57 protein-coding genes (1 of these 57 running past the window's edge) are annotated in these 56,189 nt (G+C 61.5%); 25 read left to right on the top strand and 32 right to left on the bottom strand.

Going from position 1 to position 56,189, the window contains the following annotated elements; all coding sequences use genetic code 11:
* Positions 1–262: 262 nt before the first annotated feature.
* The 6 genes from NKJ72_RS02730 to NKJ72_RS02755 are packed head-to-tail and all read right to left on the bottom strand — an operon-like array spanning position 263 to position 4,444.
* Positions 263–736: a DUF2269 family protein gene (locus NKJ72_RS02730; RefSeq protein WP_352475748.1), complete on the bottom strand. Its 474-nt coding sequence runs from the start codon at positions 734–736 to the stop codon at positions 263–265.
* On the bottom strand, positions 736–2,022 hold the full coding sequence (locus NKJ72_RS02735; protein ID WP_352475749.1) for an SDR family oxidoreductase: 1,287 nt from the start codon (positions 2,020–2,022) through the stop codon (positions 736–738). Before NKJ72_RS02735 ends, NKJ72_RS02730 begins: the two co-directional genes overlap by 1 nt.
* A gap of 34 nt (positions 2,023–2,056) precedes the next feature.
* A complete protein-coding gene (locus tag NKJ72_RS02740) occupies positions 2,057–2,395 on the bottom strand; it encodes a hypothetical protein (RefSeq protein ID WP_254818835.1) in 339 nt (112 codons plus the stop codon).
* Complete coding sequence (locus tag NKJ72_RS02745) at positions 2,395–2,757, bottom strand: hypothetical protein (RefSeq protein ID WP_352475750.1); 363 nt, start codon at positions 2,755–2,757, stop codon at positions 2,395–2,397. Before NKJ72_RS02745 ends, NKJ72_RS02740 begins: the two co-directional genes overlap by 1 nt.
* Positions 2,757–3,977, bottom strand: a complete 1,221-nt coding sequence (locus NKJ72_RS02750; protein ID WP_254818837.1) for an NRAMP family divalent metal transporter — start codon at positions 3,975–3,977, stop codon at positions 2,757–2,759. Before NKJ72_RS02750 ends, NKJ72_RS02745 begins: the two co-directional genes overlap by 1 nt.
* Positions 3,974–4,444 carry a hypothetical protein gene (locus tag NKJ72_RS02755; RefSeq protein ID WP_352475751.1) on the bottom strand — a complete coding sequence of 157 codons (471 nt, stop codon included), beginning with the start codon at positions 4,442–4,444 and terminating at the stop codon, positions 3,974–3,976. Before NKJ72_RS02755 ends, NKJ72_RS02750 begins: the two co-directional genes overlap by 4 nt.
* Positions 4,445–4,592: 148 nt before the next feature.
* Between NKJ72_RS02755 and NKJ72_RS02760 the strand changes: the two genes are divergently transcribed.
* Both NKJ72_RS02760 and NKJ72_RS02765 read left to right on the top strand, forming a co-directional pair.
* Positions 4,593–4,805, top strand: a complete 213-nt coding sequence (locus tag NKJ72_RS02760) for a DUF2934 domain-containing protein (RefSeq protein ID WP_352475752.1) — start codon at positions 4,593–4,595, stop codon at positions 4,803–4,805.
* Positions 4,806–4,954: 149 nt separating this feature from the next.
* Positions 4,955–5,143, top strand: coding sequence for a hypothetical protein (locus NKJ72_RS02765; protein ID WP_352475753.1), 189 nt, complete (start codon positions 4,955–4,957; stop codon positions 5,141–5,143).
* A gap of 59 nt (positions 5,144–5,202) precedes the next feature.
* Here the strand turns inward: NKJ72_RS02765 and NKJ72_RS02770 are convergent, their stop codons facing one another.
* The 6 genes from NKJ72_RS02770 to NKJ72_RS02795 all read right to left on the bottom strand — a co-directional run bounded on the left by NKJ72_RS02770 (position 5,203) and on the right by NKJ72_RS02795 (position 10,946).
* A complete protein-coding gene (locus tag NKJ72_RS02770; RefSeq protein WP_352475754.1) occupies positions 5,203–5,820 on the bottom strand; it encodes a GntR family transcriptional regulator in 618 nt (205 codons plus the stop codon).
* 219 nt (positions 5,821–6,039) lie between these two features.
* Complete coding sequence (locus NKJ72_RS02775; RefSeq protein ID WP_352475755.1) at positions 6,040–6,822, bottom strand: SDR family NAD(P)-dependent oxidoreductase; 783 nt, start codon at positions 6,820–6,822, stop codon at positions 6,040–6,042.
* Positions 6,823–6,918: 96 nt separating this feature from the next.
* Positions 6,919–7,833, bottom strand: coding sequence for a PfkB family carbohydrate kinase (locus NKJ72_RS02780; protein WP_352475756.1), 915 nt, complete (start codon positions 7,831–7,833; stop codon positions 6,919–6,921).
* Complete coding sequence (gene uxuA, locus NKJ72_RS02785) at positions 7,830–9,026, bottom strand: mannonate dehydratase (protein ID WP_352475757.1); 1,197 nt, start codon at positions 9,024–9,026, stop codon at positions 7,830–7,832. Before uxuA ends, NKJ72_RS02780 begins: the two co-directional genes overlap by 4 nt.
* Before the next feature lie 151 nt (positions 9,027–9,177).
* A complete protein-coding gene (locus NKJ72_RS02790) occupies positions 9,178–9,837 on the bottom strand; it encodes a ThuA domain-containing protein (protein WP_352475758.1) in 660 nt (219 codons plus the stop codon).
* 11 nt (positions 9,838–9,848) lie between these two features.
* Entirely contained in the window at positions 9,849–10,946 is a 1,098-nt protein-coding gene (locus tag NKJ72_RS02795; RefSeq protein ID WP_352475759.1) for a Gfo/Idh/MocA family protein, read from the bottom strand.
* 264 nt (positions 10,947–11,210) lie between these two features.
* Between NKJ72_RS02795 and NKJ72_RS02800 the strand changes: the two genes are divergently transcribed.
* On the top strand, positions 11,211–12,119 hold the full coding sequence (locus NKJ72_RS02800) for a dihydrodipicolinate synthase family protein (RefSeq protein ID WP_352475760.1): 909 nt from the start codon (positions 11,211–11,213) through the stop codon (positions 12,117–12,119).
* On the opposite strand, the gene NKJ72_RS02805 is transcribed toward NKJ72_RS02800, so the two are convergent.
* The 6 genes from NKJ72_RS02805 to NKJ72_RS02830 all read right to left on the bottom strand — a co-directional run bounded on the left by NKJ72_RS02805 (position 12,120) and on the right by NKJ72_RS02830 (position 14,597).
* On the bottom strand, positions 12,120–12,518 hold the full coding sequence (locus NKJ72_RS02805; protein WP_352476064.1) for a DUF1801 domain-containing protein: 399 nt from the start codon (positions 12,516–12,518) through the stop codon (positions 12,120–12,122).
* A 90-nt stretch (positions 12,519–12,608) separates the two neighbouring features.
* Positions 12,609–13,079: a DUF1801 domain-containing protein gene (locus NKJ72_RS02810; protein WP_352475761.1), complete on the bottom strand. Its 471-nt coding sequence runs from the start codon at positions 13,077–13,079 to the stop codon at positions 12,609–12,611.
* Between the two features lie 4 nt (positions 13,080–13,083).
* Positions 13,084–13,314 carry a hypothetical protein gene (locus NKJ72_RS02815; RefSeq protein WP_352475762.1) on the bottom strand — a complete coding sequence of 77 codons (231 nt, stop codon included), beginning with the start codon at positions 13,312–13,314 and terminating at the stop codon, positions 13,084–13,086.
* A gap of 86 nt (positions 13,315–13,400) precedes the next feature.
* Positions 13,401–13,793: a VOC family protein gene (locus NKJ72_RS02820; protein WP_352476065.1), complete on the bottom strand. Its 393-nt coding sequence runs from the start codon at positions 13,791–13,793 to the stop codon at positions 13,401–13,403.
* Positions 13,794–13,866: 73 nt separating this feature from the next.
* Positions 13,867–14,277, bottom strand: a complete 411-nt coding sequence (locus tag NKJ72_RS02825) for an SRPBCC family protein (protein ID WP_352475763.1) — start codon at positions 14,275–14,277, stop codon at positions 13,867–13,869.
* Entirely contained in the window at positions 14,274–14,597 is a 324-nt protein-coding gene (locus tag NKJ72_RS02830; RefSeq protein ID WP_023716560.1) for an ArsR/SmtB family transcription factor, read from the bottom strand. Before NKJ72_RS02830 ends, NKJ72_RS02825 begins: the two co-directional genes overlap by 4 nt.
* A 193-nt stretch (positions 14,598–14,790) precedes the next feature.
* Here NKJ72_RS02830 and NKJ72_RS02835 point away from each other — a divergent pair, with 193 nt between their 5' ends.
* Positions 14,791–15,033 (top strand): type II toxin-antitoxin system Phd/YefM family antitoxin, encoded by a 243-nt coding sequence (locus NKJ72_RS02835; RefSeq protein WP_352475764.1) that lies wholly within the window; start codon positions 14,791–14,793, stop codon positions 15,031–15,033.
* Positions 15,033–15,458, top strand: coding sequence for a type II toxin-antitoxin system VapC family toxin (locus NKJ72_RS02840; protein ID WP_352475765.1), 426 nt, complete (start codon positions 15,033–15,035; stop codon positions 15,456–15,458). Before NKJ72_RS02835 ends, NKJ72_RS02840 begins: the two co-directional genes overlap by 1 nt.
* 138 nt (positions 15,459–15,596) lie before the next feature.
* Here NKJ72_RS02840 and NKJ72_RS02845 read toward each other — a convergent pair whose 3' ends face one another.
* The 9 genes from NKJ72_RS02845 to NKJ72_RS02885 form a co-directional block, all read right to left on the bottom strand.
* The gene (locus tag NKJ72_RS02845; protein WP_352475766.1) at positions 15,597–16,853 is read right to left on the bottom strand and encodes an RNA polymerase sigma factor; all 1,257 of its coding nucleotides are present in this window, start codon (positions 16,851–16,853) and stop codon (positions 15,597–15,599) included.
* Positions 16,854–16,938: 85 nt separating this feature from the next.
* Positions 16,939–17,340 carry a YciI family protein gene (locus NKJ72_RS02850; RefSeq protein WP_352475767.1) on the bottom strand — a complete coding sequence of 134 codons (402 nt, stop codon included), beginning with the start codon at positions 17,338–17,340 and terminating at the stop codon, positions 16,939–16,941.
* Between the two features lie 267 nt (positions 17,341–17,607).
* Positions 17,608–18,390 (bottom strand): ABC transporter ATP-binding protein, encoded by a 783-nt coding sequence (locus NKJ72_RS02855; RefSeq protein WP_352475768.1) that lies wholly within the window; start codon positions 18,388–18,390, stop codon positions 17,608–17,610.
* Positions 18,391–18,400: 10 nt separating this feature from the next.
* Positions 18,401–19,198 (bottom strand): ABC transporter permease, encoded by a 798-nt coding sequence (locus NKJ72_RS02860; protein WP_352476066.1) that lies wholly within the window; start codon positions 19,196–19,198, stop codon positions 18,401–18,403.
* Positions 19,199–19,295: 97 nt separating this feature from the next.
* Complete coding sequence (locus NKJ72_RS02865; RefSeq protein ID WP_502901828.1) at positions 19,296–20,297, bottom strand: ABC transporter substrate-binding protein; 1,002 nt, start codon at positions 20,295–20,297, stop codon at positions 19,296–19,298.
* A gap of 225 nt (positions 20,298–20,522) precedes the next feature.
* A complete protein-coding gene (hutC, locus tag NKJ72_RS02870; RefSeq protein ID WP_254818858.1) occupies positions 20,523–21,254 on the bottom strand; it encodes a histidine utilization transcriptional repressor HutC in 732 nt (243 codons plus the stop codon).
* A 30-nt stretch (positions 21,255–21,284) separates the two neighbouring features.
* Positions 21,285–22,307, bottom strand: a complete 1,023-nt coding sequence (locus NKJ72_RS02875) for a zinc-dependent alcohol dehydrogenase (protein ID WP_352476067.1) — start codon at positions 22,305–22,307, stop codon at positions 21,285–21,287.
* A gap of 15 nt (positions 22,308–22,322) precedes the next feature.
* Positions 22,323–23,645, bottom strand: a complete 1,323-nt coding sequence (hisD, locus tag NKJ72_RS02880) for a histidinol dehydrogenase (RefSeq protein ID WP_352475770.1) — start codon at positions 23,643–23,645, stop codon at positions 22,323–22,325.
* Positions 23,646–23,725: 80 nt separating this feature from the next.
* On the bottom strand, positions 23,726–24,499 hold the full coding sequence (locus tag NKJ72_RS02885) for an SDR family NAD(P)-dependent oxidoreductase (RefSeq protein ID WP_352475771.1): 774 nt from the start codon (positions 24,497–24,499) through the stop codon (positions 23,726–23,728).
* 197 nt (positions 24,500–24,696) lie between these two features.
* On the opposite strand from NKJ72_RS02885, the gene NKJ72_RS02890 reads away from it, so the two are divergent.
* From NKJ72_RS02890 to NKJ72_RS02910, 5 genes are all read left to right on the top strand, one after another.
* Positions 24,697–26,757 (top strand): N,N-dimethylformamidase beta subunit family domain-containing protein, encoded by a 2,061-nt coding sequence (locus NKJ72_RS02890; RefSeq protein ID WP_352475772.1) that lies wholly within the window; start codon positions 24,697–24,699, stop codon positions 26,755–26,757.
* A 128-nt stretch (positions 26,758–26,885) separates the two neighbouring features.
* Positions 26,886–27,119: a hypothetical protein gene (locus NKJ72_RS02895; protein ID WP_352476082.1), complete on the top strand. Its 234-nt coding sequence runs from the start codon at positions 26,886–26,888 to the stop codon at positions 27,117–27,119.
* A 776-nt stretch (positions 27,120–27,895) separates the two neighbouring features.
* Positions 27,896–29,110 (top strand): glycosyltransferase family protein, encoded by a 1,215-nt coding sequence (locus tag NKJ72_RS02900; protein WP_352475773.1) that lies wholly within the window; start codon positions 27,896–27,898, stop codon positions 29,108–29,110.
* 1 nt (position 29,111) lies between these two features.
* On the top strand, positions 29,112–30,356 hold the full coding sequence (locus NKJ72_RS02905; protein ID WP_352475774.1) for a glycosyltransferase: 1,245 nt from the start codon (positions 29,112–29,114) through the stop codon (positions 30,354–30,356).
* Complete coding sequence (locus NKJ72_RS02910) at positions 30,353–31,519, top strand: glycosyltransferase family protein (protein ID WP_352475775.1); 1,167 nt, start codon at positions 30,353–30,355, stop codon at positions 31,517–31,519. The genes NKJ72_RS02905 and NKJ72_RS02910 overlap by 4 nt, the downstream gene beginning before the upstream one ends.
* 120 nt (positions 31,520–31,639) lie before the next feature.
* Here the strand turns inward: NKJ72_RS02910 and NKJ72_RS02915 are convergent, their stop codons facing one another.
* Positions 31,640–32,308, bottom strand: coding sequence for a class I SAM-dependent methyltransferase (locus NKJ72_RS02915; RefSeq protein WP_352476068.1), 669 nt, complete (start codon positions 32,306–32,308; stop codon positions 31,640–31,642).
* 336 nt (positions 32,309–32,644) lie between these two features.
* On the opposite strand from NKJ72_RS02915, the gene NKJ72_RS02920 reads away from it, so the two are divergent.
* From NKJ72_RS02920 to NKJ72_RS02930, 3 genes are all read left to right on the top strand, one after another.
* The gene (locus NKJ72_RS02920; RefSeq protein WP_352475776.1) at positions 32,645–35,359 is read left to right on the top strand and encodes an ABC transporter transmembrane domain-containing protein; all 2,715 of its coding nucleotides are present in this window, start codon (positions 32,645–32,647) and stop codon (positions 35,357–35,359) included.
* A gap of 157 nt (positions 35,360–35,516) precedes the next feature.
* Positions 35,517–35,966: a cyclic nucleotide-binding domain-containing protein gene (locus tag NKJ72_RS02925; RefSeq protein ID WP_352476069.1), complete on the top strand. Its 450-nt coding sequence runs from the start codon at positions 35,517–35,519 to the stop codon at positions 35,964–35,966.
* A 122-nt stretch (positions 35,967–36,088) separates the two neighbouring features.
* A complete protein-coding gene (locus tag NKJ72_RS02930) occupies positions 36,089–36,943 on the top strand; it encodes an MBL fold metallo-hydrolase (protein WP_352475777.1) in 855 nt (284 codons plus the stop codon).
* 52 nt (positions 36,944–36,995) lie between these two features.
* Here the strand turns inward: NKJ72_RS02930 and NKJ72_RS02935 are convergent, their stop codons facing one another.
* On the bottom strand, positions 36,996–37,772 hold the full coding sequence (locus NKJ72_RS02935) for a polysaccharide deacetylase family protein (protein ID WP_352475778.1): 777 nt from the start codon (positions 37,770–37,772) through the stop codon (positions 36,996–36,998).
* Positions 37,769–38,857, bottom strand: coding sequence for a glycosyltransferase family 4 protein (locus tag NKJ72_RS02940; RefSeq protein WP_352475779.1), 1,089 nt, complete (start codon positions 38,855–38,857; stop codon positions 37,769–37,771). The genes NKJ72_RS02935 and NKJ72_RS02940 overlap by 4 nt, the downstream gene beginning before the upstream one ends.
* A gap of 74 nt (positions 38,858–38,931) precedes the next feature.
* Here NKJ72_RS02940 and NKJ72_RS02945 point away from each other — a divergent pair, with 74 nt between their 5' ends.
* From NKJ72_RS02945 to NKJ72_RS02980, 8 genes are all read left to right on the top strand, one after another.
* A complete protein-coding gene (locus NKJ72_RS02945) occupies positions 38,932–40,110 on the top strand; it encodes a DUF3095 domain-containing protein (protein WP_352475780.1) in 1,179 nt (392 codons plus the stop codon).
* Positions 40,111–40,215: 105 nt separating this feature from the next.
* A complete protein-coding gene (locus tag NKJ72_RS02950; RefSeq protein WP_352475781.1) occupies positions 40,216–41,559 on the top strand; it encodes a nucleotide sugar dehydrogenase in 1,344 nt (447 codons plus the stop codon).
* A gap of 51 nt (positions 41,560–41,610) precedes the next feature.
* Entirely contained in the window at positions 41,611–42,951 is a 1,341-nt protein-coding gene (locus NKJ72_RS02955) for an adenylate/guanylate cyclase domain-containing protein (RefSeq protein ID WP_352475782.1), read from the top strand.
* Between the two features lie 150 nt (positions 42,952–43,101).
* Entirely contained in the window at positions 43,102–44,997 is a 1,896-nt protein-coding gene (locus tag NKJ72_RS02960; RefSeq protein WP_352475783.1) for an ABC transporter ATP-binding protein, read from the top strand.
* Positions 44,994–46,892, top strand: a complete 1,899-nt coding sequence (locus tag NKJ72_RS02965) for an ABC transporter substrate-binding protein (RefSeq protein ID WP_352475784.1) — start codon at positions 44,994–44,996, stop codon at positions 46,890–46,892. Before NKJ72_RS02960 ends, NKJ72_RS02965 begins: the two co-directional genes overlap by 4 nt.
* 2 nt (positions 46,893–46,894) lie before the next feature.
* Positions 46,895–47,893 carry an ABC transporter permease gene (locus NKJ72_RS02970; RefSeq protein ID WP_254818875.1) on the top strand — a complete coding sequence of 333 codons (999 nt, stop codon included), beginning with the start codon at positions 46,895–46,897 and terminating at the stop codon, positions 47,891–47,893.
* Complete coding sequence (locus tag NKJ72_RS02975) at positions 47,890–49,071, top strand: ABC transporter permease (RefSeq protein WP_254818876.1); 1,182 nt, start codon at positions 47,890–47,892, stop codon at positions 49,069–49,071. Before NKJ72_RS02970 ends, NKJ72_RS02975 begins: the two co-directional genes overlap by 4 nt.
* A gap of 207 nt (positions 49,072–49,278) precedes the next feature.
* Entirely contained in the window at positions 49,279–49,758 is a 480-nt protein-coding gene (locus NKJ72_RS02980; RefSeq protein ID WP_352475785.1) for a class I SAM-dependent methyltransferase, read from the top strand.
* A 96-nt stretch (positions 49,759–49,854) separates the two neighbouring features.
* On the opposite strand, the gene NKJ72_RS02985 is transcribed toward NKJ72_RS02980, so the two are convergent.
* A complete protein-coding gene (locus tag NKJ72_RS02985; protein ID WP_352475786.1) occupies positions 49,855–51,270 on the bottom strand; it encodes an adenylate/guanylate cyclase domain-containing protein in 1,416 nt (471 codons plus the stop codon).
* A gap of 198 nt (positions 51,271–51,468) precedes the next feature.
* Here NKJ72_RS02985 and NKJ72_RS02990 point away from each other — a divergent pair, with 198 nt between their 5' ends.
* Positions 51,469–52,293, top strand: coding sequence for a hypothetical protein (locus NKJ72_RS02990; protein ID WP_352475787.1), 825 nt, complete (start codon positions 51,469–51,471; stop codon positions 52,291–52,293).
* Positions 52,294–52,313: 20 nt separating this feature from the next.
* On the opposite strand, the gene NKJ72_RS02995 is transcribed toward NKJ72_RS02990, so the two are convergent.
* A complete protein-coding gene (locus tag NKJ72_RS02995) occupies positions 52,314–52,463 on the bottom strand; it encodes a hypothetical protein (RefSeq protein ID WP_352475788.1) in 150 nt (49 codons plus the stop codon).
* Here NKJ72_RS02995 and NKJ72_RS03000 point away from each other — a divergent pair.
* The 3 genes from NKJ72_RS03000 to NKJ72_RS03010 all read left to right on the top strand — a co-directional run.
* Positions 52,462–52,890, top strand: coding sequence for a GNAT family N-acetyltransferase (locus NKJ72_RS03000; RefSeq protein WP_352475789.1), 429 nt, complete (start codon positions 52,462–52,464; stop codon positions 52,888–52,890). The two genes, NKJ72_RS02995 and NKJ72_RS03000, sit on opposite strands and share 2 nt — an antisense overlap.
* A gap of 123 nt (positions 52,891–53,013) precedes the next feature.
* On the top strand, positions 53,014–54,399 hold the full coding sequence (locus tag NKJ72_RS03005; RefSeq protein ID WP_352475790.1) for a hypothetical protein: 1,386 nt from the start codon (positions 53,014–53,016) through the stop codon (positions 54,397–54,399).
* A gap of 210 nt (positions 54,400–54,609) precedes the next feature.
* On the top strand, positions 54,610–56,189 hold the 5' portion of the coding sequence (locus NKJ72_RS03010) for an ATP-binding protein (RefSeq protein ID WP_352475791.1). It continues 1,720 nt past the right edge of the window; the window shows 1,580 of its 3,300 coding nt (coding positions 1–1,580); the start codon lies at positions 54,610–54,612; its stop codon lies off the right edge, out of view.

Raw genomic sequence — 56,189 nt, forward strand, 5'->3', positions numbered from 1 at the left:
CACTGCGCACCGAACTTGCATGTGCTTCCCGTGTTCCCCTCAGGCGTCATCTTTTTGTAAGCGAAGCCTAACCAGCCTCAAGACGGGATCTTGTCCTGTGCCGATGGGCGTGAGCGCGCGGTTGGAAATGATACGAGACCGGACTCCGGTGCGACTTACAGGTCGAGACGCACGTCCGCTCCGGCAGATATTCGCGGTGCAGGGGCCGGAATTTTCCGCAGTGCTTTGACTGGGCATTATCGCAGTGGGACCTGCCTGCGACCTACCACTCGATCGCTGGCCGCGCGATCATCAGCCAGAAAATCCCGAGCACGGCAGCGAAGGCGGGGAAGCCGAAGGCGAACCACAACCAGAACAGCCGATGGTAGCGCGGCGGCAACGGCGCGCCTGCAGCGGCGGCTTGCGATGCCAGCTTGCGCATCTCCATTTGCATCCAGACGACCGGGAGCCAGAACATTCCGGTGAAGATATAGAGCGCGATCGAAAGTACGATCCAGCCCTCCGACAGCGAGTAGCCTGCCTGCCAGGCGAGCGCGCCTCCGGTCAAAGGTTGCGCGACCACGGCCGTCGCTGTGAAAACGAAGTCGGCGACGACGACGATACGGGCCACCGCCGCAACCGTCGCGGCATTGCCGGTCCTGTGGGCGAGCAGCATGAAGAAAGCGATGCCGGCGCCGGTGCCAAGCAGCACAGATGCGCCGATGACATGCAGAAATTTCAGCAGGAAATAGAGCATCAGCGCTCCTCCAGCACTGCCAAGGCCACAAAGTGCAGCACCAGGATCGGCAGCACTTTGAGGAACGGCCCAAGCGGGTCGTTCCACAGATCGGGGCTCAGGAAGCTTCCGACGACCAGATAGAAAAGCGAGAGCGCGATGCCGCCATAGAGGCCTTTTCGCGCCGCCGGCCGCCAGGCTATGAGCACGCCGATGGCGATGTCGGCAAGAGCGCCGGCGATCACGATCGGTGCCGATAAGATGCCGGCCCCCGTGCCTTGCATCAGATCGACGCCGCTGCCGTAGCCGGTTGTCAGCGACACAATTCCCGTCATGATCCAGAAGACGGGCAGGACGACGAAGATCGCCGGCTTGATGAAATACAGCCGGGCAAACCATTTCTCCTGCACCGTTGCCGGATTGAGCGCGAGGAAGCCCGCCAGGGTTTGCGGGCGTATGCCGGTCGCGGCGGTCCAGTCCGAGGGATCTCCAACCGCTCCTCGGGCGATCTCCCTGGCCGCGTTGGTGCGCATCGGTGGACGCCAGCCGAACATCGCGGCAAGGTCGCCTAGGCCGTAGAGAAGCCTTGCAACAGGCGCCGGCAAGACAAACCTGGCTGCCGGAGCCCAACCGAGCCATCGGCGATAACTGCCGACGACCTCGTCCATGCTCAGTTGTTCGGGACCGACAAGTTCCAGCACGACGCGAGATGGACTGGCGGGATCGAGAAGGAAAACGACCGTTGAGACCACATCGTCGAGTAGTACCACCTGGAGCCGGCCGGTGCCGGGCATGGACGGCAGCACTGCCAGCGAAGCGAGACCCCGAAACAATGCGCTGGCCCCAAACACCGGCCGGCCGAGCACCACGGACGGGCGCAGGACCACCCAATCCAGATCAAGCGTCATAAGCGCCTGGTCCCCGGCCAGTTTCGTCGCCGAGAACGCCGAAGGCTGCGCCCGATCGACGCCGATCGCCGAAAAGTGGATCACCCGGGCAACCCCTGCCCGCGCACAGGCGCGAAAGAGTGCGACCGCCGCATCGCGATGGACTTCGCGCGTCTTTTCACGGGGGCTGTCCTGGAGAACGCCGGCACAATTCACGACGGCGTCGACACCCCTGAGATGCGGTAGCCAGTCTTCGGGCTGCAGCGCCACCGCCATGTCCAGCACCAGCAATTGGTAATTGCCGGCCCGGTTTGCGCCGGGGCTGCGGACCAATCCGATTACCTCATGCCCTTCGGAAAGAAGGCGTGCCACGACGGAGGCACCGATCAGGCCGGTGGCGCCGGTAACCAGGACTTTCACTGAACCCCATTCTCCGACGGCGGGAAAGTGTCGTTCATTCCGGTTTATCGCCCTCGATACTGCCCTTCATAGCGGAAAGTTCTTCCATCGTGCACAACAGTCGCGGCTGCGTCGGGTCGGAGATGTCGAGCTTGTCCCAGGGAATGCGGTACATGCTGTCGCGACTGCGCAGTCGAAAGACTTCGAGGACCGCCGTGCCGATGGCCGAAGCGGAAAGACGCTCGAACGCCGCGTAGATGCCGACATGGTACTCGGTAACCACGAGGTCGTCGCCATCCGGTTCGGCGCGTATCTCCTCGATATGGCCGATGCTTTTGCCGCGCTGCGAAAGCACATTTCTGCCTGCCAATTGCTCAAGGTTGACGGTGGCCATCATCCGGCTCCCGGGATACGCCTTATGACATGGTCGCGCAGCCAATCCTGCCAGTCGAAAATCGCCGTTTCACGCACGTCGATGTCGAATTCGATGTCGACGCCGATGTCGCGCACCTTGTTCCAGGCGATGCGGTGCGGTTCGGCATGGCGCTTGCCGCCGAGCCTTGCCGCAAGGCGCGCCATCCAGCGCCCGGATCGCTCGCCAAGCCGACGCGCCAGCGTGATCGAGCCTAGCTCGACCGCAACGATTTTGGGTGGCTTGCCCGGCCTGACCTCGGCTACCAGCCCGTCCACCTTGCCGATCTTGACCTGCTCACGGTCAACCACTTGCTTGTCCAGGATGTCGCGCAGCAAATCCATCACGTGCCTGCGAATATCTGCAAAGGAATGGTCACGATCGCGAGCACGAAACCGAGCGCAATGATGAAGATGACCGCGGCATTCGCGATCATGCCATTGCGGTGCTCGCCGACATAACGCTCGTCATTCAGCAGGAAAAGGAACGGCACCACGGTCAGCGGCAGGCTGGCGGCCGTCAGCGCCATGGAAAAGATGGTTAGCTTCAGCGGATCGAGACCCAGGGCGATCGGAATGGCGGCGAGAAACAGCGAGACCGTGTAGACGGTGCTGAAGCCGGGATCGTCGCGCGGTTTCAGGTCCTCGCCCCAGGTCCAGCCGAAACCCTGCGCCACTAAGTACGCTTGCTGCAGCCCGATTTCGAGCGCAGCGCCGAAGCAGGCTATGCCTAGTGAAGCAACGAACAGGACGAATCCCCAGAAACCGAAGATCTGGATCAGCATCAGCGGCAATTGATGGTAGTCGTCGACCTGCTCTATGCCGTGCGCTGCCAGCACGAGCGCCGCCACGATCAGCACGCCGATCGAGATTGTGCCGCCAAAACTCATTCCCAATCCGGCAATGGCCCGATTGGTCCCGAGATAGCTCTTGTCCCACTGGTCCTCGATGGCTCCCGACGAATAGAACATGAACAGGTAGGGCGAGACCGACGCACCAAGAATACTGACCGCCATGAACCAGTAATTGGCCGCGTCGTGCTCGGGCAGAGTGGGCACGGCACCGGCCGCGACCTGCCCCCAATCGGGCTTCAGCATGACGGCGCCAACCACGAAGCACAACGTGACCAGGCCGAGGATCGAGACGCCCTTTTCAATGAAGCCGAACGTGCCTTTCCAGAGGAACAGCCATGCCAGAAAAGCGACCGGCAGGGCCCACCACTGAAAGCCGATGCCGGTGGCGAGTTCGAGCGCAATGGCGACACCGCCTATCTCAGCTGCCATGACCATGAAGTTGACCAGCAAAGTCGCAAGCAACGGCCACAGAAAGGCGGTGAAGCCAAACCGTTCCCGGATCCCGTCGGCGATGGTGTGATGGCTTACAGCGGCGAAGCGGCCGGCCATCTCGACCAGGAAGATGATGCAGATCGTGCCCAGGAGGACGGCCCAGATCAGCTGGAACCTGAACGCTGCACCCGCCTGTGCGGCGGTTGCCATCGATCCGACCTCGAGAAAGCCACCAACGCTGGTGACGATGCCCAGCGATATTTCGAGCAGCTTCTTCATGGTTTCGGCGCGAAATGTTTGGCGTATGATGCATTCAGGGCGGCGGTGGCAGCCTGGATATCCTGCTGCGCCTGTTCCGCCTCCGATCGGTTGCCGTCCTGCACCGCCGTCGCGGCGCGTGTCACCGCCGCCGACAGCTGTCCGATTACCGCCGTCAGACCGGCTTGCTCGCTGGGCTCAGGCGACTTGGCGGACTGGATTTGCGCACCGGCATCGACGAGCGCCTTGCCGACCGATTGCAACGTGCGCGACGTATATGTCGAAGGGGCTGCCCCGGCGGCCCAGGCACCCAGGACCAGCGATGCGGTCTGTGCGGCCGAAGCCGCGGTTTTCGACTGCTGCTCGATCTGGTCGGAAGGCGAGCATGCCGTCAGCACAAACGTTGTCAGCAGCAGGCACAGCCGGTCTGGTCGAAGACCGATAGCTGCAATGGCATCTACAATACGTGCTTGTAGCGTTGCTGCCACACGATTGTTCTCCCCGGCACCAGGCGACTTCGGCGTGCAATTTCATCTAGGGCGCCCGGTGGTCACGTCAACTGAACCGTCGGGAACTGCCTGGCAACGCGGAACAAACCTTCGATCGCCGGATTAGGGATATCAGGAGGCAAAGGTCATGGACAAGGAAGAGCGTATCAGGCAGCGGGCCCATGAGATATGGGAGCGCGAAGGCCGTCCGCAAGGACGCGAGCGCGAGCATTGGGACCAGGCCGTGCAGGAGATCGAAGCTGAGGGCTCCGAAGCCGAACGCGGTCCGGTCGTGCCCGATCCAACGGTTGGGACCGGCTCCGATTCCGAGGTGCGCGGCAGCAAGCGGCGGGGGAAGTGAGGCCCCATGCCTCGTCTCGTCGCCTGGATCGTGGTCGTACTGGTCGTGCTCTTCGCCGCATGGCTGATGCTTGGGCGCGACAGGACCAGCACTGGTGGCGAAACTCAGCCCTCGCCACATGCAATAGACCAGAATGGATAGGAGCTGACATGACGGCTAGGGAAAGCCATCCCGAACAGGACCCTGCGGAAGGATCGCGATCGACGATAGAAAAGCAGCTCCGCAAGGAGCAAGGCGGCGAGGCGAAAAATCGCGAAGGCAAGCCAACTTCCGACAAATCCGGCAGCAAGGCCAAGTTGCCTCCGGAAGCGCCGAAGAAAGGCTCAGGCCTGGACTGAGCGGCTGGTTTCACGTTTCCACGTCGTCATTCCTCCTCGCTCCGTCGCGCGAATGGTTGTCATTCGGGCAGATCGCCGGCAGCCGCTTCTGTCCTCTTTCCAGCCGAGCCCGGTGCCTTGAAATAATGGGGATAGCGTTCCCGGACGATTGCGAGCACCTCGAAGATGCGGCGAAGATGCGTTCGCATCGCCTCTTCCGCCGCAAGGGCGTCGGCCTGCTCGAGCGCATCGACGATCCGCCGATGCTGGCCGAGAACCACCGACATGCTGTCGAGGCGCGGGAAAGACAAGAAGCGGAAGCGGTCCATGTGCAGCTTCGCCGCGCTGATGTCGGCCCAGATTCCGGGGAAGCCGGCATGGCTGGCGATGTGCTGGTGGAACAGCTCGTCCGACTTGAAGAAGCGCCTGTCGTCCGAGATGGAGGCGAACGTCTCCTGGACCGCCAGTTCGCCTTTGAGCATGGCGAGTAGTTCGGCGCGGCGCGGGCTCTCGACCGCACGTTTGACCAGGCCGATTTCCAGCGACTCGCGCAGGAACTGCGATTTCTCGAGATCGGCGATCCGCAGCGGCGCCACCATGCTGCCGCGCTGCGGATAGATGTCGATCAGGCCAAGTCCGGCCAGCCGGGCGAGCGCCTCCCTGACCGGCGTGCGGCTCACGCCGAGGGCTTCCGACATCGCCTTCGGAAATCAGCTCGTGCGGCTTCAGGCGGAAGGTCAGGATCTGGTCGAGCAGGACCTCGAACGTCCTCGCCGCGACTGAAGCGCTGGGGCCGGTTTCGCCAAGCCGCCCCTCGGTGATGGTCCGCATTCCCAAAAGCCCTGCCGGCAATTCCCTTAAAGGCTCGGCAGCTTCAAGCCATTCATGAAATGGCTGCGCAAGCAGCAGCGCCGACGTTATTCCTTGCGCGGAGAACCGCCGATGCGCGCCAGCAGGCCGCCATCGACGCGCACGACTTCGCCGGTGACGAAGGAGGCATCGTCGGACAGCAGGAAGGCAACGACGGCCGCAATCTCTTGCGGCTGGGCGGTGCGGCCGAGCGGATGCATGTTGTCAAGGATGCGCAGGATCTCGTCGGGCTTATCGTTGAGCTTGACCGCATCCCGCAGCATCGGTGTGTCGACCGCGCCCGGAGCCACGGCATTGACGCGCACACCGAGCGGCGCATAGTCGACGGCCATGGATTTGACCAGCCCGATCAAGCCGTGCTTGGCCGTGCTGTAGGCCAGAACCCCTTCCTGGCTGGCCAGGCCTTGCACCGAGCTCATATGGACGATGGCGCCGCGGCTTTGCCGCAGCAGCGGCATCGCCGCGCGGGAGAGCAGATAGGCAGCCTTGAGGTTGACGTTCATCACCTCGTCCCAAAGCGCCTCGTCCGTGGTCTCCACCGTTCCGTAACGCTGGATGCCGGCATTGTGGGAAAGCATGTCGAGCCCGCCGAACGCGGACCGGGCAAGCTCGACGGCGCGGCCGCAGGCTTCAGCGTCGGCGGTCGAGCCGAGCACGGTGTGCACGGTCACGCCGCGCGCCGCAAGCTGCGCCGCGACCTCGTCCAGCTGATCGCCCACACGGTCGAAGAGGATCAGGTCGACACCTTGCTGGGCCAGCCTTTCGGCGACAGCACGGCCGATGCCCATGGCCGCCCCGGTGACCAGTGCGCGTTTCTTGAACTCAGCCATTTCTCCTCCCACGAACAGTCGCAGCGGCTGCCATGGTAGTCGATCAGCGACGTATGACGTACCCTTTTCGCTGAGCCGGCCCGAGCGTATTCGGCGTCATGTCGATCCTTGCATGAAGGCCAGTGTTTCCGCGCGCGTCGGCGCGCCGAGCCGTCCGCCAAAACGCAGGCACTTCAGCGCAGCGGCGGCGCTTGCCACTGCTATGGCCTGCTCCTCATCCCAACCTTCAGCCAGCCCCAGAGCGAAGGTGCCGTGAAACACGTCGCCCGCCGCTAGCGTGTCGACGGCTTCGATTCGCGGCGACGGCAGATGACGGACATCATTGCTGCTCGGGTGCTGGAACGCGGTGCCGTTCGCCCCATCGGTGATCGCGACGAACGCGCCGGTCCGTTCGCCCAGAATAGCGACGGCGGAACCGGCGGAAACCTCTGGACCGCAAAGGATACGCGCCGCGGGCAGCGAAGCAACGACATGCGAGGCGAGCGGCAGCAATCGGTCGAGCACCGGTCGCGACGCAATATCGGCGTCGAGGATCGCCGGAATGCCGCATTCGCGGGCCTTCGCCAGCGCCATCGCGGCGGCTCCGGGCCAACGAACGTCGACCAGGACGGCGTCGAAGCGGGAAAAATCCACGGGCGGAAGACGGTCCGGATCGGCTTGCGTGACGGCATCGTAGAAGGGCACGATCATGCGCTCGCCGGCGGCATCGACCAGGATCGTGGCAATGGCCGAGCGGCCACCTTCAACCCTGCGCACCAATGAACAGTCGACCCGCTCCGCCTCCATCTGGGCGATGACATCGCGGCCGACGGTATCGTTGCCGACGCTTGCCCATAGCCAGACCTGCCCGCCCTGGCGGCTTGCCGACGCGGCGGCACTTGCCGCCATGCCGGCCGCGATCTGCACGGCTTCGCTCGGCAGGAACTTGCCGGCGCCGGACGGCAGGACATCGAGGCGCAAGATCGTGTCGTAGGTGAGCGCGCCGACGCAGAGCAGGCGGGGCGCCCTCATTGCAGCCTGTAGCCGCGCTGATGGGCAATCGCCGTCATTACGCCTCTCAGTTCGGCAAGGCCGCGAAGACGGCCGATCACGGGGTAGCCGGGATGGGTGTGCCGCGTGGCGTCATCGATCAGCTCGTGGCCGTGATCCGGGCGAAACGGCAGCAGCGCGGGTTGCCCGGCGTCGCGGCGGCGTTGCTGCTCGTCGAGCAAGATCGAGACCACCGAAACCATGTCGACATCCCCGTTCAGATGCTCGGACTCCATGAATGACCCGTCCGGATCCTTGCTGACGTTGCGCAGGTGCACGAAGTTGATCTTATGCGCAAAGCGCCTGGCGATGGCGGGCACGTCATTGGCCGGATTGGCGCCCAGGGACCCCGTGCACAAGGTAAGGCCGCTATGGGCCGATGGCACCGCGTCCAGGATAAACGCGATGTCGTCGGCGTTCTTGACGATCCGGCACAGGCCGACGAGATCGCGCGGCGGATCGTCCGGGTGGATCGCCAACGTGACGCCCGCCTCTTCGGCCGCCGGCAGCACGTGTTGGAGAAAACGGACGAGATTCTCGCGCAGCCGGTCGTGAGACAAGCTCGACTGCTCGGCCACCACTTCGCGCAATTCCGCTATGTCATAGCGCTTGAAGGCGCCCGGCAGGCCGGCCATGATGTTGGCAAGCAGACGCTCTTTTGACGCATCCGGCGTCGCCTCGAACCATTCGCTTGCCCGCTGGAGAACATCGGACGCATAGTCGCGCTCAGATCCCTTGCGCTGCAGCATGTAACAATCGAACGCGGCAAGCTCGTGCATGTTCATGCGGAGCGCCCGTCCGCCGCCCGGCAGCGGCGCAGCCAGGTCGGTCCGGGTCCAGTCGAGGATCAGCATGAAGTTGTAGCAGACCGTGCGCACACCGCAGGCGCCGAGATTGCGTAAGGTCTGCCTGAAATTGTCGTGGAGCCGGTCGAGATCGCCGCGGCCGAGCTTGATGTCCTCGTGCACGGGCACGCTCTCGACGACGCTCCATTTGAGGCCCATCGCCTGATCCGCCTCGATAAGCGCCTGGCGCTGCCTGATGGCGTGGATCGGCCAGACTTCGCCATAAGGAATGTCGTGCAATGCCGTCACGATGCCGGTCGCGCCGGCCTGCCTGGCATGGGCAAGCGTTGCCGCGTCGCTCGGGCCAAACCATCGCCACGTCTGCTCCATTCGACCTCCAGCTACGCCATTCCCAATGAGACTGCGGGTGTATTGGATACTACCATGGCAATCAATTGCTTACCGCGGCCCAGTGCTGTGTCCGCGTTCGGGCGGCCGCCCTATAGAGATTACAAAGATACGTGGCGTTCAGATTGAACGGCTACGCAAGATCCGGGTTTCGGCTGGCCCAAAGCATGCCGCGCTCGAACATCGTACGCATTTGCGGCACTGCGAACTCGTCGGCGGTGTGGCCGAGTGCGCTGTAGAAGACGCGGCCCTTGCCGTAGCGGCGCTTCCAGACAACCGGCATGACGACGCCGGCGATGAAATCGAGATGCTCGCCGGTGAAAGTAGTCGTCGCCAGCACCTCGTTGGTCGGATCGACATGCATGTAATACTGCTCTGAACGGTACGCGAAGCCGTCGATGCCCTGCATGACCGGATCGTCTGGCATGGTGATATCGACGTGATAGTCGATGATGTTGCCGGGATGGGCGACCCACTGGCCGCCAGTCATGAACTGGTATTCCGGCTCGTTGCGGAAGCTGTCGCACATCGTGCCGTGAAAGCCCGCAAGGCCGGTGCCGGCCCCGACGGCGTTGGTCAGGTTTTGCAGTTCCGGCTTTTCGATCGTCGACATGGTGATCACCGGGACAATGAGATCGAGCTTGCCCAGTTGCGGATCGGCAAGCGCCGAAGTCCCCTGCTCCAGCTGCACGTCGAAGCCGTTGCCGGCCAGCATCTCCTTGACGATGTGGGCGCTACGGGCCGGCGTGTGGCCTTCCCAGCCGCCCCAGAAAATCAGTGCCGTCTTGCTCATCGTGTCATCCCCTATTCCAGAATTCCGAAAGGCAGATCGGCGTGCATTGGCGCCGGCCGCGCGCAGCCATATCTCAGGTCGATACGCCGCCCTGTTTCTGCTGAAGAGATGATCGATTCCATGATTTCCAGGACATGGAGGGAAAGATCGAGGCTGGCGCGGTGTTGCCTGCCCGAGACGATCGCCTGCGCCATGTCGGCGAGGCCGAGGCCCCGGTAATTGCCGTCGCCATAGGAATGGATCTGATCGGCCACCGTCCAGTCGCCCTTGCGCTGGCTGCTCCTGATGTCGCCCTGGAACTGATTGGGATCGGAGACGATCATCGAGCCGGTGGTCCCGTAAAGTTCGATGTGATTGTGTTCATGCTTCCAGACGTCGAAGCTGGTGGTGATCGAAACCGCCGCGCCGTTCTCGAATGCGAGCAGGCCGGAAATATGGGTCGGCACCTCGACCCGGATGGTTTCGCCCTGGCGCGGTCCGGAACCGATGATGCGGGTGGGATAGGATGACTTCGCCTGTCCGGTCACGGATTTCACCGGACCCAGGAGATTGACCAGGCAGGTCAGATAGTACGGTCCCATGTCGAGCATTGGCCCACCGCCGGGCTGATAGTAGAAATCCGGATTGGGATGCCAGAGCTCGTGGCCGGGCACCTGCATGAAGGCAGAGCCGGCGACGATGGTTCCAATGATATCTTCCTCGACCAGCCGACGCGCCGTCTGGTGGGAGCCGCCAAGAAAAGTGTCGGGTGCGCAGCCGACACGCACGCCCTTTTCGCGCGCGGCCGCGACGAGCCGCTCGGCGTCGCTGAGCGTCGTTGCCAGCGGCTTCTCGGAATAGACGTGCTTGCCTTGCCCGACAGCCTGCAGACCGACCGGCACATGATGCTGCGGCGTCGTCAGATTGAGCACGATCTCGACGCGCGGATCGGCCAACAGCGCGTCGACCGGCATCGCAGCCAGGCCGTAGGCCGCTGCCTTGGCCTCGGCTGCCGCCCGGTTGATGTCGGCGACGCCGATAATGTCGAGCACCGGGAATTGCGGCGATGCCTTCAGATAGGCATCCGAAATGTTGCCGCAGCCGATAATGCCGACACCGATCCTCCGCATGGGCTTCTCCTCAAAAGGCGGCATTGATGAAACAGCAGAACTCGTTTGTCACCCCCCTTTCGGCCGGACGCGGTTGTCCCGTGACAAGTGCATACCTCGAGAGCCTCAGAACCGCCGCCCGATCACAATCGCGCGCCTATGCGAGAGCCGCTTGCTTTCGAGGTCGAACGGCCGGTACTCAGCAACACTGCTTCCTGTAGCTTGCTCGACATTTTGATGCCCGTTTTGAGCACAGCACAGATTTTCACCCGTAGAAGGACGCACATGATCCGCCCGCAAGGAACCATCGCACCGATCCTGACGCCGTTCGAAAACGACGGCTGCATTACCCGCGACCTCTGGATATCACACGCCAAGTGGGTGCTGGACCAGGGAGCACATTTCCTGTCGCCGTTCGGCACCACGGGCGAGGCGTTGTCCGTCTCGTTACGCGAGCGCATGCAGGCGCTGGAGTGGCTGGTCGAGGCCGGCATTTCGCCAAGCCGGCTTATGCCCGGCACCGGCGTCACAGCACTTGCGGAGACCGTCGAGCTGACCGCGCACGCCGTCGGGCTCGGCTGTGCCGGGGTGATGGTGCTCCCGTCGTTCTTCTATACGGCCGCCGGCGACAACGGTCAGGCCCGTTATTATGGCGAGCTGATCGAACGGGTGGCGAACCCGGCGATGAGGATGATCCTCTACCACATCCCGCAAAATTCCGGCGTAGCGGTGAGCCCGGCGCTGACCGCCCGATTGAGCGAAGCGTTTCCCGATGTCGTGGTGGCTTACAAGGACAGCGCCGGCGACTGGAACAACACCGCGGCGGTCATTGCGGCAGCCCCAAGGGTCGCGGTGTTCCCGAGTTCGGAAGCACAGCTGACGAAAGGCCTCGCCAACGGTGCTGCCGGCTGCATCTCGGCGACAGTCAATCTGAATGCCGCAGCGATCCGGGCCCTCTACGACGCAGTGCTGGCGGGAGAGGACACTACCGACGCGGATGCCGCCATCAGGGCGTTCCGCAAAATCATCCAGGACGCCGGCCTCATCACTGCGATGAAGGCAGTGCTGGCGGTACGGTCCGGCGACAGACGCTGGCTGAATCTGCGCGCGCCGCATGAGAACGCGACGCAAGCCACCGGCGAAGCCGTGCTCGCCGCTCTCGGCCCGCTAGCCGACCATATCGGCCGGAGCTGACTATCGGGCCGTGTTCAGGGCGGCAGCAGCGCGTATCAGCGCCTTGAACGCATTCTCATCTATGTCTTCGCCCTCACGGATATCGATGGCGCGCCTGGTGTTGCCTTCGAGGCTGGAGTTGAACAGGCCGGAAGGGTCCTGCAGCGAGGCGCCCTTTGCGAAGGTCACTTTCACGACGTTCTTGTAGGTCTCGCCAGTGCAGATTATTCCGGCGTGCGACCACACCGGAACGCCTCGCCACTTCCACTCCTCGACCACTTCCGGGTCGGCCTGCTTGATGAGGGCGCGGACATGGGAAAGCGTCTTGCCTCGCCAATCGCCCAGCTCGCTGATCCTCGCATCGATCAGCTGAGAGGGAGAGTTGCCTGCATTTCCTTCCATCGAGTCACTCTTCATCATCATTGTCGCTTTCCCTTGGTTGTTGCCGCTCGCCCGTCACATGAATACCGCTAGTCGGCACCGGATTTGCCGAGATGACTGGCATTCCACTCACATTCGCTCGCCAGGCAACTGGCTGGCTTGTTTTATCCAGTCGGCGAGTTGAGCTTCGTCGAGCAGGTCGTCCTCGTAGATATCGAGGTAGCGCACGTCCTTGTGCTTGGACTCACCGGGTGGGACGGGACGCAACGACGCGCCGCGGAAGAAAGCCAGCTTGATGTACTTTGTGAAGCAATGGAAGTTGAGGAACCAGCCTTGGCCTTCGACGCCATAGAAGGGCGAGTTCCATTTGACGGCCTTGCGCACGTCAGGGACGTTGCGCACGATGAGCGCGTCGAGGCGACGCCCGACGTCGCGTTTCCAGCCCGGCATGGCCGCGATGTAGGCCTGCACAGGAGCGTCACCATCACCCTTCGGGATCTGCGGGTTGCCGCCTGCGAGGAGGACCGCCTTGGCGGCTGCAGGCTTGGCGGCGGACTTCTTCGCGACCGCCGATGACTTGATGGACGTCTTGTTGGCCATGCATTCACTCCAATGCGTCGGTGCCCCCCGCGCTGCGCCGCTTGGGCGCGTAAGGCAGCACGAACATGTACAGTCCGGTAAGCAGGAGCAAGCCGAGTGGAAACAGCGGCAAGAGGTATACCCAGTAGGAGGGTTCCTTGCCTACTCCCAGGCTGATGAAGATGGCGGCGACGACCGCCGCAAAGATGATCGACAGCCAGCGGTGGATCTGCCGAACCCATTTGTTCCAATCCATTGAGACCTCCTCTGAAGACGAACCGAGCGGATCGGGCGGCCCGTTTGGCGGCTCCCGCCGGGCAGCCACGCCACTGAATGCGTGTTTTACCAGCGCGCCAGCTGTGTGATTTGAACGAGATTGCCGCAGTTGTCGTTCAGCTGGGCTATGATCGAGCCGGTTACTTCGGTCGGCGGCATGGTGAACTTGGCGCCGCGCGCTTTGATGCGCTCGTAGTCCCCCTTGACGTTATCGGTGAAGAACATGACCGCGGGCTGGCCCTGCTGGAAAATGGCTTGCTGGTAGGTCTTTGCAGCGGGGTTGTCATTGAGCGCGAGTTGCAGCTCGGCACCGTCCGGCTCGTCGGGTGATGCGACGGTCAGCCAGCGAAACGGCCCATTGGTGAAATCGGCCTTCTTGGTAAAGCCGAGCGTTTCGGTGTAGAAACCCAGAGCCTTTTCCTGGTCATCCACGTATACTTTGGTCAACTTGATCTTCATTGGCTTGCCTCCATTATCCTCCGCCATCTGCCGCCCTGTAACAGAGCCCTTGCTTGAATAGCGCTGGCGGATCTCAGTCCGTTCGCGCAAGAACCTGCTCCAGATCGTCAAAGAACCTCGGCCAGCCGACTTTGGCACCCCGGAAGTAAGGCTGCTGATCCGGCCGGAAGCCCGACTGTTCCATGCGCAAGCGGGCGCCGGTGCTCGTGGGGGTGATCGTCCAGGAGACGACACTCTTGAGATCCTTGGTATCCCACGTGTAAGTCAGCGTTCTGTTAGGCTCGACCGCCTGGACCTGACATTCGACAGAGCCCCAGGCCGCGTGAAGGTTGAAACGGTGGTCCGCGACAGGTTTGAAGTCGTTTTTCATGAGCCACTCCTCGATCAAGTGTGGTTGCGTGAGCGCGCGCCAGATCTTCTCGGGCGGATAAGCGATTTCCCGTTCGACAATGACGGAGAGCGTTTCGGTCGCTATTTCGTTCACTGGTCCATCCTTTTGAGCAGGTCCTCGAGGTCGTCGAACCGGCTCTGCCAGAACCCGGTCATCTGGCTTGTCCAGTCGATCAGGGGGGCAAGCGCGGCGAGCTGCGCGCTATAATGGGTCTGCCGTCCCGCATGGCGGTCGCGCACCAGCCCCGCCTGCCGCAAAACCCCGAGATGTTTCGACACGGCCGGTTGCGAGATCCCGGCCTGAGCCGTCAGAGCGCCGACTGTCTGCTCTCCCTCGCGACACAGTCGCTCAAAAATGGCGCGCCGAGTCGGATCGGCAAGCGTTCTGAAGAGCACATCGTGAGCGTTTGGCATTGGGATAGATAACCCTTCGGCTATTGATCGATGCATAACCACCGGGATATGTGTGAGTCAAGCGGGAAGCGGCATAATTCTCGTTGCAGGAGCGGTCACTTCCTTCGCTCACGCAGCCAGTTGCTCATTCGCCGTGCACTGGAATTGTCACACGTAATGTGCTATATGACCATCTACATGGTCAGGAGCTGACATGGGCGCGGTCAATCTGGCGGACGCCAAGGCACATCTGAGTGAGCTCATCGACCGGGTCGAGGCTGGAGACTCGATCGACATAACCCGGCGTGGCAAGCCGGTCGCCAGGCTCACGGCCGTGGCCCGCCCTCGCAAACGGATCGACGCCGTCCTGCTCCAATCCCTGACCGCAACCATGCCTCTGCAGGCTCAGGCTGCCGCCGATCTGGTGCGATCGATGCGAGATGGCGATCGCTATTGATGTCCTATCTCGATACTTCGCTGATCGTCGCGGCGCTATCCAACGAAGCCATGACCGCGGGCGTTCAGGGCTGGCTGGCGGAGCAGGACCCAGCGCAACTTGTGATCAGCGACTGGACCATCACCGAGATGTCCTCCGCCATGGCGATCAAGCTTTGGACCGGACAGATCGACTTGGAGCAGCGCGCGGCTGCGCTCGCGATGTTCAATAAGCTGGTCGCTGAGAGCTTCACCGTGCTGCCGGTGACGGGCGGGCATTTTCAGGTCGCCGCGAAATTCGCCGATCAGCATATGCTCGGGCTTCGTGCTGGCGACGCCCTGCACCTCGCGACGGCATCGGAGCATGGCGCCACAGTGTGGACCCTCGACCAGCGGCTCGCCGAGGCAGGACCGATTCTCGGCGTACCGACGCAGTTGCTGGCATGATCAAGGCCTCTCCTCCAAAATGAATATACCCAAGCTGCGTTGCGAGTTGATCACGCTCATTGAAGGGAGCTGGCCGGGAGCGAACTGACGGTTTTCGATGTTGCCCTAGCGGCGCGTCGCGCACGCAGAGCGATGCTGTCAACCACAAGCGTCTGCACGGGCGAGGAGAAAGGCCGCTTCGCGCGCGTTGCGGGTGAGCTTGGCCGCAGCCTCGAATTCGGCGCGGGCCTCGGCCAGCCGGCCGGCCCGAAACAGAAAATCGCCCCTCGCCGCTGGCAATGGCGCATAATTGCGCAAGGCGGCGGCGTCGGCAATCTCGTCCACCAGCCGCAGGCCCGCTTCAGGCCCGAAGGCCATGCTGTGGGCGACCGCTCGATTGAGATCGACCACCGGCGAGGGCATCACTGCTCGTAGCCGGTCGTAGAGCGCTGCGATGCGGGGCCAGTCGGTATCGGCCGGACTGCGCGCCCGCGCGTGACAGGCTGCAAGCGCGGCCTGCAACACATAGGGGCCATCGCCCCCGAGAGCTTCGGCACGGGCCAGCGCGTCAAGTCCCCGGCGGATCAGCAGTTGGTCCCAGCGTGCGCGGTTTTGCTCGGTCAGGGTCAAGAGGGCGCCGTCCGGCCCGATGCGTGCGGGCAGGCGCGATGCCTGGATTTCCATCAGAGCCACCAGACCGAACACCTCGGCATCCTCGGCCATCAGACCCGCCAGCATACGGCCCAGCCGTTGTGCCTCCAGGCACAGGCCCGGCCGGACAAGGTCGTCGTCCGCCGTGGCAGCATAGCCTTCATTGAAGATGAGGTAGATGACCTCCAGCACCGAGGAGAGACGCCCCGCACGCTCGGCACCGCGCGGCACCTCGAAGCTGAGCCCGGCCTTTCCGATCGTCCTCTTCGCGCGGACGATGCGCTGGGCGATCGTCACCTCGCTCGACAGGAAAGCGCGGGCAATCTCGTCCGTCGTCAGGCCGCCGATGACACGCAGCGTGAGCGCTGCGCGAGCGTCGGCCGAAAGTATCGGGTGGCAGGCTGTGAAGATGAGGCCCAGCAGCTCGTCGCCAAGATCGTCGTTCATGGCCATTTCGTTTCCCTCGGCCGTACGGTCGCACTCGCCGTCCAACTCCCGGGCGATCTCCTCATGCTTGCGCTCGCGCATCTTGTCGCGACGGATCGCGTCGATGGCGCGGCGTTTGGCGACCGTCATCAGCCAAGCGCCGGGATTGGCCGGAACGCCGGTCCTGGACCATTCGGAGAGGGCTATGACCAGGGCGTCCTGCACCAGTTCCTCTGCAAGGCCGACATTGCGCACGAGGCGGGCCAGGCCCGCAATGAGCCGGGCCCGTTCAATGCGAAAAATCGCCTCGATCGCCTGGTGCGTCTCGCCTGCGGTCATGCCGCCTTGTCGGCCAAAGCCACAATGGAGGCAAGCAGGTTGCGGCCGACAGGTTCAGTTGCCGCTGCGCTTCTCGCGCGTCCGGTCACGGATTTCCGTGACCTCCGGCGTCAGATTCCCATTGCCAATCAGCCATCTCGTACAGCGGCCGGATTTCGATCTCGCTCGGTCCCGGCATGGGATTGGGGCAGCGCTTCACCCAGGCGACCGCCTCGTCCATGTCCTTGACTTCCCAGAGCCAAAAACCGGCGACCAGTTCGCGGGTCTCGGCGAAAGGCCCGTCGATGACCGTCCGGCGGGGACCATCGAACGCAACGCGCTTGCCCTGCGAGGAGGGCTTGAGGCCGTCGGCGTCGAGCAAGATGCCGGCATTGCGCAGCTCGTCGTTAAATCTGCCCATCGCCTCCATCGCCTCTTTCGCCTCGGGCGTCGGGAGAAAGCCCTTTTCGCTGTCCTCGGTAGCCTTCACGAGCACCATCACACGCATCGTCTGTCTCCTTGTTTGAGCCGGCCTCACCGACCGGCAGCGAAACGACGAACGGAGTTTAGGAAATCGACATTGTCCTGCAGATTTTTTTTCGAGCTTGAGGAAGAAAGACGCCGATGGCTGCTCCCCTGGTCAGGGGTCGCGATGGTGCGATATCGAGATTTGGGGGCAACGCTGGTCGCCGATTGCAAGTAATTCTACGCTAGAGTCCTCCGCGTCCAGCCGCGTTGGTTCCGCTCTTGAACCCGACACGCATGAGTGGCCCGCCTAAACCATTTCGGGACGTTTAGAAGCCTCGCGGATCGCCTTGTGCACGCGGCGCTGCAAATCCATGAAGGCCGGAGTTTCCATGACCTCTTCCCGGCGCGGGCGCTCGATATCGACATTGAAGGTCTGCATGATGCGTCCCGGCCCGATCCCCATCACGACGATGCGGTCCGACAGGTAGACGGCTTCTTCCACATCATGGGTGACGAAGAGCACGGTGAGCCTGTGCTCCTCCCAGATCTGCGTCAGGAGTTCCTGCATCTGATGCCTGGTCAAGGCATCGAGCGCGCCAAAGGGCTCGTCCATCAGAAGCATTTTGGGTCGATAGGAAAGGGCACGCGCTATGGCCACGCGTTGCTTCATGCCGCCAGAAAGCTCAGACGGATAGCGATTGGCGCTATGAGGGAGCTTGACCAGATCGAGATGCTCGCGCGCTATCCTGCGGCAGGTCGCGCGGTCATGACCCGCGGCCTTGAGCGCGAACTCGATGTTCTGCTGCGCCGTCAGCCAGGGAAGCAGGGTGTAGGACTGAAAGACGACGCCGCGGTCGAGGCCCGGCTGCAGGATCGGCGCACCATCGATGGCAAGATCTCCCGCCTCGAAATCCTGCAGTCCGGCAACGATCGAGAGCAGCGTGCTCTTGCCGCAACCCGACGTGCCCACCAGCGAGACGAACTCGTTGTCGGCAAGATCGAGATTGATACCGCGCAGCACTTCCGTGCGCCGCGCGCCCGTGCCGAAGCTTTTGTGGAGGCCTTCGATCCGCAGTTTGGGCAAACTCATCGGCCCGGCCTCATTGCACGTGGCCCTCCTGCCGGAACAGCACTTTTCCCAGTGCCTTCATGACCTGGTCGGTAATGAGGCCAAGCACGCCCAGCAGCAGGATGTAGCCGATGATGGTGTTTGTCTGGAAATAGCGCTGGGACACGGTGATGCGGTAGCCGAGGCCTGATGTCGCCGCGACAAGTTCCGCCAACACCAGCCAGGTCCATGCCCAGCCGAGACTTATGCGCAACGTATCCCAGATCCCTGGCAAGGCGCTGGGAACGACGATGCGCGTCAGGATCTTGCGATCCGGCAGGCCGAGCGTCCTGCCAAGGCCGATGAAATCAGCGGGAACCCGCTTCACATTGTCCATGATCATCAGCACCTGCTGGAAGAAGGTGCCTATGAAGATGATCAGGAATTTCTGGGCATCGCCCGTCCCCGACCACAGGATGGAGAGAGGCACGAAAGCGACCACCGGCATGTAGCGGATGAAATCCACAAGCGGCTCGATCGCCGCTTCCCAGGTTCTGAAGCTGCCGATCAGCACGCCAATCGGAATCGCCAATGCCGAGGCGATGAGAAAGCCAACAGAAATACGGTATATCGAGGTCCTGAGATCCAGCCACAGCGTGCCGTCACCCGAGAGCTTGCCGAGCTGGGTCACCACGCTTCCCGGCGACGGCAGGAAAATTGGCTTTACCAGTCCCAGCCCCGTTGCCGCCCACCAGGCGAGGCCGAGGCCGGCAAAGACGGCCACTGCTATCATCAGGAAGCGCGAGCGTGCGATGGGCGCGCCGATCCCGGAGGATTGGCGACGGCGCATCGGCTGTTTGATCACCGGCCCCGGCGCTGCGTGAGACGGGCTTCGCTTGGTCGCACGCTGCTCGGACATTTGCGTCACCACCGCGAGCCGGCCCTCGTCATTTCGCGGCCTTGACGAATGACGGGTCGATCATCTGTTCCGGCGTCACGTCCGCCTGCAGCAGCCCGGCGTTCTTGGCGGCCGCCTCTACATCCGCAAATGTCTTGGTGGAGAATTCCCCGGTCAGCGCATCCTTGTTTTCGGCGAGAGTATAGTAACGCACGCCATCAAAGGCGGTGTTGAGGTCTTCGACGCTCGACCCGACCGCCTTGGAGATGATCGCCCGGCCGTCGGGCGTGTCGGCGTTGTAGGCCTTCAGGGCCGCATCCCAGGTCTTGATCATGGCAAGCACCTGGCCAGGACGCGACTTGATCACCTCATCGCGCACCACGAATACGTCACTGATCAGGCCGGGATCTTCGCCCGCGGTGAAGAGCAGCTTGAGGTCCTTGTTCTGCGCTCTTGCCGCGGTGAGATAAGGCTCATAGGTGACTGCGACTGGAACCTGGCCGGCGATCAAGGCGCTGCCGGCATCCGCCGCCGGCATTGGAACCGGCTGGACATCGGCGATGGACATGCCGTTCTTGGCGAGCGCGTATTTGAGCAGGATGTCGCTCGTGGTGCCTTCTTCGAAAGCGACCTGCCTGCCCTTGAGGTCGGCGACGGAGGCGATGTCCTTGCCGGCGATCATGGCGTCTGCCGTCATGCTGACGTCGAGCAGAAGCACGATCTTCACCGGCAGGCCGGCCGCAACCATTCCCATAGCCGTGTGCGTCGCGATGTTGGCGGCATCGAGCTGGCCGCTCGCCAGGGCGGCGTTGATATCCTTGTCCTCCGCGAAGTTCACGATCTGCACGTCGGACAGCCCGCTTGCCTTGAACAGGCCCTTGGCCTCGGCGACGTGCCACTGGCCGTAGCCCAGCCATGGCTCGATGCCGATCTTGAACGTTCCTGCCTCAGGCGTCGCCGGAATTGTCGTGTCGGCCGCGTAGGCCGCCGGGGCAAACCCGACAGCAGCAGCCATAACGAGCGCCCGAAATTGTCCTGCTAGATTACGCATCATCTTGTTCCCCTTGATGATCAGGCCGCCTTTTTTGAACCAAACTCCGGCCTGGTGAGAATGCCGGCGTCTGCTCTTGCGGCACCGTGCCTCGGCATCTTAGCTGCCCGTTCAACGAAAGTGCGACGACACTTCAACGTTAGCAATAGCGGATGTCAAGGCTAAATACATACATGCATATACAAGTTAGACCCCTCCTTCCGAGTCTGATTCGCTTCACTGCTATCAAGTTTTTTTGGACGGAGAATACCGGCTGCCAAGCGAATAGCGGCTGCCAACGTAAGTCAGCTTGCTGATCGTGGCAACGATGGCGCCCGTCCATGTCCGGCGATGCAGAAACAGGCAGCAGCTGCCGACATCGATGCCCAGATACCGCGCCGTCTCGGCATCGGCAGGGGTCGCCGAGATGATGTGCTCGACCTCCGTCACCGGGGTTTTCTGCATGAGGTAGTCGTAGGTTGCTGTCTTGGAAAAGTCCTGCTTGTCGTAGTCGGGTATCAGGCCCGGGTTCACGAAGCGCTCTTCCAGTTGCACAGGCAGGTCGTTCTCGAAGTTGACGACGATGGAATGATAGACCGGCGCGCGTTTTGCGAACTCGAAGGAAAGCGCGAGCTCCTTTGTCGGCGTGATCTTTTCGAGCACGATAACCTCGGAGCGATGCCTGTTTCCCCGCGCGACAATTTCCGCCGCGATGTTGTTGATCTCGATCAGTGCTGATTGCGGTCGAGGTGGCGCGATGAATGTGCCGACGCCCTGAAGCCGGATCAGAAAACCCGCAGAGGTCAACTCCCGCAAGGCACGATGAACCGTCATCCGGGACACGCCGAGTGTCGCCACGAATTCATTTTCGGACGGCAGCTTCCGGTCCTTGCTCCATCGGCCCATTCCGATGTTCGTCAGGATGTAGTCCTTGACCTTCTCGTAAAGAGGGCTGGCGGTGTCGGGCAAAGTGATCATTTCAAAATCCTTTCCGGCAACGTTCGGAAATCACACGCGCCCGGAAGACCGCATCCGGATGATTGTTTTCAAACCATCGCCCTGCCCCGCCAACAGCCGCTCATAGGCTGCGGGAACATCATCCAGGCCGATCTCGCGGTCGATCAGTTCGACCATGGGCTCGGTCAATTCGCTGAGCATCCGAATGGCGTCGGGAAGCTCATCGGCAAAGGCGTGGCATCCCAGCAATGCGATTTCGCGTTCAACCAGGATGTTGGGATCGATGTCGAGGCGCCCATGGAATATGCCGACCATCGCAACGGTGCCACCGGCATCGAGAACGCCGAGCAACTGGCTGAGTGCTGCGATGCTGCCGGTCGCTTCGACGGCAGCAATCAGGGGGGCATCCGCGGTGGCGGCGGCAATGGCGTCCCGGTTCAAGTCGACGATGCTGGCGCCGGTCACCCGCGCCACCCGGGCGCATCGGCCAGGGTTGCGATCGGCGACGAGCACGGTACCTGCGAATGTCCGGGAAAGCAGCAGTGCGGCAAGCCCGCCAATAGTCCCGCAGCCGACCACAAGAACGGAGCCGGCCGTTTTCGGCAGACGCCGCACTGCGTGCAACGCTACAGCCAGCGGCTCGGCCATCGCAGCGACCCGTTCGTCAAGCGCGGCATCGACGACGTGCAGCAGGCGTGCGGGCAGGACCGCCTGTTCGGCAAATCCGCCGTCGCATATCTCGCCGACAAAGCCCAGCGACGTGCAAAGATGCCGCCTGCCTGCATGGCATTGCGCGCATTCGCCACACCAGAAACGGGAATCGGCGACCACGCGGTCGCCAACAGCGACGATGTCCACGCCCTCGCCGATAGCGATCACCGTGCCTGTCAGCTCATGGCCAGCCGTCGAGGGCGCCCGGCTTATCCATTGGCCCGTGCGAAAGTTGTGAAGATCGGAACCGCAAATGCCTGCGGCATCGACCCTCAGCTTCACCCAGCCTGGCTCGGGAGCGCCTGGCGCGGCGATATCCTCGACGCGCAAGTCGCCGGGTCCATGGAGTCGCGCCGCCCTCATCGTCATCGTTTCCGCTCAGCCGGCGAGATAGCGATCGCGGATCTCCGAAACCGCGTTCTCATGCGAGCTGAACCCTTCGTAGCGGGCGAGCCTGCGGGCATGCAACGCGAGTTCCGGATAGGCCGCCGAGGTCACATAGCCGACCGACGATCTCTTGACGAAATCCGTCACGGAAAGCGGTCCAAAGGTTCGCGCCCACCGGCTGGTCGGCAGCACCGCATTGGGTCCCAGGACGAAGTTAGCGAGGGTCACCGGCGTGTGCGGTCCCATGAGGATCTCGGCGGCTTCTGTGATGCGTCCAAGATGCGCAAATGGCTCCGTTGACAGAATCTCGAGGTGCTCCGGGGCATAATCGTTGATGAAACGGTAGCTGTCCTCCAGGGACTCGGTCAGCACGATGCCGCCGCGCTTTCCAGTCAGCACCGCGCGCGAGAACTCCACACGCTGTTCGCTCATTCGGGACCAGTGTTCCGGTATGGCAATCAAAGCGGCTTCGGCGACCTTGCGGCTATGCGTCACCAGATAGGCCGACGAATCCGGGCCGTGCTCGGCCTCTATCAACAGGTCAAGAGCGGCCAGGCCGCCGTCGACGCTGTCATCAGCAAAGATGATCGCTTCGGACGGGCCGGCAGGCAGGCCTGTGTTGATGATCGGGGACAACACGCTCTTTGCCGCCACCACCCACGGGCTCCCCGGCCCGACGATCTTGACGGCAGGCTTCACGGTCTCGGTTCCATAGGCGACGGCGGCGACCGCATGGGCGCCGCCGCACTTGTACACGGTCTCCACGCCGGCAATGCGGGCAGCAACCAGCGTCGCGGCGTCGACGGAACCATCCGAAGTCGCAGGCGTCACGATCGCGATCTGGGGAACCCCGGCAATCACCGCCGGAACCGACGTCATCATCGTCACCGAGGGGAAGGCGCCTTTGCCGCGCGGAACATAAAGCGCAACGGAAGCAATCGGTGTGTATCGGTCACCCGCATAGGCGCCCGGCCGAACTTCCTTGAGCCACATCGTTTCCGGGCGCTGCTCCTCGTGGAAATGCCTTATGTTCTCAATTCCGAACCGGATACTCTCCACGACATCCTTGTCGACCTTGTCGAATGCCGCGTCGAACTCCGCTTCCGAAACTTTCAGCCCACCGTCGGCAACATCGGCTTTGTCGAGTTCGCGCGCAAACCGGAGCAAGGCCGCGTCACCTTCATCCTTGACGGCCTGGATGATTGGACGGACCTTTTCGATGAAGGAAGACAGATCTCCTTCTGCGCGTTTCAGTAAACTGGACCGCTGATCGACACTGAGGGATGACAGGCAGTGGAAGCTGACGTCAGACATGGCGGCTCCTTTTCTTAGGACGCAATTACGGTTAGCGCTTGTCGATCACTTCTGGGACACATCTCCAGCCCCTGAAGCCTTCAAATCGATGCGAGAAAGCCTCCATCCACGGGAATGGACTGGCCGGTTATGTAGGCTGCCGCATCCGAAGCGAGGAACACCGCAATTCCGTGCAGGTCCGAGAGATCACCAAAACGGCGCTGCGGAATCTTGGCGAGCATCGATTGCTGCCATGCCTGGTTGCTGTAGAACACGTCTGTCATCGCTGTCCTGAAATAGCCAGGCGCAATGGCGTTGACCCGGATCCCAAGATCGGCCCACTCCGCCGCAAGCGCCCGCGTCATGCCGAGGAGGCCTGATTTCGACGAGCCGTACGGCACCGCCGTGGGAACCCCAACCTCGGAGGTTAACGAACAGAGATTGATAATGACGCCGGGCCGTCCGGCGTCTCTCATCTGCCGCGCAGCGGCCTGGGCGCAGAAGAAGGCGCCTTTGAGATTCGTATCGACAATCCTGTCCCACAAGGCCTCGTCGACATCGAGTGAAGGCCGGACCTCTTCCGTACCTGCATTGTTAACGAGAATATCGAGACCTCCGAGCAGGCTGCCGGCCTCGGCTGTCGCCGCCCGGCACCGGTCGACGTCAGTGACGTCCAGGGCGACGGCGTGCGCGACCCCGCCGGCGGTGCGGATGGCGGCCATCGTCTTCTCGAGCGAGGCCACACTGCGCGCCGTGACCGCGACGTCGGCGCCGGCCGCGCTGAGCGCCTCGGCGATGCTGCGCCCGATGCCACGGCTTGCGCCGGTTACAAGCGCCTTCCTGCCTGACAGATCGAAGAGAGATGCGTTGCGCATGTCATCCTCCTTGGTAATGTCGCGCTTGGACCGATCGCGTCGAGACTATCCGAATGCAGCTTATCTATACAAGCATGTACATTATGGCTGTAGTGCGCCATGCGAAACTTTGCTTGTCAGAGCGGCAGCGCATCGGCCGCCATCGGACCGGTCTACGCGGTTCGCCCCAGCCCATCTGGAGTCATCGGGAGGGATAGATGAAGCGCGCAGTAGACCACGACGCGATGAGCGTGGTTGGCTATACCACCCCCTGGAGTGCCAAAGCAGGCCAGCGGATCAAGCTCAGCCTGTCATGCGATCGGCCGATAAAGGCCACACGAATTTGCCGGCTCGACAAGCCGGCTCCGGAATTTCTCACCTGGCCCATCGAAACGGTAGGTGAAGCACGGCATCGGCATTTCGACCAGGGGTCGTTCCTGTTCGTGCGACCCGGCGAACTGGCCAAAGTACAAGCCCTCCACGGCATACGTTTTGAGCTGTTCCTCACGCGCAACGAAGGCGCGCGCACGATCCTGGAGGCAGGCGCCGTCGGGCTGCGCCTCCGCGACGGCGCATTTGTCGTGGAAATCGGCGGCGAAACTCTTGTCGAGAAGAAGGCGCCAACCGGTGTGTGGCTTACTGTCGAGTTGGATCTGCGGCAGGAACAATCGCGTCTGCGCATCAAATCCCATAATCTTCTCGCGCCTTACGAACTCCGTGAAGGTTTTGGCAGCCCGGCGTGGAACCTCCAAGGGCACGGCATCCATTTCGGCGCAAGTGCCACCAACCACGAACCTACCCTCAACGCGAAATTTGCTGCGATCCGGCTCGACACCCCACAGGGGACTGTTGCCTGGGATTTCCCGACGCTGTTACCAACGCAACCGATCCTGTCGTCGGGCGGAGCAGATCCGCTGCTCCTGGATGTGATCAATCAGCCAGCCTTCTGCGTGACTTCGGCACGCTGGGACGGATCGAGCTTCGAGCCTCGCTTGGTGCCGTCGCACTACGACGCTATCCATTGCCACGACGACGACATCGGCCCGCTTGACTGGCCCGCATCACACCGCGTGACGATCCCTGAAAACGCACACCCAGGCGTCTACGCGTTCCAGGTCGAATGGGAGGCCGGCGACGAACGCGTGGTGTTCTTCGTCACTTCGTCACAGGTCTCGTCGCCGCTGTTGTATCTCGTGCCGACGGCCACCTATCTCGCTTATGCCGACGAATATCTCCCGGATCATCTTTATGAATGGAAAGGCGACGACCGGGGACATCGCTTCGCGATCGCCAACAATCTGAAATCTCTTTACGACTACCATTCCGACCTTAGCGGTGTTTCCATCTGTTCCTACAAAAAGCCGAAAGTGACGCTCAGGGACGATTACGATTATCCGCTCTGCGGCTGCCCACACAATTTGCCGGTCGATCTGCACTTCCTCCGATTCTGCCACGGAAATGGAATCATGTTTGACGTCCTGACCGATCACGACTTGCACGAATGCGGCATAGACGGTCTGCGTCGACATCAAGCCGTCGTCACCGGCAGTCACCCCGAATATATGTCGATCGAGATGGAGCAGGCGCTGCGGGAGTTTGTGGCCGAAGGCGGCAGCATCGCCTATCTCGGCGGAAACGGCTTCGCTGCCACTGTGGCTTTCAAGGACGACCTGATGGAGCTGCGGCGCTCGCCGCTGGAGGCAGGCCGCACCTGGGATGGCCCGGTCGCCGAACAGGCGCTGTCGATCACCAACGAACCAGGCGGCTATCTCCGCTCCCGCGGCCGAGGCGAATTCTCGCTGATCGGTGGCGCGATCTCACTGATGGGATTCGAAGGCGCGCGCCCCTTCAAGCGCACTGAGGAAAGCCGTGAAGCAGGATGCGCATGGCTGTTCGAAGGCGTTGAAAATGCGACCTTCGGCACGGACGGCATCGTGCTGGGCGGTGCCGCGGGCTACGAAGTGGATGCGACAGATCCAGCCCTCGGCACTTCCGCTGACACCGTCGTGATCGCGCGGGCGACGGGATTTCCGGACAGCTTCTTCCAGGATCCGACGCGCTGGTATGAGGGCGGGGATACGCAACGCACCGCCCGCCGCTGCGCCGAAATGACCCTGCGAAAGCTCGCAGCAGGCGGCTTGATCTTTTCGGCAAGCTCGGTTGCCTGGTGCGGCGCGCTGCCAGCCGCAGGCGCCATGAACGATGTCGGCAGGATCACGCTCAATCTGCTTAACCGCCTCGGCACCACGAAAGAAGAACCCGGCCGAGAAAATCGATAACCTTCGGCGAAGGTACTGACCAGCGGACTGCGGGACCTTGAGGAGCGCGGCGTCCCCGATAGCGGGCGGGCATTTAGAGAGTGGTACTGCGCAGTGACTTGGGCCCTCCAAGAGTCTAAGCAGCCAGCATGCTTCTGACAGCACGAAGGAAAAACCGCTGCATACCCCGCTTTCTTGCCGTCTACACCATGAAGCCCGAAGACCTCGCTCGCGTTGGCAGCCTGCCTAAGCCCGAGCAGGATGCGATTGATGCCGTCGGCTTGCAGCAATGGGCGGACTGGGGGAGAGAAATGCCGCGTTTTTCCCCGATCGCGGCGACTTCAACGCCGTCAAAAAATTATGCTATTGGCTTTAAATGCTAAAATCGCCGCAAAAAATTTTGAGGTTTCGCCTACTGTTGGGACCAATCGAGCGGTTTTTGCACCTCGCGACGTTTCGATGGCCCGCTGAGGTCGTCTCAAAAAGTACCGCCACCGCCCCCGCTAAGGCATTAGCCAGAGGCCATAGTGATCGACAAGCAACCGGTGTTGCACATACCCCGCTGCGGGCGGTGTGTTGTGAGCGCTGGCATCCACTCGATTCCTGGCGAAATTCAGGCTAGCTTGGGCGATAGATGGCTCAGTTCTGGTCGGTGAATCATAATCAGACCGCCCGTCAAGAGATTGATGGGCAGCACCTTTGGTCTCCCAAGACCGAGAGCGATGGCGCGCGAAACGAGTTCTGCAACAACATGTGCCGTGCGACGCCCGGCGACCCTGTCCTTTCGTATACCGATCAAGCAATTGACTATATGGGCAGGATCGCGGAATCGCTTTCACCGCTCCGAAACCATCGAGTTCGGAGAGACCGGAGCTTATTGGAATCAAGAGGGATGACTTCTGCCGATCCTTTGGACACCGCTTTCCCCTTCGATTCATCCCAAAACAACAACGGGGAGTCTCGGCCCGCTCCCGCCGAGGCGATATTCGCCACTCCATCCAGTTTCGGACTCAGGCAATCAGAAAGCCCTATCTGACAGGCATTCCACAGAAGTAATGCAAATTCAAAATCGCGGCCTCATGTTTCAAAACCAGGATGGTTTCGAAGCCGGCGGGTCGCTCACGGTCCTCAAAGCGAGAATTCTAAGAGACGTTCAACAATGACCCAGCACGCAGAAAACGCTCGAATTCTCATGTACAGCCACGACACGTTCGGGCTCGGCCACTTGCAGCGCTGCCGAACTATCGCGCATTCGCTGGTCGAGGATTTCCGCGGACTTCAGGTGCTTATCATTTCGGGTGCGACTATCGCTGGCGCCTTCGACTACCGTGCCCGTGTCGACTTCGTGAAGATCCCCAGCGTCATCAAGCTGCGCAACGGCGAATACACCTCGCTGGAAAAGGACATCGATCTGCATGAGACGCTAAGGATGCGCCAGTCGATCATCCGCCACACGGCCGAGACCTTCCGGCCGGATATCTTCATCGTCGACAAGGAACCGCTCGGCCTGCGCGGTGAGATTGAGGACACGCTGTCCTACCTCAAGACGCGGGGCACCACGCTAGTGCTTGGCCTGCGCGAGGTGATGGATGCGCCGCATCTGCTCGAAGCAGAGTGGGCACGCCGGGACGTGATGCGCAAGATAGGCCTGTTCTACGACAAGGTCTGGGCCTATGGCCCGCCGGATTTCTACGATCCGTTGACCGGCTTGGATGTGCCGCCGGCTGTCAGGGCAAAGATGAGGTTCGTCGGTTTCCTGCAACGGAGCCTGCAGCGGAACGAGTTGCCCGGCCATCGGCCCGAGGGCGACTATATCCTCGTTACCACCGGTGGCGGCGGTGACGGCGCCGATCTGATTCACGACGTCATCGATGCCTATCAGCAGGATCCGCAATTGCAGCATAGGGCCCTGATCGTGCTTGGGCCTTACATGCCGGCGCGCAAGCGCAACAAGCTGCTCAAGAAGGGGTCCAAGATCCCCTACATCAGGATCATCGAGTTCGACAACCGCATGGAAGACCTGATTGCCGGCGCCAAGGCGGTAGTGGCGATGGGCGGCTACAACACCTATTGCGAGATACTGTCTTTCGACAAGCCGGCGCTGATCGTGCCGCGCGTCGAGCCCCGCAAAGAACAACTGATCCGCGCACGGCGCGCGGCCGAACTCGGCCTCATCGAGATGTTTTTGCCGGAAGAAGCCGAGGATTCCCGGCGGTTTGCCGATGCACTGAAGGTGCTGCCGGACCGGCCCCGCCCATCGCAGAGCAATCCGCATCTGACGCTGGAAGGGCTGCCTCATATTTCCGAAATCGTCGCCGAACTGCTCGACCGGCGGGCCGGCCATCACCTTTCGGTCATTGAAGGAATGACGTGAGTTGCAACATCGCAAGATCGTCGTGGTTCTGAAGGGTTATCCGCGGCTGTCCGAAACCTTCATCGCGCAGGAACTGCTCGGTCTTGAGCGTGCGGGGTTCGACCTGATACTTGTCGCGCTCAGGCGGCCGACCGACGAAAAACGCCACCCCGTGCATGACGAGATCAAAGCGCCCGTCCATTATCTGCCGGAATATCTGCACGAAGAGCCGCTGCGCGTGTTTCGCTCGCTGTTTGCCTATCTGCTGCGTCCGGGCTTCTGGCGCGCGCTCGGATCGCTGGCTGCCGATATGCCCCGCGACTTTACGCGCAATCGCGCGCGCCGCTTCGGGCAAGCGCTCGTGCTGGCGGCCGAATGGCCGGAAAACGCGGGCTGGCTGCATGCCCATTTCGCGCACACGCCTGCATCGGTGACGCGCTATGCCAGCCAGCTTCGTGGCCTGCCCTGGACCTGCTCGGCCCATGCTAAGGACATCTGGACTTCGGCGGACTGGGATCTGGCCGGCAAGCTTTCCTCGGCGCGCTGGACGGTCACTTGCACGAAAACCGGCTTCGACCGTCTGAAAAAACTCGCTAACGGCAACTCGTCTGTGCATCTGAGCTATCATGGGCTCGACCTTGATCGCTTTGGCAGTTTCGATGAGGCGCGAAAGCAGCATGACGGCTCGGCTCCGGACGAACCGGTTGTCGTTCTGAGTGTCGGGCGCGCCGTTGAAAAGAAAGGTTACGATACCTTGCTGGAGGCCCTTGCCCTGTTGCCCGGCGATTTGGCGTGGCGTTTCGAGCATATCGGCGGCGGCGAAGAACTGGAACGGTTCAAGGCGCTGGCGCAAAAGCTCGGTGTGGATGATCGCGTCTCTTGGAAAGGCGCGCTTGCGCAGGAGGAGGTGCTTGAGCACTACCGCCGCGCCGACATCTTCGCCCTGGCCTGCAGGATCACCGCAAATGGCGACCGCGACGGTCTGCCGAATGTTCTGGTGGAGGCGGCTAGCCAGCGGCTTGCCTGCGTGTCGACCGATATTTCCGGCGTGCCAGAGCTTTTATCGCCGGATGAAACGGGCTTGCTGGTTCCGACGGAAAACCCGATTGCCCTGGCACAGGCGCTGGAGCGCCTGATCCGTGATCCCGGGCTCCGCGGCCGTCTCGGCGACGCCGCAGAGCGGTGCGTGCGCGGCAATTTCGATCATATGGCAAGCATTGGACAGCTCAAGGAACTGTTCGAGCGGGAGTGGCGGGCCGCCGAATGAAGCGGCTGCGCGCTTTCTTCTATGTCCAGCACCTGCTCGGCATCGGCCATCTCGCGCGCGCCAGCCGCATTGCAGCGGCTCTGGTCGATGACGGGTTTGACGTAACCGTCGTGACCGGTGGAGCGCCGATCGTCGGGTTTCCGGGACTGGGGGTAAAATCTGTAACCCTGCCACCTGTCACCTCCGGTGATGAAGGATTTTCGGGACTTGTCGACCTGCAAGGCAACCCGATCGACGATGATTTCAAGAAATGGCGTTCAGAGATGCTGCTGCAGGCATTCCGGGATTGCAGGCCTGATATCGTCATTATCGAGGCGTTTCCATTTGGACGCCGGCAGATGCGTTTCGAACTCTTGCCGCTGATCGAGGCCATCGACGCGACGTCGCCCAGACCGCTGCTGGTGACGTCCGTCCGCGATATCCTCCAGGAGCGCGTCAAGCCGGGCCGAAACGAGGAAACGGTCGATCTCATCAACAGGCATTTCGACCTTGTTATGGTCCACGGCGATCCGGCTTTCGCAACCATCGACAAGACATTTCCATTGGCTGGGGCGATCAGGGCCGAGATCACCTACACAGGGCTCGTTGCCGCGCCGCCAGCGCCTGCGGCCTCCGAGCGCTTCGACGTTCTGGTGTCGGTTGGCGGCGGGGCTGCCGGAAAGAGCCTTGTCAGCTCCACCATCGCAGCGGCGCGGGATGCCAACAACGCTTGGAAATGGTGTTTGATCACCGGCCCGAACCTGCCGAAAGACGAGTTTGACGCGATCGCACGCGATGCCACGCCGGGCCTGTCCATCTTCCGGTTCCGCGAGGATTTCGCCAGCCTGCTGACCGGCGCCCGCCTGTCAGTCTCGCAGGCGGGTTACAACACGGTCTGCGATGTACTGCGCGCGGGTTGTCGCTCCCTGCTCGTTCCATTTGCAGCCGGCGGGGAAACCGAACAGACGGTTCGCGCCCTGATGCTCGAAGAACTCGGTCTTGCAACGGTGCTGACGGAAAAGGACCTGACGCCTGAAGGTTTGGCGCAAGCTATCGAACAGGCGCTTGTGGGACGGACGCCATCCGCGCATCGTCTCGATCTGGAAGGCGGGCGTCGCTCGGCGCAAATCCTGCGCGAGCGGTATCGAACATGGTCCCGGGCCCGGTTTCGGAGAAGTTCATGATCAAACAGACGATAGATCCTAACGCGCGTAGCGTCTGTGAGGTTCGTGCGACGCGCTTCAAGTCCTGTTTTTATGCGTGTCGTTGTCCCAAAACCGCTACGCACTTTTGGGCGAAATGCATTAAACAGTTCCAATCAGCATGAAGCGCGTATAATTTTTTGTCGGCAGTTCGCCGGAGAACCGCACCTCCCGTAGCGCCGCCATTGCCTCGAAGGCTGCAAGCGAAGCCACGCAGTTGATGTGCGTCGGCTCGCTGAAATAATCGTTCGATTGCAGCAGTACATTCGTGCCCGGCGGAAGCAGAGCAAGCCAGGCGCGCAGATCGGCTATGTGTTCGCAGCTCGTATTGACCATCAGGTCGGGCCGCCCGGCCGCATAGTCGAGTGCGTACATATCTGCCGTCAGCGCCCGGAACCGGTCGCCGGCTTCCCGGTTGAGGGTCCGGGCGACCGGCGCGACTTCAGGATCGATGTCTATGCTATCGATCGCCGCGATGTCGAAGCGGGCATCGTTGAAAAGCATTGCCGGCAATACGCCGTACCATCCACCCAGAACCCATATGCGCCCGAAGCGGCCGCCGCCGCTTTCGAACAGCCTGTCGAGCGCCCACATCTTGCAGGCGACCTGCTTGTGGTTGAAGGCGTTGGCAATATCGGCCTTCGGATGCTTGGCGACGACGCGCGCCAGCCCTGCCACGAGAGGGCAGTTGACATAAGCAGCAATTCCCCGTGTGAGGTCCAAGGCTTGCTCATGCCAGTCCATGGCATTGCGTGGTTGCGTGACATCCATCATAATTCGTCTTGTATGTTGGGATTCTGGGCGACACAACGCAATCTTGCCTCCCGCAAGACTGTTTGATTCCGCGGACGTGATCATGCTGCAAGCCGCTTGGCTATTGCCCGGTGCCGGAGAGAGCCTATTGCATCTGTCCGGATCATCGGCGTCCATCCGCCAGCACCAGCCGCGCAGCTGCGGCCTCGTGCTGCTCAGCTGTTCGCCAAAGCCCTGCGAAAGCCGCGGACCGTTTGGCCAGCTCGTTGGCGATGAAGAAATTGCCGATACGCCATTCGCCAGCAGGTGCTTTTACATCCTGCACGCTTCCAACTGAAGGGTCCACAGTCGCATATGGAAGCCAGCCTAGCCCGCTATATCTGGACGCACACCAAGAAGCAGCAGCTCTGGATATTGATGATCGTCGTGCTTTCGATGATCCCATATTTCATGTCTTTCGACCTGCCGAAGCTGATCGTCAACGGACCGATCCAAGGTCGCGGCTTCGAGCAACCGGGCGCGACCCAGCCATTCATGAGGCTACACTATAACCTGCCGTTCATTGGAGAGGTCCAGTTCTTCTCCGGTTTTCAGCTCGACCGCGAGGAGACCCTGTTTGCCCTGAGCCTTGTGTTCCTCTTGCTAGTCGTCATCAACGGCCTGTTCAAATTCTACATCAACACCTACAAGGGCCGCCTCGGCGAACGCATGCTGCGGCGTATCCGCTTCGATCTGGTCGACCGTGTGCTGCGGTTTCCGCCGGTTTACTTCAAGCGGGTGAAATCCGCCGAAGTGGCGACCATGGTGAAGGACGAGGTGGAGCCGCTGGGCGGCTTCATCGGCGACGCCTTCCTGCAGCCGGTACTGCTCGGCGGCCAAGCGCTGACGGCCATGCTGTTCATCATGATCCAGAACGTCTGGCTAGGAATGATAGCGGTCGTGATCGTGGCGATCCAGATCGTGCTCATCCCGCGAATGCGGCGGCGGCTGATCGTGCTCGGGCGCCAACGGCAGTTGACGGCGCGCGCGCTTTCGGGCCGGGTTGGCGAAATCGTCGACGGCATCGGCACGGTTCACGTCCACGATACATCAAACTACGAGCGCGCCGACATAGCTGCCCGGCTCGGGCTCATCTTCAAGATCCGCTTCGATCTTTACCAATGGAAATTCATGGTGAAGTTCCTCAACAATTTTCTCGCGCAGCTCACGCCCTTTCTGTTCTACATGATCGGCGGGTATCTGGTCCTCCAGGGACGGCTGGACGTCGGCCAGCTCGTGGCCGTGATCGGCGCCTACAAGGACCTGCCCGGACCGATGAAGGAACTGATCGACTGGGATCAGGATCGGCAGGATGTCCAGGTCAAATATCAACAGGTCGTTGAACAGTTCACCGTCGAAGGTCTCATCGCGCCGAGTATCATGGCATTGACGATGGACGATCCCGATCCGATGACCAAGCCGCTGTCAGCGATCAATCTGTCCATAGCAGACGATGGCGGTGCGATGCTCCTCAACCGTATCTCCCTCCAGGTCAAGCCGGGTGAGACGGTGGCACTGGTCAGTACCGCAACAGGTGGAGCGGAGGCGCTTGCAGAAGCCTTCGCGCGGCTGATCTGGCCGGACAGCGGAAAGGTCGCTTCGGGCACCGACGACCTGCTTGAACTCCCGGAAGCAGTAACCGGCCGGCGCATATCGTACGCCTCGTCGGATGTTTTCCTGTTCCAGGCAAGCCTCCGCGACAACCTGCTCTACGGGTTGAAGCATGCGCCGCTGACATCGGTGCCTTATGACGGTGCTGCGGCAGATCAGCACCGCTGGAACATTCACGAGGCGCGCCGGTCGGGCAATCCGGATCTTGATATCCACGGCGACTGGATCAACTATGCTTCCGCTGGCGCTACCGGCCCGCACGACCTCTTTGAAGCAGTGCGCCGGGTGCTCGACGCGGTTGTTCTGTCGCGTGACATTCTGGATCTCGGATTGCGCTCTTCAGCTGACCTCACCCGTCACACGGAGCTTGCCAGGCGGATCGTCGAACTGCGTGCGGCGCTGCGGGCCCGGCTGGAACAAGAGGGGCTGAGCGGACTGGTGGTTCCTTTCGAACCGGGCGCCTACAACAAGGAAGCAACGATCGGCCAAAACCTGCTCTTCGGCGCTGCCGCCGGCCCCGAACTGGCCGACAGGGCGCTGGCGGCCAATCCCTATTTTGCTTCCGTGCTGAGGCAAGCCGGCCTCGACCGCACGCTCTACGAAATGGGCTTGGAGATCGCCAAACAGGCGATCGAGTTGTTTGCCGACCTGCCGCCCGATCACCAGTTCTTCCAGCAGCTCGCCTTCATGAGCGCGGAGGAGATACCCGCCTACGAAACCTTGCTGCAACGGCTCAAGAACCGTCCCTACGAGGCGGTTTCGGAGAACGATCGCGCCATGATCGTCACCTTGAGCTTTGCCTACATCGAGCCCCGGCACCGCTTCGGCCTGCTGAGCGACGAGCTGATGAGCAAGATCGTCGCTGCACGCAACCGGTTCTATGAAGACCTGCCGCCCGAGTTGCACAATGCGATCGAACGGTATGATCCTGCCAAATACATTGCCGCGGCCACCGTCATGGATAATGTCCTGTTCGGGCGTGTGGGCAACAATCATCCCGACGCGCCCGACCGCATACGCTCCATCGTCTATGACATTCTTGACGAACTCGGGCTTTATGGCGAACTTCTGGATGTCGGCCTGGACTTCAACGTCGGCTCCGGCGGGAGGCGGCTGACCGGTGGACAGCGACAGAAGCTCGATGTTGCCCGGGCCTTGCTCAAGCGTCCCGATTTTCTCATTCTCAACCGGCCGCTGTCGGCGCTCGACCAGCGCATGCAGGATAAAGTGCTGCGAAATGTGCTCGAGGAAGCCAGGCGCGACGGCCATTCGCCGGCAATTGTGTGGGTCGTGACGAATCCGGCAATGGCGATGATGTTCGATCGCGTTGTCGTCTTCGACTCGGGTCAGTTGGCGGAAGACGGAACACACGAGACACTTTTGGCGGGGAACGGTATCTTCAAGGAACTGTTGTCATAGAGCAACGGACATTCAGATGGATCATTCTGGGGGGTGCACGACATCGGGCTCGCCACCTTTCGCGTGGTTTGTCTCGCCATGCCGGAAAGAGAATTAATTCCATGTGGGCGTCCTTTGCTCTAGTCTGGCAAACGCGAATTTTGGAAGGTTTGCGACAATGCTGCTCAAGGATGAAGTTGGAATGCTGCAACGCGTTCCCTTGTTCTCTGCCATCGAGCCGACAAAGCTCAAGCTGCTTGCGTTCACATCCGATCGTGTGAGCTACAGCGCCGGCCAGATCCTTTTCAGGCAGGGCGACGAGGGAGACGCCGCCTATGTCATCCTTTCAGGCAGAGCGGATATTCTTGTCGATTCCGATAGCGGACCGATAAAAGTTGCCGAAGTGGAGCCAAATTCGATCGTTGGCGAGATCGCCATATTGTGCAACAGCTCCCGCACTGCCACCGTCAGAGCGGCAAGTCCGCTGGAAGTCTTGAGAATCCGCAAGGATCATTTCCTGAGGCTTATGAGGGAGTTTCCGGAAATGACCATCGAGATATTGCGGGTTCTTGCCGATCGCCTAAGCCATACGACCGCGGATCTGATCGACGCACGAAGCGCCAAATAAGGAAGGACGTGCGCCCGATCCTCGCCGTCGTGACGGCACTGTCCTCTCGCTGAGAAGATCACCCGGAGAAAGCCTGTCTCGCCTAGCAGCAGTTGTTTGGATATGATGGGCGAAGGGGTAGCATGGACGACAACGTTTTCCTGGTCAGGTTTTGGGGTGTCCGCGGCAGCATTTCGGTATCAGGGCCAGAATTCTCTCGCTATGGCGGCAACTCAATCTGCGTCGAAATGCGATGCGGTAAGCATACGCTTCTGTTCGACGCAGGCTCTGGCCTACGGCCTGCCGGCGCCGCACTTCAGGCGTTGGGCGTGACCGATTTCGACCTGCTTTTCACCCATTGCCATTACGATCACATCATCGGGTTGCCGTCTTTTGCGCCGATCTATGATCGGGGCGCCAAGGTTACGCTTTGGTCCGGGCATCTTGCAGGACACATGACGACCCGGCAGATGGTCGATGAGTTCATGCAGCCGCCGTGGTTTCCGGTGAAACTGGAAGCCTGCAAGGCAAGCCTCGACTATCGCGATTTCGTATCCGGAGACGTGCTTCGCCCGCGCGAAGGGGTGGTGGTCCGAACCGGCAGTCTTATCCATCCGGGCGGCTGCATAGGTTACCGGGTCGAATGGGGCGGCCGCGTCGTGGCGATGATCACAGACACTGAGCACGAGCCGGACAAACTCGATCAGGCGGTGCTCGGGCTGATCGAAGATGCAGACCTCGTCATTTACGATTGCACCTACACCGAGGAGGAAATGGAACGCCGCCGCGGTTACGGGCACTCGACATGGCAACAGGGTGTCAAGCTCTGTGAGGCGGCCGGTGCGCGGAGGCTTGCGCTGTTTCACCACGATCCGACACGGACCGACGAGGAACTGGACGAGATCGAGAAACTGGCCAAAGACAGGTTTACCGGCGCTTTTGCCGCGCGGGATGGCCAGACGCTCAAATTTCCAGTCTCATTGCGCAAAAAGCGCTGAGCTGTTTTGCTCTATCTCTTTGTTTTGACGTAATTCCGGACGGAAAACCCGTTCACACCTTTCCTGGAATTGCTCTACCGGGCCTGCGCCCGATCAATGCCCTGACCGGAAGCCATACGCAGGCTTCAGTCTGTGCGGTGACTGTGAACAGCCGTTCGAGGAAGAGCCAGGCCGATTCATCATGCACGAGATGGTGGGTGAGCAGGCCGACCGGTTCGCCTCCATCGAATGCATGCTGCAACTGCGCGATGATGGCCCGAACCAATAGGCCATGATCGCGGCAGCCGCGCGTGCCATGCCAATCCATGATGTCGACATTGCTGTTGATGACCGCAAGTGAAGCCGGTCTTGGCGGCCCATAGACCGACAATGCCGAAAATCCTATCGATCCAAGGTCGGATACCAAGCCGGCGTCGATCCTGTTCCAGGGTGGCACCAGCATCGGAACGGCACGTGCGCCGTGCAGGCCGGTTATGTGCGACAGCCCGCGAGCCAGATCATCGAGCACCGCCTCGCGTGGCCGATGCGCGCCGAGCTCCTGCTTCTTCTGGCCCTCCGGAGCATGATTTCGGTGCGCCCAGCCGTGGATAGCGACCGTGGCATGCGGCGCCTCGTCAAGCCGAACGACAAGCTTCTCGTCAGTCAGGGCGGGAATGACGGCCAGAGTCACCGGAACCGCGAATTCACCGGTGAGGTCGAGCAACCGATCAAGCGCAGGCGTCGGATCCACGGCGTCATCGTCGCGCAGCCAGAACTCTGCCTTACGGTCCGCCCGTTGCCGGCTCGCCAGTTCCTCCATCAAGGGTTGCCAGATTTGATCGCATGTCATGAGACCGGGATCTTCGCAAGAAGTTCGGCCAGACGCGCCGCCGCAGCACCGAGAGAACGTTCTTCGAGGATGAAACGTCTGGCTTCTGCGGCCATGATGGATCTTTCGTCGTTATGGGCCAGAAGCCTTTCAATGGCAGAAGCGAACGCCGCCACATCGCCCGGCGGGGTGAGAAACCCGGCCTGGCCATCCCGCACGACCTCCGGCACGCCGGCGACGTCCTGAGCCACAACCGGAAGGCCGGCGGCCTGTGCTTCAAGATAGGCAACGCCATAGGCCTCGCCGAAACCCGGCCAGACGTAAATTCCCCCACTGTAGAGGACATCCGGCACTGCGGCTGGCTCAAGCGCGCCAAGCCATTCGATACGCTCGGCGGGCAAGCCGGCGAACTGCGCTTTGATCTCCTCGCGGGCAGGTCCGTCCCCGACGACCGATATGGTCCAGGGCAGATGACCGATCGAACCGAGCGCCTGCGCCAGCATGCGATAGCTTTCGACTTTGTCGCCCGGGCGCATCATGGCGACGGTAACGAGGCGCGTCGGACAACCCCGTGCCGGTGTTTCCCGGAATAGCGATGTGTCGATGAAGGGCGAAAGCATGCCGAAAGCGGCTTCGGGTATCGCATCTGCCAGTCCCTGACGATCCCTTTGCGTGAAGCAGATGTTCAGTGCCGCCTGTTCGACGGCTCGCGCCACCAGCGCTTGCGTATCGGCCCACAAACCGGTGTTGCGCCGCCTCGAATAGGAGGCTTCCGCTGTCACATAGGGAACGCCAAAGGCCAACGCCAGTTCGGGCCCGATCAGGTCGGGCGCCTTGTAATAGGGATGATAGGTGAACCACAGATCGGGCTTGCCGTCACGATCCCAAAGCCCTGCCAGCCGCGCGGCTTCCTCCCGGGCCTCGATGTTGAGCGCATCGAAACTTTTCGAATCCGGTTCGCGTAGATAGAAGCGCAATTCGGATGCCAGTTCGACGCTGTGCCCTCCATGCTCCAGCGCCTTGACCAGCATCCGTGCCATCTGACGGTCGCCGGAGGCAACGGGGTGATTGGGCGACTTCAGCGGCGCGTAGAAGGCAATTCGCATCGCCGGACCCTATCATCGGAAAGCCTGCGCAAGTCAATTTCGAAGCATGATCGACTTCACCCTCAAGCACTGGAATGTGCTATCTGATGCTCATGGAAACAGCTGCCGCGTCCGACCCGTTTGTCGCTTCCCTACCGGTCTTCGCCAGGTTCGAAAGCGTTGCCGATCTCGATAACTATCGGCCTCTCCCCGATGGCTGGGCGCTGGCCACCGCAGATATCGTCGGCTCGACCAAGGCGATCGAAGCGGGGCGCTACAAAACCGTCAATATGGCCGGTGCCAGCGTCATTTCGGCGCTGCTCAATGCGCTGGGTAGGCAAGATCTTCCCTTTGTCTTCGGCGGCGACGGCGCGCTCGTGGCGTTTCCCGGCTCGGCGCTGGAGATCACCCGCAACGCGCTGGCGGCTGTCCAGAGATGGGTGGCGGACGAACTGGATCTGACCTTGCGTGCCGCAATCGTGCCGATAAAGGATATAAGAGCGCAAGGCCTCGACGTTCGCGTGGCGAGGTTCCAGGCCTCCGATGCAGTCTTCTATGCCATGTTCGCCGGAGGTGGCGGCAGTTGGGCGGAAGCCGAGATGAAAGCGGGGCGCTACCGCATCGATCCTGCGCCGGCCGGCGCGCGGCCGGATCTGACCGGCCTTTCCTGCCGCTGGAACCCAATCGAAGCCCGGCATGGCGAAATTGTCTCGATCATCGCCATACCGGGGGCGTCGCGCGACTTGCGCGGTTTTCAGTTTCTGGTTTCCGACATCATCGCCGTTGCCGGCAGGCAGGAACGCGATGGCCACCCGGTGCCAGTGAACGGGCCGGACTACAGTTTGCTGCCCGCCGGCCTCGATATCGAGGCGCGGGCCATGGCACCGGCAGGACGGCGGTGGCTGTCGAAGCTGTGGATAGTGTTCCTGATGACGCTTACGGCTGTTACGGATAGATATGGCTGGACGATCGGCAGATTCGATCCGAAGATCTACAAACGCGAAGTGGCCAGCAATTCGGATTTCCGGAAGTTTGACGATGGCTTGAAGATGACCATCGACGTTGACGCGGATGTGTTGCAACGGATCGAGAACCGGCTGAAACAGGCGGAAGAGGCGGGCATCTGCAACTATGGCCTGCACCGCCAGAAATCGGCCTTGATGACATGTCTCGTCGCATCGCCGCTGCAGCGCGATCACGTTCATTTCATCGATGGCGCCGCCGGCGGCTATGCGATGGCTGCCGCAAGCCTTAAGGCGAAGGTGCCGGTCTGACGGCTTGCGGACATCGATTTTCCGCAATATGCCTCGGGGCTCTTGTGAGCGGTGAGCCTCACCATGGAAGCGGACGGCCTGTCCGAATTGACGGGAAGCACATTTTTGGACGCCTCACGATCGACAGATGACCGTCTTCTGAACCGGATTTCGACGCGTGCCGCGCAAGTCGGCGTGATCGGACTGGGCTATGTCGGGTTGCCGCTGGCGGTTGCGATCGCACGCGCCGGCTTCCCGGTTTCCGGCTTCGACATCGAAGCCCAAAAGGTCGAGAGCCTGAACAACGGCCAATCCTACATCGAGGCGGTGACGTCGACAGCCCTTGCCGGCCAGGTGGCGAGCGGACGGTTCCGCGCCACTGCGGATTTTGCCGAACTGGCCGTTTGCGATGTCATCATCATCTGCGTTCCGACACCACTGACGAAACACCGCGAGCCGGATCTCTCCTTTGTCAGGAACACGGCAGGTACCATCGCGAAGCATCTGCGTCTCGGCCAGCTGATCGTGCTGGAATCGACCACCTATCCCGGCACCACCGACGACGTGATCAAGCCCATCCTGGAAAAAACCGGCTTGCGGTCGAGGAGAGATTTCTTCCTCGGCTTCTCGCCCGAACGCGAGGATCCCGGCAACCGCAGCTTTGAAGTCGCGACGATCCCCAAGGTCGTGGCAGGTGACGGCACTGAAGCGGCGATGCTCGTGCAGGCTTTCTACCATGGCGTGGTCAAGACCGTCGTTCCGGTTTCCACCACGGCGACCGCCGAGGCGGTCAAGCTGACGGAAAACATCTTCCGCTCGGTCAACATAGCCCTCGTCAACGAGTTGAAGGTCGTGCTCGGTGCGATGGGAATCGACATCTGGGAGGTGATCGAGGCGGCAAAGACCAAGCCGTTCGGCTATATGCCTTTCTATCCTGGCCCTGGACTTGGCGGGCACTGCGTTCCGATCGATCCTTTCTACCTGACGTGGAAGGCGCGCGAATACGAACTGCCGACCCGCTTCATCGAGCTGGCGGCAGAGATCAACACGGCCATGCCGCGTCATGTGGTCGATGAACTGGCGAAGGCGCTGGACCGGCGCTGCGGCAAGGCGCTCAGCCGCTCGCGCATTCTCATCATCGGGCTCGCCTATAAGAAGAATGTGCCCGACATCCGCGAAAGCCCCTCATTGCGGCTCATTGAACTCATCGAGGAATGGGGCGGCAAGGCGGAATTCCACGATCCGCATGTTACCGAAATCCCGACCACACGGGAGCATATGGCGATCAAGGGGCGTCGCTCGGTCGAATTGACCGAGGTGGCCCTGAAGGATTTCGACGCTGTCGTCGTTGCAACCGACCACGACGCGATCGACTATCAGGCGATCGCGGATCACGCTCTACTGATCGTTGACACACGCAATATTTTTGGCCGCCTCGGGCTAGCCCGGGAGACGGTGGTGAAGGCCTGACGGCGTCCGAGCCGGCGAATTTGTGGCGGATCAAGGAGATTTCGAGATAGCATGAGCACAGCGCAAGCAGAAATTTCTGCCATTCTCATGGATAAGGTTGCCGATTGGCTGACGCAATCGGCGTTGGCGGGCGACGACCTGGAAACATTGGTAAGGGGCTTTTGTGAACGGCTGGCTGCTGCCGGCCTGCCGTTGAAGCGGGTGCATTTGAGCTTTTCGATGCTTCATCCGCTTTATGACGCGCTCGGCTTCACCTGGCTCCGCGGCCAGGGCCTGGAAGTGGAAGGCTTCCGCAAGGAGAACGGCGTTCATTCCGACAGATTCCTGACCAGCCCATACTACCATCTGCTCAGCCACAAGCTCGACCATCTGCGGCGCCGGCTCGACCCGTCGGTGCCGTCGGAATTTCCTGTTTTCGATGACCTCAAGCTGATGGGCGTCACCGATTACATGGCTTTCGTCCATCCCTTCAGCGGCAACACCAGTCAGGGCATGATCGGGTCTTGGTCCACCGACAGTGCCGCAGGCTTCAGCGACAGCATGATTGCGGCGCTGCTGCGCATCCAGAACCATCTAGCTATCGCAACCAAGATGGCCGTGCTCACCAAGCTTGCCGACAACATGATGACCACTTATCTCGGCGGCGACGCCGGCAGGCGCGTGCTCGACGGCCAGATCAAGCGCGGCGAGGGTGATACAATCCGGGCGGCACTGGTCATGGGCGACATGCGCGGGTCGTCAAGACTTGCCGAAACCTCCGGCCGCGAAGTCTATATCGATACGCTGAACCAGTTTTTCGATGCCGCTGCTGCACCTTTCAATCGCAAGGGCGGGCAGATCATGAGTTTCATAGGGGATGGCTTCATTGCCGTTTACCCTTGCGCAAGGCACCGTTCACAGTCTGAGATCGCCTGCCAGGCCGCTCTTGCAGCAGCGCACAAGGCCACCGCGCGCATGATGGATCTCAATCTGCGCAGAAAGCAGCAGGGATTGAGCGACATAAACTATGGTATCGGCCTGCATGTCGGCAATGTGATGTTCGGCAATGTCGGGCTTACCGACCGGCTCACATTCTCCGTCTTCGGCTCGGCTGTAAACGAGGTCCAGCGCCTCCAGACCCTGACCAAGAAATATCCGCACAGCGTTCTCGCCAGCAAAGACTTCGCCAGCTATTGCGGCGCCAACAACTGGCTGGCGCTCGGCATGGAGGAACTGGCGGGCATCAGGCAGAAGCTAACGGTGCTTTCACCCGATTTGACGGGTGCTCTCTCGCTCGACGAAGACGGTGCGGTGGAGCCGATTTACGACCGAATATCGGACGCCGAGCAGGTCATGCTGCTTCATCGCAATGCCGCGCGGCCGTCCGCGGGCGACCCGAGGAAGCTCCAGTAAACCGCCACGATCTGATCCGAACGCGTTTGGTATGCAGTCCGATCGCCGGTTCCGCCAGGGAACTGGCGACTGTTCGAATCCAAGTTGCTCTAGGCTGGCAATGCGCTAGTCTCGCCTTCTGGAGCGGCCAGAGTGGGGGCTGGTGTGAGAATGAATTTGGGCGTTGATCTGCTGCGGATCGAGGATGTTGGCATCTCTTTTGCCATTATAGGGGGACCGTTGCATGCCGTCAGGCGTGCGAATCTTCGCGTCTTGCCCGGCAAGGTTACCGCGCTTGTGGGCGAGTCCGGTTCCGGAAAATCGGTTCTCAGCCAGGCTGTGATGGGCATTTTGCCGAACACAGCCCATGTTCGCGGCCGTATCCTGTTTTCCGATCCTGAAAAGCCCGGCACGACGCAGGATATCCTGCAGATGCCGCGTGACGGACCCGAAATCCGGGCGTTGAGAGGCAGCCGCATCGGCAAAATATTTCAAGAGCCGATGACATCACTGTCGCCGCTGCATACGATCGGCAATCAGGTCAGCGAATCCCTGCAGATTCATACGCCCACGGCTCGGGTGGAGCGCAAGGCGCGGACCGAGGAAATGCTCGGACTTGTCGGCTTTCCCAACCCCAAGCGCGCCTATGACATGTATCCCTTTGAACTTTCGGGAGGATTGCGTCAACGCGCCATGATCGCCATGGCGCTTATCTGCCGGCCCGCCCTGTTGATCGCCGACGAGCCGACAACGGCGTTGGACGTCACCATCCAGGCGCAAATCCTGCAATTGCTGCGCGAGCTTCAGACGAAGCTGAACATGGCGATGCTGCTGATCACGCACGACCTTGGCGTCGTCGCCAATGTCGCCGACGAGGTGGTGGTCATGTACCATGGCGAGATCATGGAAGCGGGACCTGTGGAGGCGATATTCCGCCGGCCGGGCCACCCTTACCTGAAGGGCCTGATGGCCGCCGTTCCGCATTTCGACCTGAAGCCCGGCGAAAGGCTAAAGGCGCTCCGCGAGGTGCCGGTGAATGTCGGGAACCTGCTCGGCAAGCAGACGGCGCCGGCATCGAAGGGGCCGGACGACCTCCTGCTGTCGGTCAGGGATATGACAAAGACCTTCACGATCCGCAAGTCCGGATGGTTCGGCGGAGGTCATCAAACCTCTGTTCGCGCCGTGGACGGCGTGAGCTTTGATATCAGGCGGGGCGAGTGCCTGGGTCTTGTCGGCGAAAGCGGCTCCGGCAAAACGACCGTCAGCAAGGTCCTCATGCGGGCTGTCACCCCTAGCGGCGGCTCTGTGATCTTCAACGGCCGCGATGGTCCGATCGACGTCTTGAAAGCCGAGGGAGACGCTCTGCGCATGCTGCGCGCGAAAATCCAGATGGTCTTCCAGGATCCGGTTTCGTCGCTTTCACCTCGCATGACGGTGGAAAACATTTTGAGCGAGCCGCTGGAAATCCATCAACGTGGCAATGCCGCGTCCCGACTCGCCACGGTCAAGAACCTGATGCAGGCAATCGGACTCGACCCGCGCTTCATAAAGCGTTATCCGCACAGTTTCTCCGGCGGACAGCGTCAGCGTATCGGCATCGCGCGCGCGTTGGCGCTGGGGCCTGAACTCCTGATCTGCGACGAGCCAGTTTCGGCGCTCGATGTCTCTGTCCAGGCGCAGATCCTGAATCTTCTGAAGGACCTGCAGAAGGAACTGGGCCTGACCTACCTGTTCATATCCCACAACCTGGCGGTGGTGGACTACATGGCAGACCGCATCGCGGTGATGTGCGGCGGGCGTATCGTCGAGCTAGCGCCGCGCGAAATTCTGCTTAGGAAACCGGTCCACCCCTACACGCGCTCACTGGTCGCCGCAGTCCCTTTCCCCGATCTCGACAGGCCGATGGATTTCAAGACTCTGAAGCTCAGCGGCGCTTCCGACACCAGCGCATGGGGACCGCAATTCCGCGACGAGGGCGACGAAGACATGCTGTCGCCGCTCGATCTTGGCGGCGGCCACCTCGTGCTGGCGCGACGTTCGGCCGATGTCAGCGAGCTACGCCATTGATCAGCCGGCGCACCGTCCTTGGACTCATGGCTTCGGCATTTCTGCCGGGCACGTTGCGCGCCGGCGATCTGGAGCCGGAATTTCTTCAGCCGCAGCTGAAGGCCAGGGCGCTGCCGGCACTCGCCGAACGCCTGCCAAAGCGCCCGCGCGCGTTGAATCTCGCTGCGATGGGCCGGCAGCCCGGCCAATATGGCGGCACGCTGCGCACGATCATAGGCAGCCAGAAAGATATCCGGATGATGACGATCTACGGGTACGCTCGCCTGGTCGGCTATGACGAAAAGCTTAACCTGCAAGCCGACATTCTCGAAAGTTTCGATGTAGCGGATGATCGTGTCTTCACTTTCAAGATACGAGAAGGACATAAATGGTCTGACGGTAGCCTGCTGACGTCGGAGGATTTTCGCTATTGCTGGGAAGATGTCTGGCTGAACGATGAGCTTTCGCAAGGCGGGCTCGCCCCGGCCCTGCTGGCGAACGGTAAGCCGCCACGCTTCGAGATCGTCGATCCGTTGACGGTCCGCTACAGTTGGGATGCGCCCAATCCCGACTTCCTGCCCAAGCTCGCCGCTGCTTCGCCCCTATCGCTTGTTCTGCCGGCCGCCTATCTCAAGCAGTTCCACAAGAAATACCAGGATCCATTCCGGCTCGCCGGCCTAATGAAGGAGAACCGGGCCAAGAAATGGACGCTCTTGCATATCCGCATGTCGCGGCAATATCGCCCGGAGAACCCGGAACTGCCGACGCTCGATCCCTGGCAGAACCGGACCAAGCCGCCGGCTGAGCAGTTCGTCTTCGAGCGGAACCCGTTCTTTCATCGAATAGACGAGAATGGCCGGCAACTGCCCTATGTCGACCGGATAGTCATGAACGTCAGCTCGTCGGCGATCATTTCCGCCAAGACCGGTGCGGGCGAGAGCGACCTGCAAGGCATGGGAATTGACTTCACCGATTACGCCTTCCTGAAGGATGCGGAGAAGCGCTACCCGGTGAAGATGCATCTCTGGAAACGCACACAAGGTTCGCGGCTGGCGCTGCTGCCCAATCTGAATTGTGCCGACCAGGTGTGGCGCGGCCTTTTTCGTGACGTGCGCGTGCGCCGCGCACTTTCGCTCGCTGTGGACAGGCGCGAGATCAATTTGGCCGTGTTCTACGGATTGGCGCAGGAAAGTGCCGATACGGTCCTGCCGGAGAGCCCGCTCTACCGGCCGGAATTCGCGAAAGCCTGGGTCGCCCATGATCCTGACCAAGCCAATGCCCTGCTCGACGAGGTCGGGCTTCAGGCGCGTGACGATGACGGCCTGCGGATACTTCCCGACGGACGCTCGGCGCAGCTCGTAGTGGAAACGGCCGGCGAAAGCACGCTGGAAACCGACGCGCTCGAGCTCATCACCGATCACTGGCGCAAGATCGGCATCGCTCTGTTCATCCGGACTTCGCAGCGCGACATCTTCCGCAGCCGCGCGCTTGGTGGCCAGATCATGATGTCGATGTGGTCGGGCATCGACAACGGCGTGCCGACCGCCGACATGAACCCCTACCAACTGGCCCCCACCGTCGACGACCAGCTGCAATGGCCGCTCTGGGGTGCTCACTACTTGTCCCGTGGCAAGGTCGGCGAAGCGCCCGATCTTCCGCCCGTGGTCGAGTTGATGGATTTACTCAAGCGCTGGAACGCATCGACCGAAGCCACGGAGCGCGCCGAGATCTGGAATTCAATGCTGTCGATCTATACCGATCAGGTGTTTTCGATCGGCACGGTGAACGGAACGCATCAGCCGGTTCTGGCATCCTCGCGGCTGCGCAATCTGCCCGACAAGGCGCTTTACGGCTACGACCCGACCGCCTATTTCGGTGTCTATATGCCGGATACATTCTGGCTTGGAGAGTCCTGAGCGTGCTTCGATATTTGGTCTGGCGCATCGCCGTGATGGTTCCAACGCTGCTGGTCATATCGGCACTGGTGTTCACGATCATCGAACTTCCCCCAGGCGACTATTTCGACAGCTATGTTGCCGAGCTTCGGGCTCAGGGCGAAGCGGTGGATTCCGATCGCATCGAGATGATGCGCAAGGAATATGGTTTCGACAAGCCACCGGTCATTCGCTACTTCTACTGGGTCGGCGGGATGCTGCACGGCGATTTCGGCTATTCCTTTGAATATGAGCTGCCGGTTCGCGACGTCGTCGGGGACCGAATGTGGCTGACGGTGCTGGTTTCCTTCGTCACGATCATCTTTACCTGGCTCATCGCCTTTCCGATCGGCATGTACTCCGCCACGCATCAATACAGCTGGGGCGACTACGGCCTGACTTTCTTCGGCCTTCTCGGCCTTGCCATTCCGAACTTCATGCTGGCGCTGATCCTGATGTATTTCGCCAACATCTGGTTCGGCACGTCTATCGGCCATCTCATGGACCAGCAGTATCTCGGCGAGCCGATGAGCTGGGCCAAGGCGAAGTCGATCCTCGCCCATCTCTGGATTCCGGTCTTGATCATCGGCACCGGGGGCACGGCAAGCATGATCCGGCGGCTGCGAGCCAATCTGCTCGATGAGCTACATAAGCAATATGTCGTGACCGCGCGCGCCAAAGGCCTTCATCCCTTCAGGGCGCTGGTCAAATATCCGCTGCGCATGGCGCTCAATTTCTTCATTTCGGATATCGGCTCTATCCTGCCGGCCATCATCTCCGGCGCCGAAATCACGGCGATCGTGCTGTCTTTGGAGACGACCGGGCCGATGCTGATCAAGGCGCTGCAAAGCCAGGACATGTATCTGGCAGGGTCGTTTCTGATGTTCCTCGCCTTCCTGACGGTCATCGGCGTCCTGATTTCCGACCTGGCGCTGGCGCTACTTGATCCGCGAATTCGTTTGCAAGGCGGCAGCACCAAATGAACACGCAATCGCCGCTGCCCGCTCCGGGCGCCCCACTGCAACACTACGTTTCCATAGAGCCCTTTGACCTGCAGTCGGTCGAGGCGATGACGCCGGAGCAGGAGAAGGTCTTTCAGGCGTCGCAGCTGCGGCTGATGTGGTGGAAATTCCGCCGGCACCGGCTTGCCCTTGTATCCGGCATATTCCTGGCAACGCTTTATTTCGGGATACTGATCTGCGAGTTCCTGGCGCCCTACGATCTGCACACGCGCAACATGGACTACATCTATTCGCCGCCGCAACGGGTGCACCTGTTCCACAACGGCCAGTTCGTCGGGCCGTTCGTCTATGGCCGCCAGATGACGCTGGATATGGACACGCTCAAGCGGAACTACATCGAGCAACAGGATGACGTTCAGCGGATCCGTTTCTTCTGCAAGGGCGACAAGTACCGGTTCTGGGGCCTGATCGAAGGTGACAGGCATTTTGTCTGCCCCGCCGAAAACGGCCAGCTCTTTCTGGCCGGCACTGACAGGCTGGGGCGCGATGTGCTCTCGCGCATCATCTATGGCGCACGCATTTCACTGACAATAGGCCTCGTCGGCATCAGTTTCAGCTTCCTGCTCGGCATTGTCATCGGCGGACTGGCCGGCTATCACGGCGGTATCTTCGATCTGATCGTTCAACGGATAATCGAAGTTCTGCAATCGATCCCCAGCATTCCGCTATGGCTGGCTCTGGCGGCGATCATGCCGATAACCTGGAGTCCGATCCTGATCTATTTCGGCATTACCGTCATCCTCGGGCTGCTCGACTGGACCGGACTGGCGCGGGCCGTGCGTTCGAAGCTTCTAGCCTTGCGCGAGGAGGATTACGTTCTGGCCGCGCAATTGATGGGCGCCAGAAGCAGCCGTATTATACGGCGGCATCTCATTCCCGGCTTCATGTCGCATCTGATCGCGACGGCAACGATCTCCATACCCGGCATGATCCTGGGCGAGACGGCGCTGAGCTTCCTCGGGCTCGGCCTGAGGGCGCCGATAACCAGCTGGGGCATCCTGCTCACCGAGGCGCGCAGCGTCAGCGTGATCGCGTTCTATCCATGGCTGCTTTTGCCGATGCTCCCCGTCGTTCTCGTCATCTTGGCGTTCAACTTCCTCGGCGACGGGTTGCGGGACGCCGCGGACCCCTACAAGTGACATCGCCATTCCGCCGCGCGCCGCGCCGCCGACTCCACCCGGTATGATCCTTGTCGGCAGCCTGTTCGCTTGTTGCAGTGTTCATCGTTCGCCTCTACACGCGGCAAGACTCGATCGGGGTTTAACACGTCGCCTCTGGTTTGAGCCGCGAAACGCTCTGGTCGGGGCAGTTGATTTCGTGGACTTGTTCAGGAGATACAATCGCGCATGAGTCGCCTCGACAGTTTCATCCGGAGGATGACCGCACAGCGCGACATACTCGATCATGTCTGCGCCGAGGTGGCGAAGATAGAGGGCCCCGTGCTCGAGCTCGGCCTCGGTAATGGCCGGACGTTCCACCATTTGCGCGAGCGCCTGCCCGGACGACGGATCGTAGCGTTCGACCGCGCACTTGCCGCACACGCCAGCTCAATTCCCGAAGCTGAAAACCTCGTGCTCGGCGAAATACGCGAGACGGCGAGCAGGTTCATTGGCATCGACGCCGCCCTTGTTCATGCCGACATCGGCACCGGCTATGAAGATCGCGATGCAGTGATCTCTACCTGGCTTCCCGATCTGACCGCGCGCCTACTTCGCGTCGGCGGCATCGCGGTCAGCGGCACGCCGCTCGATCACCCGCAGTTGCAACGCCTCCCGCCGCCACCTTCGGTTCCCGCCGATCGTTATTTTATCTATAGGCGTGTGTGAGGGGCCGGGACGAGCCAAATCTTCAGGGCCAAGCCTTCAGGGGCCGAACCTTCAGGGGCCAAACCTTCAGGGGCCGAACCTTCAGGGGCCGAACCTTCAGGGGATCGTGTATACTGCTATCTCCCGGTCAATGCCGCGCAGCGAGACCTCGTGGGGCACGGGCGTCAGCGCATTCCTGTGCAAGAGATCAGCGGTGAGACTGTCGTCGACCACCGCTCGAGTGGCGAAGATCGCCTGTGCGTTGGCAAGGTTCTGGACCCGCGAAGCAATGTTGACCGTCTGGCCGAAATAGTCCTGTCGCTCATTCATAGACACGGCGATGCAGGGGCCGGCATGGACTCCGATCTTGAGCAGCAGATCCTCGCGCCCGCTCTTGTCGTTGAGCGTACGCATGGCATCGCGCATCCTGAGGGCTGCAGCGATCGCACGATCGGGCGTCGCGAAGGTCGCCATCACCGCATCACCGATCGTCTTCACCACCGCGCCTGCCTCCGCCGTGACGATCTCGTGCAGAACCTGGAAATGCTCGCGTACGAGATCGAAGGCTGAAAGGTCGCCCACCCGCTCGTAAAGCTCGGTCGATCCGCGCAGGTCGGTGAACAGGAACGTCAGGCTGGTGATCTTCAGGCGCTGGTTGATGTCGAGTGTATCCGTGCGATAGAGATCGCGGAACGTCTGGTTGGTGAGCAGGCGCTTGGCGGTCAGGAAGGGCCGGCGTTTTCCCAGGAAATCATGCAATGCCTGGCTGGCGATGAAGACCGTCGGCAGCACGCGGGTGTCGGTCCGGTTTTCCAGCGAAATGCGCAACGGGCCGGGTTGCATCTCCAGCGTCTGGTTCTGGACATGGTCGCGGTCGAAAACCAAAGAGAGGCTCCGGCGCTCCTTTGTTGGTTCGCCCTTCCCGTCGATGAACTGCGCCGAGTGGGTGACCGGCTCGAAGACGATGATGAATTCGGACGGAAGCTGTATGGGCAGAACCGCCTTTTCACCGGGCGCAAGCTCGATATCCTCCAGCGAGAACGTTTCCATCTTTTCCGCGAAATGCTCTTCCGGCAGATCGACGCCGGACGCCCAGTAGATCTGGCGGAAATATTCCGCCACCGGCAGTTCGTGTGGATTGTGGGCGGCAATCCTGCGCACGCGGGGACTGACGGTGAATGTCACCTCGACCATCTCGTCGAGGGTCGGCGAATAGCCCTCGGAGCACAGCGCGCAGGTGTATTCGTCCCTTTGCAGGGTTTTCAGCGTGGCGTTGGTGTCGAGGACGCCGCCACAGCCGGGGCACAGAACATTCCAGGAAATGTCGAAGATGCCCACCCGCGCGGCATGGAGAAAGGCGCTTATTGCGCGCTCCTCGTCGAGGCCATGCTTGCTGGCGAAGGCTGGCGCATTGATGCGGCAAAGTTCGCGGTCCTCGCCCTCCGCGATGGTTCGCTTGATCGCGTCGATCGCCTGTGGATCGACATCGGCCGATTGTCGCAGAAGAGAGAACAGATCCTGAGCTTCGTTCATTGTGCAGGCTCCGGAAAATGCACCCCGTGGCGTTTTGACCGGACCGGTCTTTGGTCCGAATGCTCCATCTTACTTCGAAACGAACCGTACGGCCATTCGAATGGATAAGCCTGGTGACCGTTCACTTAGGCCGATTTTAACCGGCCGCAAGCAGCATTATGATGGTCCATGGAGCCTTCATCTTTGGGATTTTCTCCCATGCCGACATCGGACAATCCGCCATTTCCCGCGGCCCTGCGCCTTTTCTCTGCGGTCGTCATCATCGTCCTGATCGTAGGCGCCGGCCTGTTTTTCGTGCCTGTTCTGGTCAAACCGGGCTGGCCTTGGGCCGTCACGCCGTTCAATGCGCGCTTCCTCGGCGGCTTCTACACCGCCGAAATGGTCGTGATGGCGGCGCTGCTGGTCTGGAATCGCTGGTCGCCCGGCAGGCTCGTGCTCGTCATGGCCTTCATCTTCACCGTCATCGTGTCGGTGGCTTCGTTCATCAATCTCGACTATTTCAACTTCGAGCGCAAAGCGCCCTGGCTGTGGTTTTTGGTCTATCTTGCTTCGGTCGCGGTATCCGGGCTGTTCCTGTGGCGGGCCAGGGCCCGTCCTTCTGCGAAAGGCGTGACCTTAAATCCCGCATGGCGTGGCTACATGCCGGCGGAATCCGCGATCCTTGGGCTCTATGGCGTCGGCCTGTTGCTGTTTCCCCTGACATTCAGTGGCATCTGGCCATGGCCGATCGATGCCTTCCACGCTCAGGTCTACAGCGCAATCTTCCTCGCCGGTGCGGGCGGTATATATCTCGTCTGGAGAAGCGCGCCGCGCGAGGAACTGCTGGTGCTCGGGTTGGCACAGTTTCTGGTTGGCCTGCTTGCCATCCTCGGCGTCGTCATCACCGACGCTGCGGTGCACCGGATCGACTGGACGGCGATCGGGACATTGTGCTGGCTCACGCTTTTCGGCTGGATCGGCACCAGCGGCGTCTTCAAACTCTACGCCGCCTCCCGGTATTTTAGCTCGCAATCGGCATCATAGGTTGAGAGACGGCTGGATTTTCAGGTGGCGTCCGGTGCATCGTACCGGCCGATTGCCTTCGCCGGGAACGCCATGACCAGCACGACCTCGCCACCCTCCGAGAAAATCCAGCCGCTGCTCCGGTCCGTCCGGCCAAGCGATGCGGAGGCGCTTTGCGCTATTTTCAACATGCCGGGCTTCCGCCGGGGCACGCTCAGGATGCCTTTCGAGATGGTGGAGCAGGTGGCGCGGCGCATCGCCAAGTCCGGCCCGGAAACCACCTGGATCGTTGCCGAGCTGGACGGCAAGGTCGTCGGCCACGGCAGCCTGGTCGTGCAGGGTTCACCCCGCCGTTCGCACATCGGCGAGATCAATATCGGCCTTGACGATGCCTTTGTTGGCAAAGGTATCGGCTCTGCCATACTTGGCGCGCTGCTTGACGTGGCCGACAACTGGCGCGCCCTGAAGCGAGTCGAATTGACCGTCTATGCCGACAACGAACCGGCCCTCCGTCTCTACAAGAGCCACGGCTTTGAGATCGAAGGCCGGCATGTGAAGGCCGGCTTTACTGACGGGCAGTACCATGACCTCCTAAGCATGGCCCGGCTGCGGTTCTAAGATCCGCCGTTTGCCTTAGCTGTTTAGCCAATCTGACAATTCGTGCCGAGTCAGCGAACAGGGCTGCATCCACCAAGTCTGCTCTCGCTTGGCGTTTACACCGCAAGCGGCTAGACGGGACCAATGACCGCCGTCTTTGATCCAACCCCTACCCCTCCGCCGGAAATTCTGGCTGTGCTATCGCTGCTCTGCCCGGAGGTCGTGCGCGACATCGAGCAGAACTGGAATGCACCGGTTTCCGATTACGCCCGCCATCTGTGGCGGCCGGTGGCAAGGCCTGCATCGGGCCCGGCGATCGCTGCCCGCTCGATCCTGCGCGAAGTCCTGCATCAGCGACTCGATAGGATCATGCGGCCTGAGGAGATCGGCAAGGCCCTCGACGAGTTCGAGCACAGACCGGTGATTCAGTCCGGCCTGCACTGCCTGCTTCTGATGGACCGGATCACCTTCGATGCCCTCCTGCTTGCCTGGCTCGGCGCGGTCGAAAACGGGCTGTCGGCCTTCGTCGGCTTCATGGGAGCGACGATGACCATGGAGACAGTTGGCCGGGAGGGGCCGGGATGGCTCGATGTCGGCGACGACAAGGTCAACCTGTTCGGCATGGGGCGCCACAAACTGTGCCGCAAAAGCGCCTGCGTGGCCGGTCCCGTCTCCCTCAACAAGCGCGCGCTCGAAACGGTGGGCGATGAAACGGATGCCAGCCGCTGGCTGGGCACACTGCTTGCCAGCCAGGACGAGGTGTTTGAAACCGCCGCCGATGCGCTGACTGCCCTGAACAAGGATCTGGTCGCCAATTGGGATCGTGCCGGCATGGCCCTGCCGGTTTTCATCGATGATCGAGCCGCCGCGGCTGCCATGGCGCGGCATCTGGAATATGACGGCAGCCTTCTTTCCAGACTGCTCATTGAACCCGCAAGACGCCAGCGTCTCGAACGTGCCTGGCAAGAGGCCGCATCGAGCCCATTTGGCAGATTCCTGCCCAATGCCACGGACTATTTCTGGGGCATCCGCGAGGAGCGCGTGCGCAAACTCGTTCTCGAGAACGGGCACCTGATCGAGCCCGACAGGCCGCAAGGTCTTTCCATCCCGTTCGAGCGGCCGTATCTCAGGCAGGCGCTGCTGGACGGCGTGCTGCTGCCGAACTTGTTCCTGACGTTCCTCGTCCTTGCCATATTGCCGCGCGCGCGGGTCGTGGGGGGCCTAAGACAGATTGGCTATGTAGCGCTTTTCCACTCGATCCTTCTGGCCGCGCTAGACGAAAACGCGCCGGAAGAGCGCGATCTGGCTGCGGAGCTGCAGGTTCGGGAAAATGCCTGGGGCATGCGGGTCATCGATGAAAAGATCTCAGTCCGCGAGCAGCTTGCCGGCCTGCCGGAAGGAGCGCTCTTCCCGGACCTGCTCCGGCAATACCGATTGCGGACATTTGCCGAGACGACCGACGACCTAAAACTGGTTCGCGAAAACGCCAGATGGCGCAAGATCGGCCAGGCAGAGATCAAGCCGACCTGAGCCTAATTCGCAACCGCAAGCTGACAGCGAGCCAGCCGTTGCATCAAGAGGTCATGCGTAGCGCTCTGCCACCGGACCCACACGGATGGCTCGATGCCCATTTGCGCTGCCGCTTGCTCGTCGACGGCTATCGGTGCATCCTTGTGATTAGCCTGGCCGTGCAGTGCGGGCGAGATCACGCCGTCACGGCCACTAGTGAGGTCTTGTTCGATGGACTGCTCGGGCTGCGGTTTCGAGATTGAGGGCGGTTACGCCTTCTGTCCGAGGTGTGGCAGGCGCCAGCCCGTGGCATGCGCCAGTTGCGGCTACACCTGCGCACCTGATTTCGAGTTCTGTCCGAAATGTGGGGCAAGCGTCGGTGCGCCCGCAAAAGCCGTCGAACGGCCTGCTCCGGCACCAAGCCGGACCATTGTGCCGCCTTCTCGAACTCCGTCGCTGCTTCCGAACATCGAAAGCGAAGAGGGGCTGCATCCCGTCTCCGACGCCGATCGCCGGACCGTAACGGTCCTGTTCGCCGACCTTTGCGGCTTCACGACACTCAGTGAGCAGCTCGACCCCGAGGTCATGCAAGCGCTGCAGAATAAACTGTTCAAGGAATTGACGGCGGCCGTGCGAAACTTTGGTGGTTTCGTCGACAAATTCATCGGCGATGCACTGCTCGCTTTGTTCGGTGCGCCGGTCGCGCATGAGGACGATCCGGAACGTGCGCTTCGCGCCGCTCTCGACATGATCGCCCGGACGGCGCGGCTCGGCGAAAGCACCCCCCACTCCGGCTCGCCTCTGTTACTCCACATCGGCATAAACACTGGTCCGGTCGTTACTGGCGGATTGGGCATCGGCACCGCCAGATCCTATTCGGTGACCGGCGACACAGTGAATACGGCGCAACGCCTGCAATCGCTGGCCGCACCGGGTGAGGTGCTGGTAGGCGAGCTCACTCACAGGCTGACCCGGCATGCCTTCTCTTATGAGTCGCTCGGTGATGTCGTGTTTCGCGGCAAAGCTGGCAGCGTGCTCGTCCATCGACTGGACGCACCGTTAGCGGTGCCGCGTGCAGCGCGCGGGCTCGAGGCGCTCGGCCTCAGTGCGCCGCTAATTGGTCGTGGTGCGGAGCTCAATAGAATGCTGGCGAGCCTTGACCAGGCGTGCGGCGGCTCGGCCCAACTTGTCCGCCTCGTCGGAGAAGCCGGCATCGGGAAATCGCGGCTGGTGAAGGAGTTCGTCGCCCGCGTCGGCGACGAGGATCGTTTTCGCAACGTCGCCGTGCGGCAGGCCACGTGCTCACCGCTGGGTGAACAATCTTTTGGCGCCTTGGGCGCCGTGGTGCGCAGCGCTGCCGGGATGATGCAAAACGACAATGGGGACGAAATGCGGGGGAAGCTCGCAGGCTTGCTTGCCGATCTCGGCCTGCAGGGCGAGGAGGCGAAGCGGCTGATGCCTTTGCTCTATCATGTGCTCGGCCTTGGCGACCCCGATGCCACCTTGCAGCATGTCGAGCCTGAGCAGTTGCGGCGGCAAATTCTCTACGCAGTCCGCACAATCATCGAACGGCGGCTTGCGTTGTCGCCGCTGTTGATCGTCGTCGAAGACCTGCACTGGGCCGACGCCGTGTCGCTCGAGGCACTACGTTTCGTGATGGACAGGTTAGAACGCACGCGGTTGATGTTGCTGGTTACGCATCGTCCGGCGCCGGACAACGACCAGCTCGACTCAAGTCGGGTCAGTCACACAGCGCTCAGGCTTCCGCCGCTCAATAGTGATGACGGACGCAGGCTGCTCGCGGCGCTTTT

It is taken from the genome of Mesorhizobium sp. M0045 (assembly GCF_040323385.1).
Classification (GTDB): Bacteria; Pseudomonadota; Alphaproteobacteria; order Rhizobiales; family Rhizobiaceae; genus Mesorhizobium.

Excerpts from the sequence above, each read along its gene's own strand:
- NKJ72_RS02730 (WP_352475748.1), bottom strand. The coding sequence starts at position 736 with ATGCTCTATTTCCTGCTGAAATTTCTGCATGTCATCGGCGCATCTGTG.
- NKJ72_RS02740 (WP_254818835.1), bottom strand. The coding sequence starts at position 2,395 with ATGGCCACCGTCAACCTTGAGCAATTGGCAGGCAGAAATGTGCTTTCG.
- NKJ72_RS02745 (WP_352475750.1), bottom strand. The coding sequence starts at position 2,757 with ATGGATTTGCTGCGCGACATCCTGGACAAGCAAGTGGTTGACCGTGAG.
- NKJ72_RS02750 (WP_254818837.1), bottom strand. The coding sequence starts at position 3,977 with ATGAAGAAGCTGCTCGAAATATCGCTGGGCATCGTCACCAGCGTTGGT.
- NKJ72_RS02760 (WP_352475752.1), top strand. The coding sequence starts at position 4,593 with ATGGACAAGGAAGAGCGTATCAGGCAGCGGGCCCATGAGATATGGGAG.
- NKJ72_RS02765 (WP_352475753.1), top strand. The coding sequence starts at position 4,955 with ATGACGGCTAGGGAAAGCCATCCCGAACAGGACCCTGCGGAAGGATCG.
- NKJ72_RS02770 (WP_352475754.1), bottom strand. The coding sequence starts at position 5,820 with ATGTCGGAAGCCCTCGGCGTGAGCCGCACGCCGGTCAGGGAGGCGCTC.
- NKJ72_RS02775 (WP_352475755.1), bottom strand. The coding sequence starts at position 6,822 with ATGGCTGAGTTCAAGAAACGCGCACTGGTCACCGGGGCGGCCATGGGC.
- NKJ72_RS02780 (WP_352475756.1), bottom strand. The coding sequence starts at position 7,833 with ATGAGGGCGCCCCGCCTGCTCTGCGTCGGCGCGCTCACCTACGACACG.
- uxuA (WP_352475757.1), bottom strand. The coding sequence starts at position 9,026 with ATGGAGCAGACGTGGCGATGGTTTGGCCCGAGCGACGCGGCAACGCTT.
- NKJ72_RS02790 (WP_352475758.1), bottom strand. The coding sequence starts at position 9,837 with ATGAGCAAGACGGCACTGATTTTCTGGGGCGGCTGGGAAGGCCACACG.
- NKJ72_RS02795 (WP_352475759.1), bottom strand. The coding sequence starts at position 10,946 with ATGCGGAGGATCGGTGTCGGCATTATCGGCTGCGGCAACATTTCGGAT.
- NKJ72_RS02800 (WP_352475760.1), top strand. The coding sequence starts at position 11,211 with ATGATCCGCCCGCAAGGAACCATCGCACCGATCCTGACGCCGTTCGAA.
- NKJ72_RS02805 (WP_352476064.1), bottom strand. The coding sequence starts at position 12,518 with ATGATGAAGAGTGACTCGATGGAAGGAAATGCAGGCAACTCTCCCTCT.
- NKJ72_RS02810 (WP_352475761.1), bottom strand. The coding sequence starts at position 13,079 with ATGGCCAACAAGACGTCCATCAAGTCATCGGCGGTCGCGAAGAAGTCC.
- NKJ72_RS02815 (WP_352475762.1), bottom strand. The coding sequence starts at position 13,314 with ATGGATTGGAACAAATGGGTTCGGCAGATCCACCGCTGGCTGTCGATC.
- NKJ72_RS02820 (WP_352476065.1), bottom strand. The coding sequence starts at position 13,793 with ATGAAGATCAAGTTGACCAAAGTATACGTGGATGACCAGGAAAAGGCT.
- NKJ72_RS02830 (WP_023716560.1), bottom strand. The coding sequence starts at position 14,597 with ATGCCAAACGCTCACGATGTGCTCTTCAGAACGCTTGCCGATCCGACT.
- NKJ72_RS02835 (WP_352475764.1), top strand. The coding sequence starts at position 14,791 with ATGGGCGCGGTCAATCTGGCGGACGCCAAGGCACATCTGAGTGAGCTC.
- NKJ72_RS02840 (WP_352475765.1), top strand. The coding sequence starts at position 15,033 with ATGTCCTATCTCGATACTTCGCTGATCGTCGCGGCGCTATCCAACGAA.
- NKJ72_RS02845 (WP_352475766.1), bottom strand. The coding sequence starts at position 16,853 with ATGACCGCAGGCGAGACGCACCAGGCGATCGAGGCGATTTTTCGCATT.
- NKJ72_RS02850 (WP_352475767.1), bottom strand. The coding sequence starts at position 17,340 with ATGCGTGTGATGGTGCTCGTGAAGGCTACCGAGGACAGCGAAAAGGGC.
- NKJ72_RS02855 (WP_352475768.1), bottom strand. The coding sequence starts at position 18,390 with ATGAGTTTGCCCAAACTGCGGATCGAAGGCCTCCACAAAAGCTTCGGC.
- NKJ72_RS02860 (WP_352476066.1), bottom strand. The coding sequence starts at position 19,198 with ATGCGCCGTCGCCAATCCTCCGGGATCGGCGCGCCCATCGCACGCTCG.
- NKJ72_RS02865 (WP_502901828.1), bottom strand. The coding sequence starts at position 20,297 with ATGCGTAATCTAGCAGGACAATTTCGGGCGCTCGTTATGGCTGCTGCT.
- hutC (WP_254818858.1), bottom strand. The coding sequence starts at position 21,254 with ATGATCACTTTGCCCGACACCGCCAGCCCTCTTTACGAGAAGGTCAAG.
- NKJ72_RS02875 (WP_352476067.1), bottom strand. The coding sequence starts at position 22,307 with ATGAGGGCGGCGCGACTCCATGGACCCGGCGACTTGCGCGTCGAGGAT.
- hisD (WP_352475770.1), bottom strand. The coding sequence starts at position 23,645 with ATGTCTGACGTCAGCTTCCACTGCCTGTCATCCCTCAGTGTCGATCAG.
- NKJ72_RS02885 (WP_352475771.1), bottom strand. The coding sequence starts at position 24,499 with ATGCGCAACGCATCTCTCTTCGATCTGTCAGGCAGGAAGGCGCTTGTA.
- NKJ72_RS02890 (WP_352475772.1), top strand. The coding sequence starts at position 24,697 with ATGAAGCGCGCAGTAGACCACGACGCGATGAGCGTGGTTGGCTATACC.
- NKJ72_RS02895 (WP_352476082.1), top strand. The coding sequence starts at position 26,886 with ATGCTTCTGACAGCACGAAGGAAAAACCGCTGCATACCCCGCTTTCTT.
- NKJ72_RS02900 (WP_352475773.1), top strand. The coding sequence starts at position 27,896 with ATGACCCAGCACGCAGAAAACGCTCGAATTCTCATGTACAGCCACGAC.
- NKJ72_RS02910 (WP_352475775.1), top strand. The coding sequence starts at position 30,353 with ATGAAGCGGCTGCGCGCTTTCTTCTATGTCCAGCACCTGCTCGGCATC.
- NKJ72_RS02915 (WP_352476068.1), bottom strand. The coding sequence starts at position 32,308 with ATGGATGTCACGCAACCACGCAATGCCATGGACTGGCATGAGCAAGCC.
- NKJ72_RS02920 (WP_352475776.1), top strand. The coding sequence starts at position 32,645 with ATGGAAGCCAGCCTAGCCCGCTATATCTGGACGCACACCAAGAAGCAG.
- NKJ72_RS02925 (WP_352476069.1), top strand. The coding sequence starts at position 35,517 with ATGCTGCTCAAGGATGAAGTTGGAATGCTGCAACGCGTTCCCTTGTTC.
- NKJ72_RS02930 (WP_352475777.1), top strand. The coding sequence starts at position 36,089 with ATGGACGACAACGTTTTCCTGGTCAGGTTTTGGGGTGTCCGCGGCAGC.
- NKJ72_RS02935 (WP_352475778.1), bottom strand. The coding sequence starts at position 37,772 with ATGACATGCGATCAAATCTGGCAACCCTTGATGGAGGAACTGGCGAGC.
- NKJ72_RS02940 (WP_352475779.1), bottom strand. The coding sequence starts at position 38,857 with ATGCGAATTGCCTTCTACGCGCCGCTGAAGTCGCCCAATCACCCCGTT.
- NKJ72_RS02945 (WP_352475780.1), top strand. The coding sequence starts at position 38,932 with ATGTGCTATCTGATGCTCATGGAAACAGCTGCCGCGTCCGACCCGTTT.
- NKJ72_RS02955 (WP_352475782.1), top strand. The coding sequence starts at position 41,611 with ATGAGCACAGCGCAAGCAGAAATTTCTGCCATTCTCATGGATAAGGTT.
- NKJ72_RS02960 (WP_352475783.1), top strand. The coding sequence starts at position 43,102 with ATGAATTTGGGCGTTGATCTGCTGCGGATCGAGGATGTTGGCATCTCT.
- NKJ72_RS02975 (WP_254818876.1), top strand. The coding sequence starts at position 47,890 with ATGAACACGCAATCGCCGCTGCCCGCTCCGGGCGCCCCACTGCAACAC.
- NKJ72_RS02980 (WP_352475785.1), top strand. The coding sequence starts at position 49,279 with ATGAGTCGCCTCGACAGTTTCATCCGGAGGATGACCGCACAGCGCGAC.
- NKJ72_RS02985 (WP_352475786.1), bottom strand. The coding sequence starts at position 51,270 with ATGAACGAAGCTCAGGATCTGTTCTCTCTTCTGCGACAATCGGCCGAT.
- NKJ72_RS02990 (WP_352475787.1), top strand. The coding sequence starts at position 51,469 with ATGCCGACATCGGACAATCCGCCATTTCCCGCGGCCCTGCGCCTTTTC.
- NKJ72_RS03000 (WP_352475789.1), top strand. The coding sequence starts at position 52,462 with ATGCCGGGCTTCCGCCGGGGCACGCTCAGGATGCCTTTCGAGATGGTG.
- NKJ72_RS02995 (WP_352475788.1), bottom strand. The coding sequence starts at position 52,463 with ATGTTGAAAATAGCGCAAAGCGCCTCCGCATCGCTTGGCCGGACGGAC.
- NKJ72_RS03005 (WP_352475790.1), top strand. The coding sequence starts at position 53,014 with ATGACCGCCGTCTTTGATCCAACCCCTACCCCTCCGCCGGAAATTCTG.